Below are 57,401 nucleotides of genomic sequence, written 5' to 3'. Positions count from 1 at the left end.
ACTCTAACCCGCTACGACTCCGAGTAAATCGCATTTGCTCAAATCCTTTTCTAATCACGCAGTAGTTGCCATTCTTAAGCTTCTCTCCCTCTTGCCTTATGGGCTTCTGGTGTTGATTGGCTATGGCTTGGGCTATATTGCTGCACGCATTCCGGGAGATCGAAATCGGGTAGTAAAAACAAATCTGCGCTTGTGTTTTCCTGAATTAAATGCAACTGAAATTGATCTTCTGAGCAAGCAACACTGGCGATTACTTGGTCGTAGCTTGGTTGAAAAAAGCATTATTTGGCTAGGAAGCAAGAAGCAGCTAAGTAATATGATTGAGGTTAAATCTGCCGTAGAGCTCGAGAATAAAAAGCCTCGAATTTTGGTCAATATGCATTTCACCGGAATAGAAGGTAGCATTATTTTGAGTGCTTTAGCAAAGCAAAACCACTGGCCGCGGACTTCTGGATTTTTTCAGAGAATGAAAAGTCCATTTTTTAATCAAAAAATTATTGAATGGCGAAATCGCTTTGGCGGCAACTCAATTGACCGCCAAGGGAACTCGAAAGAAATCATTCGGGAGATTCGTAATGGTGATTTCATCATCATTGCCCCAGATATCGATCTCGGTACAAAAGATTCTGAATTTGTTCCTTTTTTTGGAATTGAGACCAACACCATTACAGCCGTATCAAGACTGGCAAAAATTACTGGCGCTGATGTTTGCTTAATGACTACCACCTTGAAAGCTGATGAGTCTGGCTATGTTTGCCAAATCAGCGAGCCTTTAGAAAATTTTCCAGGATCAGATCCAAAGGCAGATACCGCTCGCCTGAACCAATGTTTTGAAAAAGAAATTCGTCTTCGTCCTGCCGAATACTACTGGGTCCATAAGCGCTTTAAAAATCCGCCTAGTAATAAAGACAACCCCTACAACCCATCTATCTGAAGGCCTTTTGACCTATCATTAAGGGATGACTGAACGCATTGGGCTATTTGCCGATCTTCATAGCAACCTAGAGGCTTACGTGGCCTGCATGGCCAGAGCTCAAGAGCTTGGCGTAACACGCATGGTTTTTTTAGGGGATATCGTTGGTTATAACGCAGACCCGACAGCGGTCATTGAGCGCATTGCAGATTTAGTCAATGCAAAAAAGGCAATTGCCATCTTAGGCAATCATGATGAGGCGGTTTTCAAAGATCGCCGTAACCAAATGAATGCCAGTGCCAATGCGGCAATTGAGTGGACCAAGACTCAGCTTAAAGAAAGTCATATTGAATTTCTAAAAAATTTACCCCTGATAGTCAACGAGGAAAATATATGTTTTGTGCATGCATCTGCACACAACCCTGCTGACTGGAATTACATTACCGACAGCATGAGTGCGTGGCGTTGCGTGCAAAATTCCGGAAAGAGTTATACCTTTGTAGGCCATGCACATGAGCAAGCGCTTTTTTATCAAAGCGCTGTTGGTAAACTCATTCGATTTGCACCACATCCTGGTGATGAAATTCCTGTTCTACAACATCGCCAGTGGGTTGGGATTGTTGGGTCTCTAGGCCAACCAAGAGATGGAAACCCAGAAGCGTGCTTTGCAGTTTTTGAGCCTGGGTCTGAGACGCTGACTTTTCACCGAGAACCGTATGATCATTTTTCTGCTGCAGATAAAGTTAGGCGCGCAGGCTTGCCAGATGATTTAGCCAATCGCTTAATTACCGGCAAATAATCGATGTCTATCAATACTGAAATTGAGGCAGTAGATGATATTTTCCAAGAGGGCAAAGTAGTTGATGGCTTTGTGCTGGGAAAAGAAGTTCATAGAGGCGGCATGGCTACTCTTTTTACCGCTACTAAGGAGGGCATTGATGTTCCCATCCTCCTGAAGATTCCACGAGTTGGGAGAGACCAGCCCGTTGAGAGCTTAATTGGCTTTGAAACTGAGCTCACGATTCTTCGCTCTCTCAAGAGCCCCCATGTTCCCAAGTTCTTGGGGGCTGGCAATATGGCAACCCGCCCATATATTGCAATGGAAAGAATTGAGGGTCGCCCGCTAGAAGACTATATCAAGGAAGATAAGGTTTTTACCGTTGATGAAGTAGTAAAGATTGGGGCGGATCTTGCGCAAGCAGTTCAATCTTTGCACTCACAAGATGCAATTCATCTTGACATCAAGCCAGAAAATATTCTGATTGACGACAAAGGCAAATTAACGCTTATCGATTTTGGTCTGTCTCATCATGCGCGTTACCCCGATTTACTTGCCGAAGAAATGCGTAAGGGCGTAGGCTCTGCACCTTATATTTCACCGGAGCAAGTAACCGGCATTCGTTCTGATGCGCGCAGCGATATTTACTCCATCGGCGTCATCATGTACGAACTCTTAACTGGGGAATTACCATTTGGTAACCCACAAAGCCTGAGTGGCTTGAGAAGACGCATGTGGGCAAAGCCATTCCCACCGCGGGCAATCCGCCGAGAAATTCCTCGCTGGCTACAAGAGGTAATCCTAAGATGTCTAGAGCCACGAGCTGCAGATCGATATCAAAGTGCCGCACGCTTGCGTCAAGTATTGCGGGATCCTGAAGGCGTCACACTCACCGAAAGGGCCGATCGAGTTGAGCCACTCAGTTTTTGGCAGAACCTTAAAGGCATGTTTAAGGCTGCAGGCTACGAGCCCTCGCCAAGTCCGCGGCCGAGCATGGGCAATTATGATGCGCCATTAATGATTGCTGCGATTGATACAAGACAATCAGATGAAGATTTACGAGAGCGCATGCAACTCACTGCCAAAAACTTATTACTCGCTTATCCTGAGGGTCGTTTAGTTTGCTTAAGCACAATTAGCAGCACTCCCACTTTTGAGGGCAATCAAGAAAATGAAACCGCAAGCGGCATTGTGCGTGGTCACTTAGTCCAATTAATGGAATGGGCAAAGCCCTTGAAGCTTCCTCCAGAGCGAATCTCTTATCACGTCCTTGAAGCAATGGATCCCGCATCACGGATTGTCGAGTTTGCAAAAGATAATGATGCCTCTCTCATCTTGATTGGAGCATCACACAAATCCCCCAACATAGTAACGCCCTGGAGAACCTCCATGACAAAGATTGTTGAGGAAGCTCCATGCAGCGTACATATTGTTAGAACTTAATTTAGTGCATCTTATCTTGCTTCTGATCTAGAAATACTTCGGGCTCTTGAGCCTCCATCCAGTTATCTTTATTGAGCACCGAAGATAATTGTTTTTCATCTAACTCGCCAGTCCACTTTGCAACAACAATCGTGGCGACGCCATTACCAACCAAATTCGTCAAGGCGCGCGCTTCAGACATAAAGCGATCAATGCCCAAAATAATTGCCAATCCGGCAACGGGCACATGACCAACTGCAGAAAGAGTTGCGGCTAATACAATAAACCCGCTACCCGTTATGCCTGCTGCGCCTTTTGAAGTAAGCAAGAGAACCAGCAATAGTGTTATTTGCTGGGTAATTGTCATCGGGGTATCAGTTGCCTGAGCAATAAAGACTGCGGCCATCGTTAGATAAATAGATGTCCCATCTAAATTAAATGAGTAGCCCGTTGGAATTACTAAACCCACACAACTTTTCTTAGCGCCTAATAGTTCCATCTTTTCCATCATCCGCGGCAAAACAGATTCTGATGATGAAGTACCCAAAACAATTAGAAGCTCTTCTTTAATGTAGCGCACAAATTTAAAGATACTGAAGCCATTTAGACGAGCCACAATTCCCAGCACAATAAAAACAAAAAGTAAGCAAGTGATATAAAAAGCTCCCATCAATTTCCCTAAGGAGAAAAGTGAGCCAACCCCATACTTGCCAATAGTGAAAGCCATTGCACCAAAAGCCCCAATTGGAGCAAATTTCATGATGATGCCAATGATGTCGAATAAAACGTGTGAGAATTTTTCGATCAAATCAAAGACCATAGTTCCGCGGCCACCAAAACGATGCAGCGCAAATCCAAACAAAATTGCAATGAACAACACTTGCAAAATTTCACCTTTTGCAAATGCATCTATTGCTGTAGTTGGAATAATGTTCAGCAAAAATTCGGTAGTGCTAGCCATCTTTCCAGGACCAGTGTAAGCATCAATACCTTTGGTATCTAAGCTTGCTGGATCAATATTCATGCCAACACCTGGCTGAAGCACATTGACCACAATGAGGCCAACAATTAAAGCAATGGTGCTCATAATCTCAAAGTACAGCAGAGCGATACCACCAGTTTTGCCAACTTTCTTCATGTCTTCCATGCCAGCAATGCCAACTACAACCGTACAAAAAATAATGGGTGCAATTAACATCTTGATACCTTTAATAAAGGCATCGCCAAAGGGTTTCATTTCTACGCCAATGGACGGGTAAAAGTTGCCAAGCAAAACCCCAATTAAGACGGCCATAAGTACTTGAAAGTAAAGAATTTTATAAATTGGCGGCTTTTTTAAGCTAGCAGTCATGTTGTTTTCTCTTATTTAATATTCGTGACTCATCCAGTTTAGCCAATCTGCGATATTGCCCCACACCACTCAAGCCCATCCCTTAACGGATAATGCAGGCATGGAAGAAAAAGTACGCGTTTCGAAACTGTTATCTGAATTAGGGCTATGCTCGCGTCGCGAAGCAGACTCTTATATTGAGCAAGGTCTTGTATCGGTTGACGGCGAAGTAGTGAACGAACTTGGCGTACGTGCTTATCGACATCAAAAAATTGAATTGCAGTCTGGTGCTAAGGCCCAACAAGCGTCTCGTATTACCGTCATTCTGAATAAGCCCGTTGGATACATCTCTCACTATGACGATGAGCAAGAGTATCAACCGGCAGCTTCTTTAATTACGCCTGAGAACTATTTTAGTAGCCCGCTTGATAAAGGCCGCAACCCCCGCTTTAATACCAAAGGCTTAGCGCCGGCCGGAAGGCTTGATATTGACTCTACTGGATTATTGGTGCTGACCCAAGATGGTCGTATTGCCAAGTTATTAATTGGTGAAAACAGTCCAATTGAAAAAGAGTATTTAGTTCGCGTTGAGGGAGCTCTTTCTTTTGAAGATTTGGATCGCCTAAAACATGGCCTCTCTTTGGATGGCGTTGCCCTCAAGCCAGCACAAGTCAGTTGGCAAAATGAAGATCAATTACGCTTTGTTTTGCGCGAGGGCCGCAAGCGCCAAATCCGCAGAATGTGTGAAATGGTTGGACTCAAGGTCATTGGCCTCAAGCGCGTCAGAATGGGTCGGATTTCTCTTGGCCCACTGCCACCAGGTCAATGGCGATTTGTCAGGCCTGAAGAGCAATTCTAGTCAGGCGCGCCCGCTTATAATTGCATCCAAACTAGATTAATAAGCGCAGAATTAACATCGAAACCACCACCCCCAGTACTCCAGCCGCAGAAGTATTACGACGTCGCAGCTTTGCCATCATTTCTCATCCAGATGCTGGCAAGACTACGCTGACCGAAAAGCTATTGCTTTACGCCGGAGCTATTCAAATTGCTGGCAGCGTTAAGGCCCGTAAAGCCAGTCGACATGCAACCTCCGACTGGATGGAGATCGAGAAACAACGCGGTATTTCCGTAGCTAGCTCAGTGATGCAAATGGAGTATCGCGACTGCATCATTAATCTATTAGATACACCTGGTCACCAAGATTTTTCTGAAGATACTTACCGCGTTTTAACCGCGGTGGATTCTGCCCTGATGGTGATTGATGCGGCTAACGGCGTAGAATCTCAAACCTTACGCCTACTTGAAGTCTGTCGTGCCCGCAATACGCCAATTGTCACCTTCATTAATAAGATGGATCGCGAAGTTAAGCCGCCCATGGAGTTAATGGACGAGATTGAAACTGCTTTAGGTATTGAAGTGGTTCCCTTTACTTGGCCGGTTGGTATGGGCAAATCTTTTGCGGGCGTGATTGATATCGCCAATATGCGCATGCGCATGTTTAAAGCAGGGGAAGATCGTGTTACCGAAGACTCACATGCTGTAGTTGATGTAAATGATCCTGCACTTAAAGCGCGCCTTGGAACCGATTTAGAAAATGCACTGGCAGAAGTAGCACTCATCAAGGAGGCAATGCCGGCTTTTGATCAAGAGGCCTTCTTGGCGGGTCGTCAGTCCCCGGTATTTTTTGGCTCAGCAATTAATAATTTCGGTGTCCGCGAAATCTTAAACACCTTAGTTGAATTAGCACCATCTCCAGGATCACGTAAAGCACTACAACGTGAAGTAAGCCCTGCTGAAAATAAATTCTCCGCCGTAGTGTTTAAGATTCAAGCCAATATGGATCCTGCTCACCGAGATCGTGTTGCATTCTTACGGATCTGTTCTGGGCACTTTCAACGCGGCATGAAATTAAAGATCTGTCGCAACAACAAAGAAGTGCGCACCAATAATGCCCTTTCCTTTCTTTCGCAAAGACGCGATATTTTGGATGAGGCATATCCTGGCGATATTATTGGTCTACCAAATCATGGCTTATTACGCCTAGGTGATACGCTTACCGAAGGTGAGCAATTGCAGTTTACAGGCCTGCCATTTTTTGCTCCTGAAATTTTTCGCATGGTTGAATCTGCCGACCCCTTGCGCTCTAAGCAATTAAGAACCGGTCTCATGCAACTCGGCGAAGAGGGCGCTATTCAAGTCTTCCGTCCCATGACGGGTGGCACGATGCTCTTAGGCGCCTTTGGTCAACTGCAATTTGAGGTTGTGAGTCATCGCTTACAAACGGAATATGGAGCTGAAGTGCGCCTACTACCTGCCCGCTATAACCTGGCACGTTGGGTCAGCTCAGATGATTCTGTTGCCTTGAAAAAATTTACTCAAGAGAATATTCATCGCATGGCAGAAGATGTTGTGGGCGCATCGGTATTTCTTGCTTCACATAAGTCAGAGCTTGATGTTGCACAACAGCGTTGGGAATCTATTCAATTCCATGCCCTGAGAGAGCATGCGGGTCTCATTTATCAATCTGATTTAGCGGGCTGATTATTTACTTTTAACCTGGGGCGCTTTACAGTCAAACACTGCAATGAGTTGAGTGTCACTATTTCTAAAAGCAGCAGTTTTTCCGTATTGCGCACAGTAGTTGCTGGCTTTTTGAGTGAGTTGCTCAATGGACTCACCGCTACTATTTAAAAAAGTAACCTGATTTGAATCAGATGCGTCTGTGTAGACCGCTGCGCAAGCACTCAAAAGAGTGAAACAAAATAGTCCGGAAATATAACTCTTCATGCAAAGCATTCCTCATTGTTGGCTTGCTAGATGACCACTCAAAGATCCCAAAAGGCATATAACTAAAGCAAAGAAGGTATCTAGAAGATAAATTGTCCCTTAATCATAGCGCCTGAACTTTTAAACTGTTATTCTGAACTGTGATCACTATTGTGCGCCCTAGATAGGGGGATCTCTTGAGCATCCCTCTCGAATTCATCATTTCATAAATCTAGGAAAACTCATGGCTGTAGGCCAAAATCAAAGAAACAGAAAAAATGACCCCATGCTCACTAAAACAGGCAAGCCACGTCTTGGGCCTTTAAATGCTACTCAGCTCAATAAATTACTGGAGGCCAGCAATAAGCCAAAAGAGAAAAGTAAAATTTTGCGAGCGCTTAGCAAGCACACTGTTGCTGCTGCATAAATACCAAGCCCCGTTATAACGGGGCTTTTTTAATGAAGTGGCGCAAAGTATTTATACCCTCTTCACTAACATTTTCTTTCCTAAGATAACGGTAGTGATGACTAAGAAAGCAAACACTAAATTCATTATTGTGAGCGAATCTCCAAGTAAAATACTAGCTGCAATAAGGGTGCAAAAAGGTTGTGTAAGCTGAACTTGGCTAACACGTGCAATACCGCCAATAGCAAGTCCTTCATACCAAAAGAAGAATCCAATATACATCGAGAACAAACTTAGATAAATGAAGCTAGTCCAGGCTATCGGACTCGCATTGAAGTATTGCGAATCAAATGTGACATAACCCACCACCAAATTGATGGGCAGCGAAATCACGAGTGCCCAAGAAATTACAGACCGTGGATTCATTTTGCGAGAAAGCTCGCCGCCCTCTACATAACCCATGCAAGCACAAATACCGCCGAGAACTAATAAGACATCTACATAAGTAAAACTTCCAGAGCTTTTTAATAAGGCATATATCACTACTAATGCTGCGCCCAATAAAGAAACTAACCAAAAGCCCGCGGATGGCCGCTCTTTAAAGCGAATCACACCAATGACGGTTGAAGCTAAGGGCATCATTCCCAAAATGACTGCACCATGAGATGAAGATCCTTCGGTCATGGCAACAGTAGTAAAAATTGGAAAACCAAAGATGACTCCCAAAGCAATCACTACGAATTTAGTGAAATCTGCCCTGGAGGGCATGGGTTCTTTTTTATATATCAGGTAAGCCAAGGCAACCAACGCTGCGAGGGTGGCCCTGCCGAATGCAATGAAGTATGGATCAAAGCTCAAAACTGCAATCTTGGTCACTGGCAAAGTCAAACTAAAAATCAAAATGCCAATAAAACCGATGAGCATTCCTTTGGTTTCTTTATTCACTGTCACCCTTTGCGTGTATCAGTCCATTGTATTGAGGAATCTGTAGGCTGACTTAAAGCCTATGAAATCATTAGCCCTTATGATTGCTAAATGACTACGACTCGATTTTGCTTAGTGCGCCACGGAGAAACTGATTGGAATGCCGAGCGCCGCCTACAGGGCCATACTGATATTCCTTTAAATGCCTGTGGCTTAGCTCAAGCAGCCCAGATGGCCAGGGCGCTTAAAGCTAGTCATTTTGAGTTTGATGTTCTCTACACCAGCGACTTACAAAGAGCGAAACAAACTGCAAAAGCGATTGAGAGCCTCTATACAGTTTCTGCCATTACCCACAGCGCACTGCGAGAGCGTCATCTTGGCACCCTCCAGGGGCTCACTATTAGCGAAGCGCCGGATTCAGAGCCAGAGCTCTGGCAAGCGCATATCAACAGAGATATTCACGAAGAGTTGCGTGGTGGCGAAAGCATCCTGCAATTTGCAAACCGTATTAAAGCTGCACTTGAAGAAATCCAAGAAAAGCATACTGGCAAAACAATCTTATTGGTCAGCCATGGCGGAGCTCTGGATATGATGTATCGAATGGCGAGCAATCAAGCATTAGATGCCGAGAAAGCGGTCACCGTTCCAAATGCATCACTCAATTGGATTCGCTGGAATGGATCTAACTGGAAAGTGGAGAGCTGGGCAGACACCAGCCATCTTGATGGTTTGGCATTAGACAACTTAGATCTATAGCCACATCCATACCAAGGCAGTTAGTAAATAAGCCACCAAAAGGTAGCTTATTTACAATAGATCACTTCGCTGCTTGTAATTTATTTTGATCTGATGCGCAAAAGTCAACAATCACATCTGCAAAATTTAAATAACGAGAATTGCTCTTTCTAAATTGATCAATTTCTGCAGCAAGTGGTGAAGCTACGCTTTTAAAACCAGCATCTTCATACCCAGGGTGATACGGTGCCTCTTCAACAAATTTGTTTGTCATACATTAACCTTATTCAGTAAGCGCTCAAGGCAATAACGCCATTAAGCAATATAGAAATAGATCTGCATCTGCAGACCATGAGTAAATTTGCTACTGAATTATTTGCAAAGGTTTTGCATAAAGTCTCTCCCAAAACGGTCCCCCAGCAACATAGCGATGCCATGCAGATGGATGCCGCTCCCCCTGTCCCTGATACCTGAGAGATTCACACTAAGCCTAGCTTAGTGCTTGCTCCTTCGGTGCACCATAAATGGTGGCTCTCCAGACGGCTATTTAGGATAAGCAGTACCTTCCTGTGGGATACCTGAGCGTTCATGGGAGTTTGCGCCTTCGGTGGAGGGTTGCCCCTCACTCTCCTGCTTATAGAAATTATATCCTGATGCCCTGAATTCAGAACTAGTGATTTATACCAATGTCTCTACAAAGACATGGCTAGAATAGAGAGCCCTGAAATAAGCATCACGAGCTCCATCAGCAATAAAAACTTCTTTTCAGGCAAGGCCAAAACAATTCTTTTAGAAAAAATTGAGCCGACCAATACGCAACTACCAATCAAGAGGCCCTGAATAATGGCTGTCGTATTTAAGAACCCAAGCTGGTGAAAAGTAATACCCTTGGTAAATAGAATGGATAGAGTACTCGCGGCCTCGGTGCCTAAATAGGCCCCTTTGCTTAAGCCAAACGCCAAGAAGAACGGCGTATTAATCGCACCAGTTGTTGCCACTATGCCAGTGAGGTAACCAATGACAGCGCCTACCAAACTCATTTGCCACAGCTTGAGATAAAAATTCTGCTTGCGCATCCACCTACGAATTGGGATGAGCAAAATGAGGAAAAGGCCAAGAGTAATCTCAACAAGTCGATCATTTAGCGTCACTAAGGTATTGACGCCTAATATCACCGCAGGTATTGCAGTAACGCTATAGACAAAACACACTTTCCAATTAATAACGCTCCACCAAAGAAAAATGCGGGAGAGGTTTGCGAGCGTAGCAACGAGTGCAATGACTGGAATTGCTTGAATCGGCCCATAAAAATACACCAGAGCAGGCATTAAGATGATCGTGGTGCCAAACCCAATTACCCCACCCAAAACTCCGGCACCCAAACCTAAAGTCCCTAGGACAAGGGCCTGAAGGAGTGGGTCTTGAAACATCAAGAAATTAGCTCGCTAATCTCAATCAAATTTTGATCAGGGTCACGAACATACACAGAGTTTATTTTTGCAGTTGCTCCAGTGCGAACGATAGGTCCCTCGATAATCGGCCAAGCTTCTTTTTCTAAGTGCGCAATGACTTCTGCAAGAGGCCTATCGGCAATAAAGCAAAGATCTAGAGCTCCTGGAGTTGGAATATTGGCCTTGGGCTCAAACTCTCTCCCCTTGATGTGCAAATTAATCTTTTGATTTCCAAACTTAAAAGCTTTGCGCTCTACTGGCGGAGATCCGCCAATGAATGACTCTAACTGCATACCCAATACGCGCGTATAAAAATCAATACACTCAATCTCTTTTGCCGTAGTCAATACAAGATGGTCTAAATGATCAATCATCGTATTGCCTTTAATTTTGTGGGCAGGCATTTGCCATAGTTTTACCGGCAATACGATCTTTTACCCAGGGTAGATATAAAGGTCCAGCGGTTCCAGGTGTAGAAAAGTGGGTTTGCTCTCCTGGTAATTGAACTCTGCCAATGTTGCCGCCCAACTTACACATTTGTTTTTGATATAGCTCGCCCATCACGGGAGGCACAACCGTATCTTTCGTGCCCCAATAAATGATCACGGGGGCCACAGGTTTGACTGGGTTAACGCTTCCCTTTAAAAATGCTTGCGCCCATGCCAAAGTATTTTGTGCCTTTGGTTTTAAAAGGTTTTTGTATCCAGTCCCATAGGCATAGTTCAAAGTATCGGCCGATGCATGCAGGCATTTATTAGAGTAAATTTTATCGATTACTTTTGCGCCGTCGTCTGTTAACAAATCGGTTAACTTGAGATTGGGGAACGCGGCCTGAGTACCCCATAGGGTCATTGAAAAATGCGCAAAGTTAAATACATTGTCAGAAAAACTAGCGCTTAACTCGCTGATCATTTTTTCTGATATTGCTTGATCCAGCTTGGCTCCAGGCATTGTTACTGCAACATCATAGGGAGCAAGGGCTACAAAACCTACTGGCTGAATATCATCAAACGCAGTGCCTTTTTTAGAAATGTAATCTGGCATGCTAGCAGCAGCAATCGTAGTGCCGCCACCTTGTGACCAACCATAAATGATTGCCTTTTTGCCAGCGCCAGTTTCTTGCATTGAACCAACTGCTCTAATGGAGTCAATCGTATCCTTGGCTTGCGTAATGGCTACTGCGTACTGATGCTTGCCGCCACCGCCCAGACCCTGATAGTCAGTGCCAACCACTACATAGCCCTCTTTAATAAAAGCCTCTAGGTTTGGAAGTCCGTAGTCTGACCACGAGTTTCCATCTAATAAAAAGTATTGATTTAAAGAAACTGCGGGATTGGTCAGCTGAGATGGGCCACAGCTTTGCGCAGTTCCTGTGGTTCCATGTGCCCACGCCATCACGGGCCTACCTTCAGCAGGAGCCTTACCTACTGGAGCCACTACTAAGGCAGTAGAAATAGTTTTTCTATCACCGACGTCTGATGAAATATAAGCAATACGCCATGCCTGTGCACCAGGCACTGCGGTTGATATTTGTTCTTTTTGAATTACCTGCCCTAACTTACCATCTGGGCTCATTTTGCTCACAGCTTGATAGAAGGGAGGGATTGATGGTTCAGCGTAGACAATACCAAAGCTTGAGCCAAGAAAAATAGACAGAACAGCAGCTTTGCATAAAACTTGTTTCATTTCAGGCTCCCCCATTTGTAGATAAAGCTATTCTAGTGGGTCTTTAAATACTCCAACACCCAAGCTGCATCGCTATCGCTCGGAAAAATGGGATAGTGCACAGCCTCAATTGCGCCGTTATTGGCGATCAAAGTAACGCGTTTTAACAAAGTCATGCCAGCGCTCATAAAAGTTGGCATCTTGAGCGCCTTCTGAAACTGATAGTGAACATCACTGACAACTGGAAACGGCAAATGTAGTCTATCGGCCATCTCTTTTTGATACTCAGTAGTTTGAACACTTAAACCTATCACCCGCGCACCAAGTGATTGAAGTTCTTGATAGTGGTCCCGGTATGCACAGCTTTGGGGTGTACAGCCCCGAGCACCAGGAATCTGGTCCCAGCCCTCAGGCAAAGCTACATTAGGCTGCCCCGTCATTGGATAGCAATAAATGATGAGCTTTTGCTTAATACTACCAAGATCAATCATCTGACCATTGGTGGCCTGCAATGTGACATTGGGAAGCTTCATGCCCCTAAGATGATCAGCTGCTCCATCATCTTGGGGAATGGGAAGGTCAGCGGGGAGCTCATTAATATTTGTCATAACTCATTTTATTGAATTACTACTTCTAAAACCTTAGTCAAAGAACTGCCTTCGTAGTTTGGTTTTTCACCAATCTCCTCGAAAGGATGGCCAAGACGATTCACCCAAAATACATCAAAACCATACCACTTGGCTGCCAGAGCATCCCATGCGTTACTAGATACAAACAAAACTTCAGCTTTCTGAACGGGGAATACTTTTAACAAAAGCTCGTAGGCCTGGGGGGCGGTTTTAAATAAACGCACATCTTCAACTGTGACGACTTTATCTAGGTAAGGCTTTAAGCCATTGCTCTCCACTACGATAGTCAGCATTTCTCTACTTCCATTGGACAAAATCGCTGTCGAAATACCTTTTTCTTGAATTGTTTTGACAACCCTTAGGCTATCTTCAAAACTAGTGAGCTTGGCATATTGATCCATCAATCTCTGTTCGTTTTCCGGGGTGAGGCTGAGGTTCATCCGCTTACCAACATAGCGCAATGAGCGAATAGTTAACTCCCAAAATGGCAGGTAATATTTACTGCCATTGGGGTTGGGATCGCTCAAAGTAACTAGGCGGGCATAGTCGATTTGTCGATCGCGCCACATCACAGAGAACTCTTGACCACGCCCTGGAAAAAGCTCTTCTGCCAACAGCCCCATAGAGTAGACATCAAACAATGTGCCGTAGGCATCAAAGGCAATAAGCTTATACATACCGTTTTCGCTGTGTAATTTAAATTTCTATTGTCGTTTCAGATGAATCACCCCAACCACATGGGGCAGGGATTCAAGCTCCGCCACTAGACCCTAGGGCTTGGATAAAGTGTATGAGAAATATATTCTCCGTTTTTATTCACCTTCACCAATACCATGTCGCCCACTCCAACCACTTTACCAGTGTAGGCCTGAATATTGACATGATGCGTTACTAAAATGAGCGGCACCTTCGATTGCTTAGCCAATTCATTTTTAATAAACACTTCCAATGCCTTGGTTTGACTCTTTTCCAAACTCATATCATCAAAAAATGATCCGAGTGATGGTGCAATTTTGACTGGGCCTTTATTAAGAAGACTCGCCGTATCTAAACATCTGCACCAAGGACTACTAAATACTTCTGCCCTCACAATGCCCTGGTTGCTTAGCCACACTCCAATTGCTCTGGCTTGCTTTCTTCCATAGTCGCCTAAATTACGCTGAGTCGAGCACTGATTAATGACATAACCTGCTGGGTCTCCAAAACCAGGGGCGTCTGCGTGCCTCATCAGCAAGACATGCTGACCATCCTGTAAATCATTTGCCAAAGAAGCTGCTGCTTGCTCAACAACACAAACACAACTGAGCAGAAAAATAAGGGGGGCGATTATTCGCTGAATGAGTTTCATAATTTGAAGATATTGCAGGCCATAAAGATCATCCTAATCGACAATCCATATTCCTGCTGAACCAAAAGGAAAAAACCACCCGAAGGTGGTTTGAATCATTCTTGTTGGCTGGGCAGACTCAACCAGAGTCCAAAAAACTCTTTTTTATTTATTGGACTTAATGGCAAAAGATAACCAACCAAGAAAAATGCTGATTAACAGCGATACTATTAACTTTGGAGTATTTGAAAGCGTCTCGCCTGTTGGCAAGATTAAGTTAAGCACAATCGTAATGCTGATGACCATCCCAAAAAAACCGGCATATTTTGAGACTGCATCTTTTATATCGTGAGTTGTAGGTAAAAACATGTCGTCCATCCTTTCAGTAATAAGGCTTGAGAGATCACAACAGACTAGACATTACATCTGAGCCTAAAAACGGTCAATAGTCCTCCTGAAATTGGCCCAATAAGTGGATTATTTCGCCTATTGCTGCCCAGGGCGTAATAGGCTGGATTCTAAGATTTCTAGTCCTTTGGCGCGTATTGCATCTCACCATTGCCAAAGGACCAGTTTTCTTTATTCACCTCAACTAAATTGATCACAATGTCCTGAGGTCTAACTTTGAGCTTTTCAACCATACCTTCACATATGGCTTTGTAGAACTTTTTTTTCATCTCTGTGGTCCTACCTTCATTTAAAGTCACCTGGATAAAAATGATGTCTTCAGAATACTCAATACCTAGATAACTCTTAGGCATAACCAGCTCCTGGCTTTCGTGCTTAGTAATAACTTGAAACTTATCATCTATAGGTACATTAATGTGCCCCGTCATCACCTCATAAACAATCTCACCCACTTGCTGGGCAAAACCCTCTGGATGTTTTTTACTTAAATCAATTCGTACGAACGGCATAAGACTCCCTTTATTTTTCTAGCTCATTAATTGATATAGCGACCAACCTAAATTCAGCACAACCAAGGCGATCAGTGTGTAGAAGGTGAACTTCATTCCTATTACGCGCTTGCTGAAATGTGGAGGAGGCTCATTGATACCGACAGCATGAATCAAGCGTCCAATAATAAGCGTGATGCCAGGAATGAGGACCAACCACCAAGGGGTGCCGTTTAATTCCAAGCAAGCAATCAAAATCATTCCTAAAGGAACATACTCGACAAAGTTTCCTTGGGCACGAATTGCCCTCTCAAGATCATCATGACCACCGCTTCCCAGCCCAACTTGATTCTTTCTTCTCAGACCTATGACGGCAAAAGAGAGCTTGATGAAGATCATGGTCAGCAGAGAGGCAATAATTGCGGTCACTATTAGCATTTGAAGTTCCAAGAAGAATTCCTAGATATTAATCAGAAAACGAAAAAACCACCCGAAGGTGGCTTTAATCTTTCGCATTTGCCCAAGGCTGAATCAACCAGCTACGGGGAGACTCAATCCCAAATGACACTACATCTTGATAATCTGCCACGCACCTTCTGAGCGGCCATCGCCAATCTTATCCCCTGGTTTTGTGTCTTTGACATAAAAATACAAAGGCATACCCTTGAAAGCTAACTGTTTTTTGCCATCGTCGCGAGTAATGATTGAATAACCACTAGAGACGGCAGGACTCCCATCAACCAATAGTGGCGGCCAATTCGTTGCGCACATCCCATTACAAACCGACTTACCTGAGCCAGCCACATCTTTGCTGTAGGTATATAAGGTCATATTGTTATTGCCGGCCAATACGCCATCATTAGCCTTTGTAAATGGTGCTAATGCCACTCCAGTCATTGATGCACAAGCGGCCAAAGCAACTGTAGCAGCTAATCCTATTAATACATTTTTAATGCGATTCATATTTGTCTCCTCTTGATGTAATGCCTACTTTAAACCTAATTTAGGTCTTCTGTTTTACAGGATCCTGCCGATGCAAGGGTATCTAACTTTACTTTCTAGACTTATATTTTTGGATGGCCTCTTTTAAATCTGAGTATTCCTCGCAGCCAAAAGTACAGGCCTTATCCAGTCGCGCCAATAATGCCTCAGCACCTGGCAAGTCATTATTGATTAACTTAAGTTTTCCATAGTACTCAAGAGCTCCTCGATGCTCTGGATCTATTTTCAAGGCGGCTTGATAGTACTTTTCTGCCCCCACTAAATCAGGCGGCTGTTTTTTTCGAAGACTATAACCAAGCAAATTATTCCAATCGGCCGAGCTCACTTCATTAGCAGCTTGTAATTGCTGTATTGCTTGATCATATTTTTCTGCTTTAATGCTTGCCCTTGCCTGGGTTAACCAAGTGGGGTCTTGTTTAGCAGGAGTAGTGTCAGCGGCGTGAGATATTCCAAGCATTGAGAGAGACATCAAAATTACTGAGAGAATTTTTTTCATTGGAGAGCTTTTAGTGAAGAATCTCTTTTATATACTGATTATTCAATTCTCGCTTGGCTGGGTGCTGAATGAAAAACTGCTGAAAGGTAATTCTGGTTCTTCTTGCTGATCCTGGGGCGAATCAACCGGGGCCTAGGATGCCGAGGTTTAAATACGGCTATAGAATAAGCTCGGATAAAGGCCAATCAAGCTTATTGACAAAAGTAAGGGCTTACATGCAAGATATTCACACCATCATCGATGCCCTGCATCTTGATCCACATCCAGAAGGCGGCTTTTATAGAGAGATGTATCGCTCAGAAATAGCGGTGAAAGATTTAAAGGGTTCCGCTAATAAAATTGCCTACACGAGTATTTACTATCTACTATCAGGAAAAGATTTTTCGGCTTGGCATCGAATTAAATCGGATGAAACTTGGTACTTCCACCTTGGCTGTGATGTACTCATTTATTTTTTTGATGAAAATAAATCTCTAAAGACTATACAAGTCGGGGTGACATCAAAAAATTTACAGGCTACTATTCCAGCCCATACCTGGTTTGCAGCAAGGCCACTAAAAGAGAATGCTTTCTGCCTTGTGAGCTGTGCAGTAGCGCCCGGCTTTGAGTTTGATGATTTTGAAATTGCCAAGCGTGAATATTTATTAAAAGAATTTGGCACTTCGGCACAGAGTATTCAAATGATTGAAGTGCTTACTCGAACATAACCTCAGTTGAACAAAAAACCACCCGAAGGTGGTTTTGGTTCTTCATGGTAGCCCGGGGCCGAATCGAGCCACCGAAACAAGAATTTTCAACCCGCTCAGCAAGACCGATTTCGCTTTTCAATCTTTAGCTCTCCCACCGTGCGAAAACCTTATTCACAAACTCAACATGCCCTTTGTATTGAGTTGATTTGGACAGAGTATTTAACCCACGCAAGGAGTACGGTAGTTAATGCGCGGTCATGAGGGTTGACTAGGCAAGGATACAACATCCCTATAGTGCTCGCTACCGTTATATGAAGTGTCCTTTGAAAGGACGTTTCAGACAACATCGCCCGCTTAAAGTTAAGTGGCAATAATAAATTGTGGCGTTTAAAATGGGCAATGAGTAATTTTCTTGAACTCAACGATATAACTCTTTTAACAGTTACATCCGTTGACACTGAATCTGCTGCTAATGCATTACTTATCTCGAGTGAATCTTGTAAATTTAGCTCGATTAAGATGCTATCGCCTACTAGACCGATAGGCTTGCATAAGGCCATTGAGCATATATCAATTCCGCCAATCGATTTTGTTGGTTATAGCAAATTTATGATTGAAGATCTCCATCAATTTGTCGACACAAAATTCTGCCTATGTATTCAATCGGATGGCTTTGTAATCAATCCAGGGCTATGGACAAATGAGTTTCTAAAATACGATTATTTGGGCGCTCCTTGGCCGAATGCCGTCAACGTTAATAATAGTCCTATTGATAAATTTTATTTCGATAAAAACAAGGTTGGTAACGGTGGATTTTCACTGCGAAGTAAGAAACTTCTTGAAGTATGTTCGCGAATTAAGTTTGATGAATTAGATTTTCCAATTAAATCGGAAGATATGATTATTTGTCACTTCTTGTACGAAGAAATGCTAACGGCAGGGATTAAATTTGCACCACTTAATTTGGCAAGCAAGTTTTCAATTGAATCATTAATCGAGAATCAAAATAACAGTCTGGTATCAAGTTTCGGATTCCATGGAAAACATTGGCTCTCAGATGACTATCTTCAAAAACTTGCCGCTCAGTCCAATTACCCAAAGGAATTTTCGAGTTTACTTAGAAAGCGTCTCTCAACAAAACCATTAAATAAGTTAGGTCGCGTAGGAAGACTAGAGCCATGTCCCTGTGGAAGCGCCAAAAGATTTAAAGACTGTCATGGAAAATTAATTTAATGGGCGCATCCTTCTAAGGCCTCGTAACAAGCGTGGGCCAAGTCATCGGGAGCTGATGCCAATTAAAGGAAAAAACCACCCGAAGGTGGTTTTGGTGTTTCTTGGTGGCCCGGGGCGGAATCGACCAGGGCCGAGGATGTCTTATCCACCTAGTGTTTCTTGGGCACCACATTAATGATGCCCTTCATACCAGCCTCATAGTGACCCGGCTCAAAGCATGCCATGGCATATTGCCCGGGTTCTTTAAAAGTCCAAACTAATTCTGCTTGTTGTCCTGGTTTTGCTGAGATTTCATTCGTATGATGATGTCCTTTAGATCCAGGGCTTGCCATCTCTTTAGCATGAGCAATGATGTCCTTTTCACTGCCAATTACCAACTCATGATCCACTTTGCCCTTGTTAACCAAAATGATACGAATAGGTTCGCCCGCTTGTGCCTCCCATTTCGCTGGAATAAAACGCATGGCGTCATCAACTTCTATTCGAAGCTCCCTCATGGATGGCGCAAGTACTTGCGTTGGTATTCCATGATCATGACTATGGCCATCACCGCCGTGTTCATTAAAGTAGGTGAGGGCATATAAAGATGCGGCAATAACCAGGGCTAGACTAATGACGCCATAAATGAGAACAGACCTCATTTTTACTTTGCCCTTGCCTTCCATTAAATACATGGCCAATAAAGACATAGCAAAGCCAACTGGAACTACCCATGAACTTCTAGCAGGAGAATCGGGGAAGTGCTGAAGTCCGCCAGTGAAGAAACCTAAGCCAATTGAAGCAACAATTCCAATTGCTAATACATCAGTCCAACTATGGTCTTTATCGGGATTAGAAATCTTTTCTAGTGTGCCGCCAACCAGATAAATGGCAATTCCAAAAGCGGCCGTCCAGAAGGAGCGTTCGCCACTGAAAAATCCGTGAGTAATGGCGCCAGCAGTAAAGCTAATACCCGTATATTTACATAGAGAGGAGATATGACTAAGTGGGAAGTTCATCTTTTCATCTTAAGTCATTTAATGAAAATTATCTTAACCACATTACCCAATGGGGCTTAAAGGGCAAGGCTATCGCAATCGACGAAATCTTGTTGTCCAGCGCCAATCGAAAAAAACCACCCGAAGGTGGTTTTGGTGTTTCTTGGTGGCCCGGGGCAGAATCGAACCAGGGCTGAAGATGCCTGACTCTAGCCTTCCTTGCTGATTTTATTGATTCACTCTTGAAACTGTAATGGCCCTCTTGTCTATTACTAATAGCTCCTCGCTAGGACAAATAAGAACATTTCGATAGCGGGTTGGAATGTATTCATAGGCCCCGCCACTCGACACCTTCCACCTTGTTCCGTCATAAAGGGTGAATGTATCCATTGGATTGGCATAGAAAGTGGGCGGCTCTTTTATGGATGACTTGTAGCAAGTAACCGCATTCGCTGTTGACTCACGAGCAATCCCTTGAGGGGCTTGGGAAAAGACAGGGTTAACTACAACTGCCGCAATAAAAGTCGCAAATAATCCTTTGAGCCCTTGAGGAGTCGTGAATTTAATGGGGTGCTTGGTTTGCCAAAAAAGCATTTGAGAATGCTATCGGCTTACTTAGCAATACTCTAGAACTATCGATAATTAAATTTACAAGAATTATTTTGAATTTTTATAAATCTTAGAACGACGGGAACGGTAGCTATAAACCTAGAGATTAAGCGCCTTAGTTAAACATTCAGATAGTAGCTGATAATGCTTTTCGGCTTTATTGGTTACGCGAACTGATTTTCTACGCCCATCACTTTTATCATCCATAAGCTGTATATAGCCCTTGCCGACCAAATTCTTTAGGCGTCCATGAAGCGTTGCTTGAGATCCAAATTGCTCTAAAAGAATCACATCTCCGACCAAGAGTTTTTCCCCATTCACCGAGGCAAGGTAAATATGATTGAGAAGTTGTTGTTCAATAGCATCCAATTTCTTGCTTGGACTAATGCGATCCAAAGAATCCAAGGCATTCAAAAATCGGGCGTAAGCCGAAGGTTTAATAGCTTTCATCTGGACAATTCTACCCCCTCCCGCAGGGTAAACACCAGTATGCTAGGCATTATTAAAATCCATAATTATTCAATGCCGTATTTAAAGGCTTCGGGCCAATTTCTCTTTGAAATCATTATTAGTGCCGCCCTGTATATGGCGTTCTTTTACTTCAATCAAGCTATCACGGCACCACTGGAACAAGCCAAGGGAGTTAATTGGATTTTTTTGCCTGCCGGAATTCGTATATTCATTACGCTAATCTTGGACTACTCGGGCGCTATTGGTTTAGTCATTGCCTCTTTATTCATTAATTACATTGGCTTTTTTAAAGCAGATTTAATCTCTACTATAGGAATAGCAGTTATCTGCGGATTAGCTCCACTCCTAGGCAGACATTTTGTAATTCATAACTTAAAAGTTCGGGCTGACTTAAGTAATATTTCAATGAAGCAACTACTCATAATCATCATTGCTTATTCATTGCTCAGCTCAGGGTTACATCAACTTTGGTTTGTGGCTAGAGATTTAGACTCCGGAAGCTGGAATCATTTTATTGCCATGTTCTGTGGAGACGTTGCGGGATCAATACTATTTGTAGCTGTTATCAAGTATGGAATAGATCTTGTTAAGGGTAGATTGGGTAGAGATAACTTGATCGAGTAATGTCGTTTAAAACGACATCGACCAACACAGGGATGAATAATTGATGCGTCCTTTTAAAGGACATTTCGTAAACCAGATATCCCAGTCTAGAACCAGAGTGGCTGAATCCTGATTGACGGATTAAATCTATGGGATTTGACTAAACGCTCTAGGTACAATGTCTAAGCACCATTAAGCACTTCTAATAAAAATAGCCCAACAAGTGGGCTATTGAGATTCTTGGTGGCCCGGGGCGGAATCGAACCACCGACACAAGGATTTTCAATCCTCTGCTCTACCGACTGAGCTACCAGGCCAAGACTTGAAATTATAAATGAAACTGGTTTATGGCATTGAAAAGTGGGCTTTACAGTGCCAAGCTGACTCAATTGACTTATAAACCCCCAACTCGATAGTCATTTTTAACGGCCTCTAACGAATATTTTTCAAGCTATCCAAAGAAATCTGAATAGCCAATTGCTCCGCTTGCTTAGCGATAGTGCTAGCTGCAATCACATCACCTAAGCTCCCCATGGTTCCAGGCCCAATCATCCATAAACTGTTCCACCGCTTAGATGACAAAGTAAGAACTCTAAAATTTTCATCCACAGCAATAGACTGCCCCAGTGGATCTCGTATGGCTAATTGGTCTTCAACGAGCCTATTGAGCAAGGGATCAGATGCAGTGCCAGTGCAATTGATCACTCTATTACCCTCAATTTCAATGCCATTTCCTAGCAGTAGCTTTACTTTAGATTCAGTGTATTTTATTTCTTTAGCACGCCCCAATACAAATTGAATCTGATTTTTAGATTTTAGTTTTTCATATGCAGCGATTGTTTGTGGGGATGCTCGAAAGCGATATAGGTTCCAAAGCCAACCCAACCTTTTATATAAAGATCGCTTTTGACTCGAAGAAAATTGCTGCCAGATGGTATTTATATTTGGCCTTAACTCTTCCCATGCGCTCTGCCACTCTGGGCTTGCTGTCGAGGCAGAAGGCAGATAATTTCGCATAAAACGAATCAATTTGGCCGGGCTTAAATTCTGAGGCCATTGAGGCTGAGCCTTTCTTTGCCAATTTGCCTGAGCCGGGGGCAATACCGCTCGTGGGCTAACCACATAAATCATTCCAAGATGTTTGCGCTCTGCCAAGGCACCAATCGCATCAAGAGCCGTTAATCCTCCGCCAAGCAAAATGATGCTCTCTTGAGTCTGGATACCACCTAAGCTATCCCCCGTCCATGGGTTCTCAATTAGAGATACTGTTGATATGGCCGGGTTGGAGTTTATGAGTGAGCATGGCCAGACAGGAGGCGGGTTACCGGTAGCAATAATCACTCGCCTTGCACTAATTGGATCGTGACCATCAAACTCAAGATTCCAAGAATTATCGGAACCAATCAAGCCAAGCACTCTTGCCTTGATTTGCTCTATTTGACCTAATTTAAATTCGCAAGCGACGAGCTCAGAAACGTAGCGCCCGAAATCCTGACGCCGATAAAAATATCCAGCCTTAGTCCTGGCTTCAGGATCATTTATATGCTTTTTGGCCCACCTTGAAAAATGCAAAGGATCATCTGCAAAAATGATTGGTAAATCCTCGCGCACATTGAGCCGAAAGAACGGGTTATTGCAACCATAAGCATTTCCTTTACCCAGAACTCCAGAACCAACCACCGTTATAGCTGAGGATGAAATGCCCCTGCGCAAGAGATGAGTTACTAGCACTGCAGCCGCAAAGCCATCTCCAATAATCACTACTTCTTTCATATTCGCCATTGTTAATCCGGACGGGGTCGGTCAATACAAACGAGATCGAGCAGCATGTAACTTTCTATAGCTATCGATCATACGGTGGTGTCTATCAAGGCCCTCCAGATTTATGCCGGTTGGAGTAAGACCATAGAAGCGCACACTACCATCAACCGAGCCCATTACTGCATCCATTCTGCTTTCACCAAACATACGGCGGAAGTTCGCTATGTAGTCATCGATCACCAAGTCGTCATCTAGACAAATCTCCAACGTTGCACTTAGGGCTTGATAAAACAATTTGCGCTCAGCCGTGTTGTCGTTGTATTGAAGGAATGCGCCAACTAACTCGTTGGCCTCATCAAACTGCTCTAGTGCCAAATGAATAAGAAGCTTCAACTCCAATACTGTTAGCTGGCCCCAAGTTGTATTTTCATCAAACTCGACGCCAATTAATGTAGCAATATCGCCATACTCATCGAGCTCATTATTTTCAAGCCGCTCAAGGAGAGATTGCAGACTTTCATCATCGAGTGAATGAAGGTTCAAAATATCTTCGCGGAACAACAGTGCCTTATTAGTGTTATCCCAAACCAAATCTTCTATTGGATAAACTTCCGAATAAGCAGGAACAATAATTCGACAGGCGGTTGCTCCGAGCTCATCATATACCGCCACATACGATTCTTTACCCATGTCCTTGAGAATGCTAAACAAAGTGTTTACTTCTTCGGCGTTAGAGTTTTCACCTTGACCTGAAAAATCCCACTCGACAAAATCATAAGCTGATTTTGCACTGAAGAAGCGCCATGACACGATGCCGCTTGAGTCGATAAAGTGTTCAACAAAGTTATTTGGCTCGGTGACCGCTTCGCTTGCAAAAGTAGGAGGGGGAAGATCGTTCAGACCCTCTAAGCTGCGACCTTGCAGTAATTCCGTTAGGCTCCGCTCCAGCGCGACCTCCAGGCTTGGGTGTGCGCCAAACGATGCAAATACTCCGCCAGTCCTTGGGTTCATCAAAGTAACGCACATCACGGGATATATTCCGCCCAGCGATGCGTCCTTTACTAAAACAGGAAAGCCTTGCTCTTCAAGGCCCCGAATGCCCGCAAGAATGCCAGGATATTTTGCGAGCACTTCCTGCGGCACATCAGGCAGAGCAATCTCACCTTCCAATATTTCACGCTTGACTGCGCGCTCAAAAATCTCAGACAAGCATTGCACTTGCGCCTCAGCAAGCGTATTGCCTGCACTCATGCCATTACTAACGTAAAGATTTTCAATTAAGTTAGAGGGGAAATAAATAGTCTGGCCATCTGACTGGCGCACGTACGGCAAGGAACAAATTCCGCGCTGGGCATTGCCAGAGTTTGTATCAATCAGATGTGAGCTACGCAACTCACCGTCTGGATTAAAAATTTTCAAGCAATACTCATCCAAAATTTCTATTGGGAGAGCATCATTTTTACCCGGCTTAAACCAACGCTCATTTGGGTAATGTACGAATGCTCTATTGGCAATATCTTCACCCCAGTACGTGCCAGCATAAAAATGATTGTTACTCAATCGCTCGATGTACTCCCCCAAAGCGGAAGCCAGGGCGCTTTCTTTTGTAGACCCTTTTCCATTGGTAAAGCACATTGGGGAGTGCGCATCACGAATATGCAAGGACCACACATTTGGAATGATGTTGCGCCACGAGGCAATCTCAATCTTGATTCCCAAATTGGCCAATACGCCCGACATATTGGCAATCGTTTGCTCTAGAGGTAAATCTTTGCCTGCAATATAAGTACTAGCATCAGCACTTGACTTCAAGGTCAATAAAGTCTGCGCATCCTCATCTAAATTCTTCACCTCTTCAATCACAAACTCTGGTCCAGCTTGGACTGCTTTTTTAACCGTACATCGATCAATAGAGCGCAAGATACCTTGACGATCATTAGCAGAAATGTCCTCGGGCAATTCAACCTGAATCTTAAAAACTTGCCGGTAACGATTTTCTGGATCAACAATATTGTTTTGCGAAAGTCGAATATTTTCAGTAGAAATATTGCGAGTGTCGCAGTACAACTTCACAAAGTAGGCTGCGCATAAAGCCGATGAAGCTAAAAAATAATCAAAGGGGCCTGGCGCCGAGCCATCGCCCTTATAGCGTATAGGCTGGTCAGCAATTACAGTGAAGTCATCAAACTTAGCTTCAAGACGTAGCTTGTCGAGAAAATTAACCTTAATTTCCATGAAAATAATTCCGAGTATGGTGGGCAAATGATTTAGGCGACGTCGCCAGCAATAAAACTGACGTGCCCCGTGAACACCAATTTACAAAATAATTTATTGCTCGCCCTTGTTGCGAGATGTATCAATACCTAGTGCCTTAAGCTTGCGATACAAGTGTGTTCTCTCTAGGCCAGTGTACTCAGAAATCTTGGTCATGCTGCCGCCCATGATTTGCATCTGATGCTCAAAGTAGGCCTTTTCAAAAAGATCCCTTGCCTCTCTTAATGGCAAATCAAAATAGGTTTTTGCAATGCCACTGATGAACTCGCCCTCCAGCGGGGCTGGTGCTGGCTCACTCACAGCAGGCTTTGGTGCCACAGCCTGATTGGTGCTCGGATGAACCGCACGCTCTACTTCGGGCTCAACATATTTTGGGGAACTCTCAAGCGCCTTACTTACGGTCTTTAAAAGCTTTTGAAGTGCAATCGGCTTTTCTAGGAAATTTAATGCGCCAATACGCGTAGCCTCAACTGCGGTGTCGATGGTAGCGTGACCTGACATCATCACTACAGGCATAGTAAGTTGACCTGTTTTAGACCACTCTTTGAGTAGCGTGATGCCATCAGTATCTGGCATCCAAATATCTAGTAACACAAGATCCGGACGCATTTGTTCGCGAATAGTGCGAGCCTGAATAGCGCTCTCTGCTGCATACACGGTATGGCCTTCATCCGTCAGAATCTCATTGAGAAGCTCACGAATTCCCATCTCGTCATCTACAACCAAAATACTAGCCATTCTTAGGCCGCCTCTTTTGCTAGATTCATAAACAATATTGATACCTGTGCACCAACGACTTCTGCCCCTTGCATACGATTTCGTATTTCAATCTTGGCAGAGTGATCATCAATAATTTTTTTAACAACTGCCAAGCCCAATCCCGTACCTTTACTCTTCGTGGTGACATAAGGCTCAAATGCCCTTGCCAATATCTTAGCTGGAAATCCCACTCCAGAGTCACTTATCGTTAAACGCACTGCTTTTTGCTCCGTACCATTTTGCTCTCCATAGGGCACTAACTCGGTTTTTACTTCAACCGCCTCTCCAGGATGAGGCCCCTCCAGCGTGGCATCTTGAGCGTTTTGTAATAGATTATGAATAACCTGTCTGAGCTGGGTTGGGTCGCCCATAATTTCTGGGCAGCGTGGATCAAGCTGAGTACGCAAAGGGCTGCCTTCATATAGCTCTAAAATTTCTGATGTGAGTGTATTGATAGAAACCGCCTTTAGCTGAGGTGTCGGTGTTTTAGCAAAATCTCTAAAGTCATTGACCATTTCTTTCATGGCCTGCACTTGGCTAATAATGGTTTCAGTACTGCGATTCATCATTTCTTCTTGCTCGGGGCTTAGCTTGCCAGAAAGCTTATGCTGCAAACGCTCTGCAGACAACTGAATTGGGGTAAGTGGGTTCTTGATTTCATGAGCTAGGCGTCTTGCAACTTCGCTCCAAGCAATTGACCTTTGTGCGCTCACCACATCGGTAATGTCATCAAATACCACCATACGTAAATCTTCTGTTAGCTCTGTGCCGCGCACAAATAAAGTGATGCCTAATTCATTTTCAAACTCATTGGTTGTGTGAAGCTGGACTTGCTTTTGCCAAACTGGAGTCTTTTGATGACTAATTTGAACTGCGGGGTTATCTTGCGCACCCGTAACCGCAAGCTTCATTGTGGAGAAGCCTTCTTTAATGGCCTCCTCAAACTCCATTAAAGCTGGGCTGGTGCTTAAAGGCTTTCCGTCAAGATAAGTAAGATCTTGACCAAAAATACGATCGGCACCAGCGTTACTTGAGACTACGTTATAGCGCTGATCAAAAATACAAACGCCAGCAGTCAAGCTTCCCAGAACTCGCTCTAAAAAGGCCTTGGATTCTTGCAGGGAAGTACGTGTATCAGCAAGCTGCCGAGTCATGACATTAAATTGGCGGGTAAGCATACCAAGTTCGTCACCCGTGTCTAACTCGGGCTTTGGCGATAAATCACCCTGCGCAACTGCTTGGGTACCTTTGAGCAACATTAATAATGGGCGCGCTAATTGGCGCCCCAATAACAAGGCCAATGTAATAGCCACAAACAAGGCAAAAAACAGGGTTAGCGTTAGCGTCCCAACGAACATTTTGCGTAGGCCGGCGCGCCCCAGAGACTTCTCTTGATATTCGCTATAAGCAGATTCAACGGCAAAAATATTTTTCGCTACTGGACTAGGAAGGATGCGGACTAATTGCAAAAAATATTTATCTTCTGCATCTTTATTAGAGTCGAGTTTGCCTAAAATCGGCTTCTTACGAACAATAGGAACAATTGCTCTAACTTGATAGCCGCGCTGCCCATCTTGCATTTCGATCTGATCTAAAAAGGTAATGCCCTTCTTGCTAAAAGCTTCAGCTACTACCTCGGCACTAGGCGCAGGTAAGTATTTTTTGGGCCTTAACTCACTCGTTAGGATCAAATTGCGCTGGATATTAAACAGACTTACCTCTTGTATGCCAAATTGATTGCGGATCTTCATAATCATGGTGCCAACCTGGTCGGAGGTCGAGCCAGCAGGGACTTGTACAACTTGATCAGCAATAAAATTGCCTTCGGCCAAAATTTCTTCTTGCGCAATCCGTAAAGTAACGCGCCCCAACTCCAAGCCAGAGTTCAGCGCGGATTCAATCTTCACATCAAACCACGTTTCAATACTACGAGATACGAACTGTAGCGAAACACCATACAAAATTAAGCCTGGAACAATTCCCACCAGCGCAAAAATCATCGCCAACTTAGCAATTAAGCGAGTGCCGAAGTGACCGCGATACCAACGCACACCAATCACAATGACCAAAGTCAAAATTACCAGTGTTAAGCAAACCCCAATAACAACATTGGCTGCATAAAGCCAAATAAAGTAGTTATCAAAAAACTCTGTATTAGATGAGGCAATCGATAGCAAGATCAGAAGCAATAAAGCAAATACCCCGATTACGCTGATAGCGATGGGGATTGCCTTTTTTCTCCAGGCCTTTGATGTAAAAAAGGCGCTCTTGAGTGGGATTGAAGATACGCTCATCGCTTAATTAGGCTTGCTCCAGCCGGGGGAAAGGGAACACGCAGCCAATCACTAGAAACATTCCAGTCCCGATTATTCAGGGCGTTCACCTGGAATGGCTTAGGAAGCTTGCTTAAATCTAAGGTCATCCGCAAAGAGGCTGTATAGGATTTACCAGCATCTAACTGATTGCCATCAATCACTCGCCAGCCACCGATACTGCCCACCGCTTGCAGCGCCTCTGCAATTGTCCTTGCTGAAAATGTAAATCCCTCAGAAGCAATCCGGTACTGCTGAGTCAGGGGCTGGTAAGACAGCCGGGTTTGTCTTTGGGCAATGGCCGGCTTCTCATCAAACCAATACCAACGCGAACGCGTTAAATCAAACTCTGTTTGAAAATACAACACCACGCCTTTTTGAACTGCATCCTCAAGACCGTTAGAGAGCTCAATCTGAAAAGTGGCATTTAAAAGCCAGTCGTTATCAGCCTTTTCTAATTCAAAGGTTTTGATCTTGATTCCTTCTGCACTTGCGCTTGTTGAAAATAAACTCAACGCCATCAAGCATAAGAAGATGAATTGTTTAATTCTTTGGCTCATGGCCCATTTTTCTTAAACAAGGCATAGTAAAAACCGTCACTTACATCGGTCGGTAAAATCTGTCCTGGAGCGCCTAATCGTACCGCATTGCTATGCTCTCCAGCAAACCAGCTCGCTTGCTCCTCCCCCTCTTCAGGAAATACTGAGCAGGTAACGTAGAGCATGAGGCCATCTGGCTTGAGCATTTTCCAGGCCTGCTCCAAGATACCGCGCTGCTTTTGCTGCAGGGACTTGATATCAGCCTCTCGTCTTAAAAAGGGAATGTCTGGGTGTCTAGCCACAATACCTGAAGCTGAGCATGGGGCATCAAGCAAGATTTTGTCGAACAGGCGACCATCCCACCAAGAAGCTTTTGAAGCGTCACCCCGAATTACTCGCACCCGATCGGAATGTAAGCGTAATCGATCTAAGTTGCCACCAATCTTGCCAAGACGCTCGCCATCGAGCTCTAAAGCCACCATCTCACAATCTGCTAACTCCAGGATATGGGCTGTCTTGCCTCCGGGCGCAGCACAGGCATCCAAAACTCTATTCCCCTCACCGGGGTTCAAGAGCGTTGCGGCCAACTGTGCTCCCGCATCTTGAACCGATACCGCGCCACTATAAAAACCTGGCAACTCTGAAACTGGAACGGGATTAGACAACAGCAAAGCAGATCCTAATTTCACTCCAGCAACTTCTTCAATGGGTGAAGAAGCGATTCCAACTTCATTTAATAGGGCTTGATATTGCTCTCGTGAATATTGTTTTTGATTAACGCGCAAAATTAATGGTGCACGTTTTGCTTGAGAAAACAAAATAGACTGCCAAGCCTTGGAGTAATTACGTTTTAAGTTGGCGCGCCACCAAGGCGGGACAAACATCGGAATGGGGTCTGGAGGAAACCGGGCTTCACCCTCCGGCGGCTGCACAATTAGGCCTACCTTACGCAATACTGCGTTGACCAAACCCTTGGCATACATTGTTTTATCGTAGTTAGCACAAGCGCTGACAGCCTGATCAACTATTGTGTGTGCCGCATAACCTTTGCCATCCGCATTTTCATTTAAGAACAATGCAATAGCGACGCTTAATAAATGATCTACCTCGGGTGGTGGACTCTTTGGAACAAATTGCTTGATTAGCTCGTGCGATCGAACCCATTTACGTAAAGCATCAAAACTTAAGCTCTGTACTATTGGACGCTCATGAGGCTCTAACTGATCAAGCACCTCTGTCAGAGACCTGCCACTCATTACCTCGCCAATCGCTTGCGCAGCAATGCTGATTGCTTCAGAAAGTGGAAGGCTATGTGGCGTTTTTTTATCAGTCAAATTAATTTACTCTGGGGTATGCCCCATTTTTTGCCATCTCCATGAGGCGCGCTACCCGCTCTTCAGTTGGCGGGTGGGTTGAAAACAGTTGTGCAAGGCCGCTGGCACTTAAGGGGTTCAGAATCATCATCTGTGCAGTTTCTGGGTGTTGTTCTACGGCCTGAAATGGAATGCCTTGCGCATGGTTATGAATTTTCTCTAGCGCATGGGCAAGAGCCTCTGGATCAGAACTAATTTCTGCTCCACCACGATCTGCTTCATATTCTCTTGCACGTGAAATACTCATTTGAATCAAGCTGGCGGCAATAGGTGCCAAGATAGCCACCAATAAACTGGCGATTGGATTATTGGGTCTGCCCTCAGAATCGCGTCCACCAAAAAACATTGCAAAGTTAGCCAACGCAGAGATTGCGCCGGCCATCGTTGCCGCAACTGTAGAAATCAAAATATCACGATGCCGAACGTGTGCCAACTCATGAGCCATAACGCCGCGGAGTTCGCGATTAGACAAAATTTTCAGAATGCCAGTAGTGGCCGCTACAGAAGCATTCTCAGGATTGCGTCCGGTTGCAAATGCGTTGGGTGCATCTTCATCAATTAAAAATACCTTGGGCATTGGCAAGCCGGCCTTATCTGAAAGTTCTTTTACCAATGCGTAAAACTGAGGTGCAGATCGTTCGTCAACCTGCTGCGCATTTGTCATCTTCAACACCATCGTGTCAGAAAACCAATAACTGAAAAAGTTCATGCCGATAGCTACCAGTAATGCCATCAGCATCCCTTGCTCGCCCCCCAACATGCCGCCAACCACAATAAACAATGCAGTAATTGCCGCCATCAAAACAGCAGTTTTTGCGAAATTAAACATTCCTACTCCTTTGCATGAAAACGTAATGCTTGTTTATGGGAATCAAAAGACTGCAAACAAAGGCTGGCTGACATTTTTTTGCCGCCTGGTTTTTGCATTTCTAAAACCTCGATTACGCCATTGCCACACTGAATATAAGCGCCATTTTCACTAAAACCTAATAATTCGCCGGGTAAACCAGTTTTGCTGCAGGCACCCGCTTTCGGAATGCGAGAACTCCAAAATTTCATCACTTGCTCTTGCGTAGAACTAGTTGCGCCAGGAAAGGGGTTAAAAGCCCGAATCCGGCGATCAATTTCTGGGGCGCTCAAACCCCAATCAATTTCTGCTTCGCTCTTGAGTATTTTTTCCGCGTAAGTAATACCCTTAGCTTCTTGTGGAGTTCGAATTAAACCCTTACCCGCTTGCAAATGGTTTAGCACGTTCACAATCGACTGGGCTCCCAGTGTTGCTAATCGATTATGTAAAGTGTCGCTTGTTTCCTCGGAAGTAATTTCAAGCTCACTAATGAGAACGGTATCGCCCGTATCTAACCCAGCATCCATTTGCATAATGCAAGCGCCTGTTTTTGAATCGCCTGCCTCAATTGCGCGCTGTATTGGAGCTGCGCCCCGCCAGCGTGGCAACAAAGATGCATGAATATTAAAACTGCCGTGTCTTCCTGGCTGCTGCGAAATATCCAATACCTCTTGTGGCAGGATGAGCCCGTAGGCAACTACCACCATGGCATCAAAATCGATTTTGGACAACTGCTGATATGCCTCTTGAGCCTGAGCTTGTTTTGTAGGATCGGCACTATTGCGCCTGAGTGTCTCTGGCTGAAGTACGGGAATATTTTTTTCTAATGCAAACTCTTTAACCGGGCTAGCTTGCAGATGCATGCCTCTCCCAGCCCTGCGATCGGGCTGGGTAAGCGCTAGGACAATTTCATGGCCTGCGTCATCAATTGCGCGCATTGCTTGCGCAGCAAACTCCGGAGTTCCAGCAAATACAATTTTCATCAGCGGCGCTTAGCGCTCACCCGCTAACTCTTTGGCGCGCTTTTTAAGTTTTTGTGAAACACGGGTGCGCTTAAGTATCGAGAGATACTCAACAAACACCTTGCCTTGCAAGTGATCAAGCTCATGCTGCAAACAAACCGCCAATAAACCATCCGCATCAAGCTCGAACTCTTTGCCATCAACATCTAAAGCCTTCACCCGAACTTGTGCAGGCCTTTCAACCTCATCATAAAAATCGGGAACCGAAAGACAGCCTTCACGCCAAGATTTTTTCTCAGGACTTGACCAAATAATTTCTGGGTTTATAAAAACCATTAACTGGTTTTGCTCTTCAGATACGTCGATGACAACAATTCGTTCATGAATGTCTACTTGCGTTGCAGCCAAACCAACACCTGGGGCTTCATACATAGTGTCAGCCATATCGGCAACAATTTTTTTAATGCGCGCATCCACCTGCTCAACCGGTTTAGCAACCTTATGCAAGCGCGGATCTGGATAGCAAAGGACGTTTAACAAAGCCATATAGGAATTATCCAACAGAGCAATCGGTCTGTCCTGATTGCTGTAATCACCCCAAAGATCAAAATCTTTTAATGCCTATATTCCCAAAATCAAATCTCCCTACTTGTATTGCTAGGGGCGATAAAAAATACCCAAACCGCCTAAAGGATTTATATGATCCGCCCAGCAATCTCTATATAGATGGGGAACTCAGCATGCTAAATAAGCCCATGATCGCCATCGTAGGATCACGCATGGCCAGCCCTGAGGGCCTTAAAAACGCAGCAGCTTTTGCTCAAGAGCTCTCCCGCGCAGGGCTACTGATCGTCTCTGGGCTTGCAAGAGGCATTGATGGGGCCGCCCATCAAGCAACCCTTAACCTAGGACCCAAGCACTTCACTATGGCGGTCTGTGGGGCCGGCGTGGACGTGATTTACCCCAAAGAACATCTGGATTTGGCCAGAAATATCCGGAAACAAGGGCTTTTAGTCTCCGAGTACCCCTCAGGCACACCACCAAAATCGGGTCATTTCCCCAGGCGCAATCGAATCATTGCTGCGTTTTCGATTGGTGTTCTGGTCATTGAGGCGGCTGAAAAGTCTGGCTCGCTTATTACTGCCAGACTTGCTTTGGATCTGGGAAGAGAGGTTTTTGCAATCCCCGGCTCGATTCGAAAACCCCTTTCCAGGGGCTGCAACCTTCTGATTCAGCAAGGCGCAAAGCTAGTACAAAACCCCGAAGACGTTCTAGAAGACTTGATTTTTGAGAAAAACCCCGTTTAAAGTGGTTTAAATGGGGGTTTTTATCCATTAATCGCTCAATAAGCCACGACATCATGCTTGCAAAAGTGCGCTTTTTGGACTTTTCTTAATTTATCGGTTAATAATAAAAAAGGGGTAAGCAATTGACCAAACCCTGATTTGGTTTAAATTGATCATCCTTTTTCCTATAAAAAACATCATTTCAGGCTCAAATTTAGGCAAACGCGTGGCTAAAGCATCTACCAAAAGCAGCTCCAAGACCCCTTCCGTGGATCACCCCAAGGCTCTCATCATTGCTGAGAAGCCATCGGTTGCCAATGACATTGCCAAAGCCCTGGGCGGCTTTACTAAATATGAGGACTATTTTGAAAGCGACGACTTTGTCATCTCGTCTGCAGTTGGCCACCTCCTAGAGATAGCTGCCCCAGAGGAATATGACGTTAAGCGTGGCAAATGGTCTTTTGCCAACCTACCTGTAGTACCCCCCTATTTTGATTTGCGGCCAATCGCTAAAACTGAATCGCGCCTCAAGGTTTTGCAAAAACTGATTAAGCGCAAAGATGTCACCTCTCTTATTAATGCATGTGACGCGGGGCGCGAAGGCGAGCTGATTTTTCGCTTAATTGCGCAGCATGCAAAAGCATCACAGGGCATTAAGCGTTTATGGCTTCAGTCCATGACTCCAGCAGCAATTCGGGATGGCTTTGCGAGCTTGCGTACCGACGAAGATATGCGGCCGCTCGCCGATGCAGCGCGTTGCCGCTCGGAAGCAGACTGGTTGGTTGGTATTAATGGCACTCGTGCCATGACCGCATTTAATAGCAAGAGTGGTGGCTTCTTTTTAACCACCGTTGGTCGCGTTCAAACGCCCACACTGTCAATTGTGGTCGAGCGCGAAGAATTAATCCGCAAGTTTGTTTCCAAAGATTATTGGGAAGTAAAGGCCGAATTTATTGCTGCTGCTGGTGTCTATGAGGGGCGCTGGTTTGATCCAAAATTTAAGAAAGATGTTGCCGAGCCCGACGCACGCGAGAACCGCCTGTGGAGTGAGGCTGCAGCACAAAGTATTGTTGCCGCTTGTCGTGGCAAAAAAGCAAGCGTTACTGAAGAGGCTAAGCCAGCAACACAACTAGCACCACAACTGTTTGACTTAACCAGTTTGCAACGCGAAGCGAATGCGCGTTTTGGTTTTTCTGCAAAAAATACTTTGGGTCTTGCTCAAGCGTTGTATGAGCGACACAAAGTTTTAACCTATCCACGTACTGACGCTAAAGCACTTCCAGAAGACTACCTAGACACCGTTAAACAAACCATGGAAATCCTTGCCGAGAACTCACAAGACTATCGTGCGTTTGCAAAGCAAATTCTGAAAGGTGATCCAAAGGATCCGAAAGCAAAAGCTGGTTATGGTTGGATTAAGCCCAACAAACGCATCTTTGATAACTCCAAAATTTCTGATCACTTTGCGATTATTCCGACTCTCGAAACCCCTAAGAATTTAAGTGAGCCTGAGGCTAAGCTATATGACTTAGTTGTTCGCCGTTTCCTAGCGGTCTTTTATCCCGCCGCTGAATTCAAGGTCACCACCAGAATTACCGAGGTTTCGGGGCACCATTTCAAAACCGAGGGTCGTGTACTAGTCAATCCTGGCTTCCTTACCGTCTATGGCAAGTCGAATCAAGCAGATGATGAGCTTGTCGCCGTTCAAGAGGGTGAAGCTGTTCAAAGCGAATCCATTGCTGCAGTGCCATTGAAAACTAAGCCGCCAGCCCGCTACTCAGAAGCTACATTGCTCTCAGCAATGGAAAGCGCCGGCAAGTGGGTTGATGATGATGACATGCGCGAAGCAATGGCGGAAAAGGGTTTAGGAACCCCCGCAACTCGCGCAGCAATCATCGAAGGATTGCTCGCTGAAAAATACATCGTACGTGAAGCGCGCGAACTCATTCCTACAGCAAAAGCGTTTCAATTGATGACTTTATTGCGCGGGCTAGATGTTGAAGAACTCACACGCCCCGATTTAACTGGTAACTGGGAAAACAAGCTGTCGCTGATTGAGCAGGGCAAGATGAATCGCGATACTTTCATGCAAGAAATTGCGCAAATGACTCAGCGCATCGTCAAGCGCGCCAAGGAATATGACAGCGATACGATTCCAGGTGACTACGCAACAATGGCCACGCCATGCCCGCACTGTAAGGGTCCGGTAAAGGAAAACTACCGTCGCTTTGCCTGTGAAAAATGCGGCTTTACGATCAGCAAAACTCCAGGTGGTCGTGCGTTTGAATATCCTGAGGTTGAAGAGCTACTGCGTGAAAAAACTATCGGGCCACTTCAGGGATTTCGCAGCAAAATGGGTCGTCCATTTGCCGCCATCATTAAGTTAAGCGAAATTCCAGAGGATGATGCCGACTATCCAAACGCAGGCTTCAAACTCGAATTTGACTTTGGCAATACTCAGGACGAAGAAACTGAAGCGGTAGATTTCACCGGTCGCCAGGCTCTAGGCGTTTGTCCAAAATGTTCTGGCGCAGTTTATGAAGATGGCATGCGTTATGTTTGTGAACACAACACCGGGCCAAGCAAAACTTGTGATTTCAAAACCGGCAAAGTTGTTTTGCAACAAGAAATTTCGGCTGAGCAAGTGCAAAAACTACTCAAAGAAGGCAAGACCGATCTCTTAACAAACTTCAAGTCAAACCGTACTGGGCGTGGCTTTAAAGCCTATTTAGCTTTAGGGGCTGACGGCAAAATTGGTTTTGAATTTGAGGCTAAAGCCGCTGGCGCAGCCAAAGCTCCAGCAAAAAAACGGGCAGGCGCTAGTGCTGCAAGTAAGTCTGTTGCAAAGCCCAAGCGCGCAAGTAAAGCAAAGTCATCCTCTAGCACCTGAGCTGTGATGAGCTTGGCTGCTAAGGCCGACCACAAAATACCTCGCGAACCTAAGGCGGTGGCCAAAAAGATTCCAGGCCTTTGATTCAACGTGCCAATGATTGGTAAACGATCGCCTGCAACACAGCGCACGCCAACAAAATCTCCAGCCTTGATTAGCGCCCCCAGATCTCCCTCGGGATAAGCAAGCAAACCTTGCGCTTGTTCTCGATTGAATGCATCGCTGCTGTCTCTTGAGCCAAGGTCATCCTCGCCCTCATCAAAGCTAGAACCCACCATCCAACGATAGCTGCCGTCTTCAAGCGGCTCGGCGGGAAGACAGTAGCCATCACCAGACATGCCCACTCTGGGTAATTTTTTTATCCAAACCTCATCTTGAATTGAAAAGATGCTGAGTTGACCGCGCACCGGCTTAAGAGGAAGCCGAATTCCAATGCTACTCATGAGCGCTTTGGTATCCATTGCAGTCGCAACGATCACCTTATCCGCAGAAAGAATGGCTTCATTGTTCTGATTGAATAAAAGCCAATGATCATCAGCCCTCTCCAGTCTTGCAACGCGCGCATTCCATAAGCAAGTTAGGCGGCCTTGGTCTTGCAGTAATGCATTACTTATCTCAAATAGATTGAGAGATGCGCCGCGCGGTAGCCATACTCCGCTCTGTTTGATGCCGCAAATTTTTTCTGCGTCTTGAGCATCTAAAGCTACTGCAATACTCTGATCAAGATCTAAAGACTGCAAATAATTGTTTACTTCCGCTCGATCGAAATGCTTATCTTTTTTAGTGGGCTGAAAAATACCATGCTGGTTCCAAGCCTTGCCCCACCTAGCCTCAGCCAGCAAAAAAGCAATGCGCGTTAAACGCAATAAACGCGGTGACCCCTTACCGATATGCGGATGAGCAATAGCATAGGCATGACTCGAACAAGCAGTAGCGGGTGAAGATGCAGCATCAACCATACAGACAGATTTGCCGCGCTGGAGCAACTCATTTGCGATGGTTGCACCACAAATGCCTGCCCCAATCACCACTATTTCATGGTGTTGGGGTTTGGTCATTTAACTAGTGAGAATAAAACGTTTGGTATTGCTAATGCTTAAGCGTTAAAGCGTTGCTCAATCTTGGCGCGAGTCTCTTGCAACTCTTTTGGCAAGCGTTCGCCAAGGTGATCAAACAGTTCAGTATGAAGTTTTAACTCGTTCTTCCAGTCATCCACCGCAACATGAATAGCTTTAGCAAATTTCTCTGCAGAATAGTCAAGACCATTCCAGTGCATGTCGCCGTGCTCTGGGCAAATACCAAAGGGCGTTTCTTTGCCTTTTGCCTTACCTTCGGCACGCCCCAAAATCCAAGACAGCACGCGCATGTTTTCGCCAAAGCCTGGCCAAACAAATTTGCCATTCTCGTCCTTGCGGAACCAGTTCACACAATAAATTTTTGGCAATACAGCGCCTTCGGCCTCTAGCTTCTTGCCGATATTGAGCCAATGCTGGAAGTAGTCACTCATGTTGTAACCAGCGAATGCAATCATCGCAAACGGATCGCGGCGTACAACGCCAATTTGACCGGTGATCGCAGCAGTGGTCTCTGAACCAAGTGTTGCAGCCATATAAACACCCTCAACCCAATCACGAGCCTCACTAACCAATGGCACAGTGTTTGAGCGACGGCCGCCAAACAAGAATGCATCAATTGGAACCCCCTCTGGATCATCCCACTTAGGATCAACTGCTGGATTATTGGTTGCAGCAACTGTAAAGCGTGAATTTGGATGCGCAGCTTTGCGACCTGCGGCCCCATCTGCTGGAGTCCAGTCTTTGCCTTGCCAATCAATCAAATGGGCTGGTGGTGTTTCTGTCAAACCTTCCCACCAAACATCACCATCATCAGTCAAGCCAACGTTTGTGAAAATCACATCTTGATTTAAAGAATCAATACAGTTCTGATTGGTTTGGCGATTGGTGCCTGGCGCCACACCAAAGTAACCAGACTCTGGATTAATCGCAAATAAGCGGGTCTTGCCAGTAACGGGGTCTTTGCGCGGCTTGATCCATGCAATGTCGTCACCAATAGTGGTTACCTTCCAGCCATCAAATCCTTTTGGAGGAATCATCATGGAGAAGTTAGTTTTGCCACAAGCGGATGGGAATGCAGCGGCGATATGGTATTTCTTACCCTCAGGCGAAGTGACGCCTAAGATCAGCATGTGTTCTGCCAACCAACCCTGGTCGCGACCCATGTTAGATGCAATGCGCAGTGCAAAGCATTTCTTGCCTAACAATGCATTGCCGCCGTAGCCAGATCCAAATGACCAAATCTCGCGGGTTTCTGGGTAATGAACAATGTATTTATTCTTGTTGTTTGGCCATGCAACATCTTTTTCGCCAGCAGCCAAAGGTTTACCAACGGTGTGAATACAAGGAACAAACTCGCCGTCAGCACCCAATTGATCAATGACGGCCTTGCCCATACGGGTCATGAGGCGCATATTGATTGCAACATATGGGCTGTCCGATAGTTCTACACCAATGTGGGCTATAGGGGAGCCAATGGGGCCCATGGAGAACGGCACCACATACATTGTTCTGCCGCGCATACAACCATCAAACAATGGGTTTAATGTTGCGCGCATTTCGCTTGGCTCTACCCAGTTATTGGTAGGACCGGCATCTTCTTTTTTAGCTGAGCAAATAAAGGTGCGGTCTTCAACGCGTGCCACATCCTCAGGGTCTGAGAGTGCTAAAAATGAATTTTTTCGTTTGGCTGGGTTGAGGCGCTTGAAAACCCCGGCAGTAACTAGGAGCTCGCAGAGCTCGTCATATTCGGCCTGAGAGCCATCACACCAACGAATTGTGTCTGGCTTTGTCAGGGCGGCGACTTCTCCAACCCATTCAATCAAGCGCTTATTTTTTACGTAAGCTGGCGCATTTACATTAATTTGGTCCGCAGTTTCTGTAGTCATGTGTTTTCCTAGAAAGATTTAATTTTTAATCCAATGATTTTAACATTTTGGCCATATTTAAAGCCCTAAACCGAGACAGAAGAAACCCTTTACTTGCCAATACAGAATTGACTAAAGATTTTTCCCAAAAGGTCATCCGGAAGCAGCTTTCCGGTAATTTGCCCAAGGTGGTTTTGAGCTAAAAATAGCTCTTCTGCGAACAATTCAAGCGAATTGTTGCCATTTGCAGCGAATTGCTCTGATCTTGCAATGTGCTCAGATGCCCTCTCCAGGCAGTCCAAATGGCGTCTTCTAGCCACAATTGCGCCCTCTTGGGGACCATTCCAACCCACCATTTCCAGGATTTTTTGCTTTAGGGCTTCAACTCCATCACCATTTTTGGCTGAGATCAAAATGGCCTGTTTTGGGGCAGTAAGAGACCCCAAAGATATCAAGTCTGACTTGTTAACAACCTCTAAAACTGGGCATTTTGGGGGCAGCTCTCTCAGAATTTGTTCTTTTAGCCCGTCCTCTGTCGAATTTGGGTCGGTTAAAAAAATCACCAAGTCTGCCAAACGGATGGCGTCCCAAGACCTTTCAATACCTTTTGCCTCAACAAGATCATCGGTTTCGCGCAGTCCGGCCGTATCAATGATATGCATTGGCACACCTTCAATGGTGATGCTTTCCTTCACGCGATCGCGAGTAGTGCCGGCAATAGCGGTAACAATGGCAACCTCTTCACCAGCCAATCTATTAAGTAATGAGCTCTTGCCAACGTTTGGCGCGCCAGCAAGAACAAGCTGTATGCCATCACGCAAAATCTTTCCCTGCTTGGCGCCGACTCGTAACGATTCTAATTTTTCTTTGACTGCAGCCAGACGAGTGCGAGCTTGTGCATTCTCTAAAAACTCAATTTCTTCTTCGGGGAAGTCTAAGGTTGACTCCACCAAAATGCGCAGCTGTGTAATTTCTTCAATCAGATCATTGATGCTCTCTGAAAAAGCACCCTGTAAAGATCTAGCCGCGCCACGAACTGCAGCCGCACTTTGAGCATCAATTAAATCCGCAATTGCTTCAGCTTGAGCCAGGTCTATTTTGTTATTGAGATAAGCGCGCAATGTAAATTCGCCTGGCTCTGCAATTACCAACCCATCCTTCATGCCTAACTCTAAGCAGCGCTTCATAACCAACTCCAGAAGCTGTGGCCCACCATGACACTGAAGCTCTAAAACGTCTTCACCAGTAAATGATGCTGGGGCAACAAAATAAATCGCGACAAGTTGGTCAATGGTTTGCCCGTCGGCATCGCGCAAGGTAAGTAAGCTTGCTTGGCGGGGTGAGAGCTCTTTCTGAAAAAGTGCTTTTGTAATGCCCTTGAGGTTTTGGCCGCTAATGCGTACAACCCCAACACCCGCCTTGCCTGGAGCAGTTGCTATAGCAATGATGGGCAACTTTCTGGTCATCATTGCTATATGTTTTCCATTAAAGACTAAGCCATTAAAAAATTACTTGGCTTATTTCTTTGCAAACATTTGATTGATTTGCCACTGTTGCGCGATCGACAATAAGTTATTCACCACCCAGTACAAGACCAAGCCAGATGGGAAGAAAAAGAACATTACCGAGAACACGATTGGCATATACAGCATCACCTTTGCCTGGATGGGGTCTGGTGGGGTAGGGTTCAATTTAGTTTGAACAAACATTGAAACAGCCATGATGATTGGCAAGATTCCAATTGGGAATAATTGTGTCATGCCCAATACATCACTAATTGAAGTATCGGGGAGCGATAAATCATGCACCCACAAAATCCACGGGGCGCCGCGCAACTCGACGGACGACAACAATACCCAATACAAAGCAATAAACACAGGGATCTGAATTACTACTGGCAAACAACCGCCCAATGGATTAATTTTTTCTTTGCGATACATCTCCATCATTGCTTGATTTAATTTTTGTGGCTCACCCTTGTATTGCTCTCTCATGGCCATCAAGCGTGGCTGCACTTCCTTCATGCGCGCCATCGATTTATAGCTTGCAGCAGAAAGCGGAAAGAATGCCAACTTAATCAAAACGGTGAGCAGAACAATAGACCAACCCCAATTGCCAACATACCCATGGATTTTTTCCAAGAGCCAGAAAATGGGTTTTGCCAAAATGGTTAAGTAGCCATAGTCTTTTAACAACTCAAAGCCCGGGGCTATGGTTTCTAAAACGCTTTCTTCTTGTGGGCCAACAAAGAGACGGGATTTTTCAACAATCGTTGATCCTTGAGCAACCACACCTAGTGGTGTTTGCATACCAATACGATAGAGGCCGTTATCAATTCTTCCAGCATAGATATCGCGCGCAAATTTATCGCCCGGAATCCATGCGCTAGCAAAATAGTGCTGAACCATTGCAATCCACGCTGGATCCCCAGCGGGGACCTGGGTTGGAATGGTGATTTTGTTTTTATCAATTGCCGTGAATTCCAGCTTATTGAATTTTTCTTTGTCGGTGTATGTTGCAGGGCCAGTAAAGGTGCTTGCTGAAAACGCGCCATCAAAAGGACCAATTTTTTGCTCCTGGCTACCGTCGCGCACCAGTTCGGTGTAGAGAACCAATGGCGTAGCATTTGCACTTGACTGAGTCACGCGATGGCCAACATCCACCACATAGCTTCCAGGATTCAGAATGAACGTTTTTTCTAGCTTAACGCCATTGCGCTCGCTGCCCAGGGTGAGGAAAGGTCGACCAGAACCGTCTTTACCAGACTGAATAAGTTTGAAGGCGCTAGTGTGATTTGGTAAATCATTGTTGTTTAAAGAAATGAGGCCAGAGCGCGCAAAATATTTATGGTTTGCTGTGTATTGAAAAAGCTCTACTGGCTTGTTTTCTGCGGTCAGTGACTTAAGTAACTTTGCATCAATTACGTTAGCGCCATTAGCGCTAATTTCCAAGACCAATACATCGTTTTTCAACGTAAATTTTTCCGCACTGTCCATTAATCCCAAATTAACAGTGGGCGCTGCCGCAACAACCGGCTGGCCAGATATTTGAGCGGGTACGTCTAACTTATTGCTAGCGGCAGATTTGTCAGTAGCTACTGGGGCGCTTACGGGCGCGCCTCCAAATAAAGATGGCTTACCCTCATGGACCTGCCAATTGTTGTAGAGCATGAGACCCGACATCGAGAACACTGCCCAAAGAATTGTTTTTTTAAAGTCCATTTGCATTCTCTTAAGTTAATGAGATGTTTGTTTTACCGCAGGATCATAACCGCCTCGTGACCATGGATTGCAGCGCAAAATTCGCCAAACAACCAAGCCGAAGCTTTTAATAAACCCGTAATGATTAAAGCAATCGCAGGCATATTGTGAGCAACTTGGCGCGTACTTGCAGTGCATCCCTACATAAGGACTCAGAAACAACTGATAAGCCCTAAGCAGTTTAATTGCGGCCTTATTTAAAACGCGCACCTTAAATTAATTCCGACATCTGAGAGCGTAGAAGTTCTTTTTCTTTTTTTCTGAGCCTGCCACGGGTATTGCGACCAATCGGTTTCTTGAGCTTAACCACCACATCTTTGTTGAGGGTGTTGGCTTGAGCCGCCCAAACCAATTCGCGAATCATCCTCTTAAGACGGTTGCGGTCGACAGCTCTTTTAGCTAATTTCTTAGCTACCGCAACCCCTAAGTCTGGCTTACTGCCCGCCTGAATGGGCGCAGCATAAAAACCCCAATACAAACTCGTCTTGGGGTTTATTTTTAATAATTCAGAAATCCTGGCGCTGTTCAATGGTTAAATTAAACAGCCAGACGCTTGCGGCCTTTAGCGCGACGTGCATTTAACACTGCGCGCCCACTTTTGGTTTTCATGCGAATGCGAAAACCGTGTGTGCGTTTACGACGTGTTACTGATGGTTGGTATGTTCTTTTCATGATAGATCCCTGCAAAACCAAGTATTTTCCTTGTTGCAGAGCAAAAGGTCAATCAATCTCGATGAATATATAGGTGTTTTTCTCTATTTTTGTGTGCTTTTTCACTAAGCCATTAATTTATATCTCTTTTTTGCTTTTATACACAAGTTATCCACAGCTTTTCCACGTTTTTGTAGCTTGTGGATAACTTTGCAGGATGGCTACAATGGATCCTCCAAAAATATGAGCAACCTACAAAATCCCCCCGCCTTGAATTCAATCAACCCCCTGGGTTTTTGGGATGGTGCGCTTAGCACCCTTTCCCGCGAGCTATCGCCCCAACAGTTTAAAACATGGATTCAGCCATTGACCCTCGTGTCTTTTGAAGAGAGTGATCACTCACTAACTATTGGAGCCCCAAATCGATTTAAGCTTGATTGGATTAAAAAAACGTTTGCTGATCGCTTCCAAGAGTTGGCCTCTCAGTACTTTGGCTCCTCAATTAATGTTAATTTTGTCCTCGATGTTGAACTTGGTGCGCCACCTGTTGCGGCACCAGCAATTTTGGAAAATGTGTTGCCAGACCCCCAAACAAGCAATGCAGTGGAATCTGCGGCATCCCTAGAGGAGGGTGCGTTTGAGATTGAGGACCACTCAAAACTCAACCCCAACCTTACCTTTGAAACTTTTGTTACTGGTAAGGCAAATCAACTTGCTAGGGCGGCTTCTATTCAGGTTGCGCACAACCCAGGCAGCTCATACAACCCCATGTTTTTATACGGCGGGGTTGGTCTAGGTAAAACGCACCTAATTCATGCGATTGGCAACCATCTTTTAAAAGAAAAGCCTAACGCCCGCATACGCTATATACACGCAGAGCAATATGTTTCGGATGTTGTGCGAGCCTACCAACAAAAGGCTTTTGATCGCTTTAAGCGCTACTACCACTCGCTGGACTTATTGTTAATTGACGATATTCAATTTTTTAGTGGCAAATCTAGGACGCAAGAAGAGTTTTTCTATGCCTTCGAGGCGCTTTTAAGCAACAAAGCCCAGGTCATCATCACTAGCGACACGTACCCAAAAGAAATGGCTGGTATTGATGATCGATTAATTTCACGCTTCGATTCTGGCTTAACGGTGGCCATTGAGCCGCCGGAGCTAGAGATGCGAGTCGCTATTTTGATGAAAAAGGCGATTAGCGAAGGAATTCCAATGAGTGAAGATGTGGCATTCTTTGTGGCAAAACATCTCCGCTCTAATGTACGAGAGCTTGAGGGGGCGCTAAGAAAAATATTGGCCTTTGTGCGCTTTCATGGGCGAGAGGTCACTATTGAGGTTGCAAGAACCGCACTCAAAGACCTTCTTTCAATACAAAATCGTCAAATATCTGTTGAAAATATTCAAAAGGCTGTGGCTGATTTTTATAGTATTAAGGTGGCTGACATGTATTCAAAAAAGCGGCCCGCTAACATTGCCCGGCCACGACAGATTGCTATGTTTATGGCCAAGGAATTAACCCAAAAAAGCCTGCCTGAGATTGGTGAGCTCTTTGGGGGTAGGGACCATACAACCGTTTTACATGCAGTTCGTAAGATCGCGGATGAGCGCGCTCACGACGGACAGTTAAACCACGAAATCCACGTCATTGAACAAACTCTAAAGGCTTGATTTTTGGCTGTGGATAAAGTTGTGGACAACCCTAGGGATAAGTTTGGGGATTGTGTGTGGATAAATTGTGGAAAGATTCAGCTTCATGCAAAAATAGGGTATTGAAAAAAGGTTGTCCACTTTTTATGCAGCGCTTATACAAAGGTTTTCCACAGGTTTTTTGTCTTCTAATATTTTGATTTATATAGGTTTTTTGAGTTATCCACGGAAATCAGAAGCCTTATTACTATTACTACTAAGATATATACAAGGATTTAAAAGCAATGCAACTCGTTAACACTTCTCGCGATAGCTTACTAAAACCACTTCAGGTTGTTAGTGGAATTGTTGAACGTAGACACACACTACCAATTCTGGCAAATCTTTTATTTAAAAAGAGTGGCGAAAAAGTTTCTTTTATTTCCACTGATATTGAAATCCAAATCACTACAAATGCAAATTTTGGTGTTGGTACAGAGGATGTGACCACAACAGTTGCCGCAAGAAAGTTATTAGATATTTTGCGTGCACTTCCAGAGGGCCCGGTTTCCTTAAACTTAAAAGACAACCGTATGGTTGTACAAAGTGGAAAAAGCCGTTTCTCATTGCAAACTTTATCGGCGGCAGAATTTCCTGTGATGCAAAGTGTTGGTGAAGTAACGGCTGCGTGGAAGATGTCTCAAAAAAGTTTTCGTCAATTGATTAGTCAAGTTCACTTCTCAATGGCCCAACAAGACATTCGTTATTATTTGAATGGAATGTTATTGGTTGTTGAGGGTAAAGAGGTTGTAGCAGTAGCAACCGATGGCCATCGCTTGGCTTATTCTCAGGTTGAGTTAACTGAAGCTCCATCTGGCTCTGGCCAAAGACAGGAAATTATTATTCCTCGCAAAACAATTTTAGAGTGCCAGCACCTTTTGGATGACTCTGACGAGTTGTTAGAGATTAGCCTTACTGCTAATCAAGTGAAATTTGCTTTTGGTGATATTGAATTAATTTCTAAATTGGTGGAAGGTAAGTTTCCAGACTTCCAGCGAGTGATTCCAAAAGGACATAAAAATACCTTAGTTGTTGGTCGCGATGTTTTGCAATCAGCGCTACAGCGTGCCGCAATTTTGACTACGGACAAATTCAAAGGCGTTCGCTTCTCTTTATCTCCTAATCGAATCACCGTTCAATCTACCAATGCTGAGCAAGAAGAGGCGCAAGAAGAGATTGAAACTGAATATAGTGGCGATACTGTTGAGATCGGCTTTAACGTAAGCTACCTTTTAGATGTTTTATCTAACCTAAAGAATGAAAAGATTCAAATTAGTTTGGGTGATGCAAACAGTAGCGCTGTAATTACTCTGCCTGGCTCAGAGAGCTTCAAGTATGTTGTGATGCCAATGCGTATTTAACTTAGAAAAAAATGACTGAAGAAAAAAAAGTAGTAGAGCAGTACGGCGCCGCATCGATTCAAATCCTAGAAGGTCTCGAAGCTGTTCGTAAACGTCCTGGAATGTACATTGGAGACACCTCTGATGGAACGGGCCTACATCACCTAGTTTTTGAAGTTCTAGATAACTCTATTGACGAGGCTTTAGCCGGCTATTGTTCTGAAATAACAGTTGTTATACAAACCGACAACTCAATTTCAATTGTTGACAATGGGCGCGGTGTTCCAACAGGTATTAAGTACGACGACAAGCACGAGCCAAAACGCAGTGCTGCAGAAATCGTAATGACGGAGTTACATGCTGGCGGTAAATTTGACCAAAACAGCTATAAAGTTTCTGGTGGTCTACACGGTGTGGGTGTAAGCTGTGTGAATGCTTTATCAAAATGGTTGAAGCTCACCATTCGTCGTGATGGTAAAACCCATTACATGGAGTTTGAGCGCGGCGTTATTAAGAATCGCAATATTCAAGATGAGAATGGTGTTGCTGTTTCCCCGATTACCGTTACTGGTGATACAGAATTATCAGGAACAGAGGTTCACTTCCTTGCAGACGAAACCATTTTTGGAAACGTAGAGTTTCATTATGAAATTCTTGTGAAACGCATTCGCGAACTTTCCTTCTTAAATAATGGCGTTCACATCAAATTAATTGATCAACGCACAGGCCAAGAAGAAGACTTTGCTTTCTCTGGCGGCGTAAAGGGTTTTGTTGAATACATCAATCAAACTAAAAATGTTTTACACCCAAATATTTTTTATGCTGAGGGTGTTCGCCCCTCTGATTTAGGTGGCCAAATTACCGCTGAAGTTTCCATGCAGTGGAACGATAGTTTTAGTGAACAAGTGCTTTGTTTTACCAACAACATCCCCCAGCGTGACGGTGGTACACACTTGACCGGCCTGCGCGCAGCTATGACGCGTGTCATTAATAAATATATTGATGAAAATGAGGTTGCAAAAAGGGCCAAAGTCGAAATCTCTGGCGACGATATGCGCGAAGGCTTGGCATGCGTTTTGTCAGTAAAGGTTCCAGAGCCAAAATTTTCTAGTCAAACCAAAGATAAGTTGGTGTCTAGCGAGGTGCGTGGCCCAGTAGAAGAGATTGTTGCAGAGGCGCTGAGCGCTTATCTGCAAGAGCGCCCAGCAGATGCAAAAATTCTTTGCGGAAAAATTGTTGATGCTGCGCGTGCGCGTGAGGCAGCACGCAAAGCCCGTGACATGACAAGACGCAAGGGCGCATTAGATGGCCTTGGTCTTCCTGGAAAGCTGGCAGACTGCCAAGAAAAAGATCCCGCAAAATCTGAGCTCTTTATTGTTGAGGGCGACTCAGCTGGGGGTTCTGCCAAACAGGGCCGCGACCGCCGTTTTCAGGCAATTCTTCCTTTAAAAGGAAAAATTCTGAACGTAGAAAAGGCGCGCTTTGACAAAATGCTTGCCAGCCAAGAGGTGGTTACTTTAATTACCGTTCTTGGTACCGGGATTGGTATTGAAGAATACAAGGCCGACAAACTCCGCTACCACCGCATCATCATCATGACCGATGCGGACGTCGACGGCAGCCACATCCGCACTCTTTTACTAACTTTTTTCTATAGACAGATGCCGGAGCTGATCGAGCGCGGCCACATCTATATTGCACAACCACCGTTGTACAAGGTGAAGTTTGGTAAGAGTGAGCAATACATTAAGGATGATGCGGAGCTCAACCAGCTGTTGTTAAAGATTGCGCTTGAAACCGCCTCTTTGCAAACCCCAACTGGCGAGATTATTGAGGGCGCCGCTTTAAATGAGTTGGCCAAACACTACCAAGTAATTCAGTCCATTGTTGACCGTTTGTCACGCACAATCGACGAAGATGCTTTGAGGGCAATAGCCTCTGGCACCCAGTTGAATTTAGATACCGAACAATCTGCCAATGACTCTGCTGATCGTCTAAGAAAGGCTTTGGCCTATTCGTTGAACCCTTTGGCATTGCCACCAGAAATTATTGTGCAAAAGGAAGATCGCACCGAGCGCTTTAGATTGTTGCTGTCACGCCGCATCCATGGCAACCTAAAACTATCTTCAATTAACTCCGATTTTGTTCATGGAGATGATTATCAAAGCCTTGCTAATGCGGCATCCGTTTTGTCTGGCAAGGTTTTGCCGGGCTCAAAAGTGCGCCGTGGCGATCCGGACAAAAATCAAAAAGAGCAAACTATTGCTGACTTTAGAGCAGCCTTCTCTTGGTTGCTGTCTGAGGCTGAGCGTGTTTTGAGTCGCCAGCGTTACAAAGGTTTGGGTGAGATGAATCCATCGCAACTATGGGAAACCACCATGGATGCTAGTTCACGCACCCTGTTGCAAGTAAGGATTGAGGATGCTATTGCTGCGGACCAAGTGTTTACAACATTGATGGGTGATGAGGTTGAACCGCGCCGCGCGTTTATTGAGAAGAACGCCCTTGTTGCTCGCAACCTAGACGTCTAAATATGAAATCAAAAAAATTATCACCTCCCAAGGTGGATCGGTCCTCTATCGTTGTTAAATCCTCGCCAATTCATGGCAAGGGGGTTTTTGTAGCAAAGCCAATTAAAAAAGGCCAGGCAATCATAGAGTACAAGGGCGAGCGCATTAGTTGGAAGCTAGCCATTAAGCGCCATCCCCATGACAAGAAAGACCCTAACCATACGTTTTACTTTTCTTTAGATGATGGTCGGGTTATTGATGCAAAGTATGGTGGCAATGCTGCCCGCTGGATTAACCACTCTTGTAAGCCAATTTGCGAAACAAAAGAGGGTATTTATGATGGCGAACCACGAGTTTTCATTTATGCCAAGCGCGCACTAAAAGTTGGAGAAGAGTTGTTCTATGACTACTCTCTTGATGTTGATGGCCGCGTCACCAAGCAAATGAAAAAAGATTATGAGTGTCGCTGCGGTGCCAAAAAATGTCGCGGCACAATGCTTGCCGTTAAAGAAAAGTAAACCTTAACACCCCATGTTGTATGTAAGCATTCAAGAGCTTGAGGCCGCAATTAATTATTGGCGCGGCCAATCTCCAGCGGAGGGTGAAGAGTTGCGCTTGTGCCCCGAGGCATCTGCTCTAGCAAAGCCTTATGCGCTAATGATTGTTCAGGGCGCACAAAGGGTTCCGGTAGATGTTTTAGATGAGCTTGCACGCACCGCAATTCAAAAGTTTATAAAAATCAGTCAAAACCTCTAAGGCCCAACTATTAATGGCTTTAGGGTTATTGCTATATAAAGCATTGCTATCTTGGGTTATCCTCAAACTCTTGCCTCAAAAGAGGGGTGGGGGGCATGAGATTGCAAGAAACAATACTAAAAACAATTGGGCTTGGTAAATCCTTCAAAGGATTCTCCGCAGTTAGTGATGTGAACCTGGATGTAAGCAGGGGAACGATTCACGCCCTAATTGGCCCAAACGGTGCTGGGAAAACCACCTGCTTTAATTTGCTCACAAAGTTTTTAGAGCCTAGTAGTGGGCAAATTTTATTTAATGGCCTTGATATTACAAATGAGGCTCCTTCACAGATAGCGAGGCGCGGCATTATTCGCTCCTTTCAGATCTCTGCCGTTTTTCCTCATTTGACCGTACTTGAAAATGTTCGTGTTGCACTGCAGCGAGGATTGGGTACAGAGTTTCATTTTTGGAAATCGGGCGACTCTTTGCGTGTGCTAAATGATCGGGCCCTTGAGCTCTTGCACGAGGTTGGCTTAGAAGGTTTTGCTAATGAAGAAACGCTAAATTTAGCTTATGGGCGCAAAAGGGCGCTTGAAATTGCGACAACCTTGGCTATGGAGCCAGAGTTAATGTTGCTTGATGAACCCACGCAGGGAATGGGCCATGAAGATGTGGAGCGCGTAACAGAGTTGATTGATCGTGTTGCAAAGGGCCGTACGATATTGATGGTTGAGCACAACATGAAGGTGGTTTCTTCTATTGCGGACCGAATTACTGTATTACAGCGAGGCGCGGTTTTGGCTGAGGGCTCCTATCACGAGGTTTCCAATAACCCGTTGGTGGTAGAGGCTTACATGGGGAGTCATGAGGGCGCCAAGCTATGAGCACCATGGCTTTAGAGGTTAAAAACTTAGAGTCTTGGTATGGCGAATCCCACATTCTGCATGGTGTGAACTTCGCTGTGCGCGATGGTGAGGTTGTCACTTTGCTTGGTAGAAATGGCGCGGGCCGAAGCACCATTTTCAAAACCATTTTGGGCCTCACCAGCAAAAGGACGGGCTCTGTAGAGGTTTATGGCGCCGAGACGATCTTGATGCCAACATACAAAATTGCACGCCTGGGTGTTGGCTACTGCCCCGAAGAAAGAGGTATTTTTGGGAGCTTAAGCGCTGAAGAAAATCTTATGCTGCTACCAGAAATTGCGCCAGGCGGAATGGGTTTGGATGAGATTTATGAAATGTTTCCAAATTTATACGAAAGACGGAATAGTCCAGGTACGAGACTGTCTGGCGGCGAGCAGCAAATGTTAGCAATGGCGCGCATTTTAAGAACGGGCGCCAAGTTGTTGTTGCTCGACGAAATTACAGAGGGTCTGGCCCCCGTGATTGTGCAAAAACTGGGTGAAGTTGTTACCAGCTTGCGCAACAAGGGGTTCACGATTGTTCTGGTTGAGCAAAATTTCCGCTTTGCTGCACCCTTGGCTGATCGCCATTATGTGGTTGAGCATGGAAATGTGGTTGAAGTGGTGCAACAAAGTGAGCTTGCTGCAAAAGCATCCTTATTAAACGAGTATCTTGGTGTTTAGTTCTTATCTATAGGAGATAGAAATGAAGTTAAAGCAAATAACCGCGTGTTTGGTTGCGGCAACCATGTTTGGTGGCAATCCAGCTTTCGCACAAAGCGGCGCAAAAGTCAGCGGGGATGTAGTAAAGATCGGCGTATTAACCGATCTTTCATCAACCTATTCTGACTTGGCTGGACCCGGCGCAGTTATCGCAGCAAAAATGGCAATTGCCGATTTTTCTAAAGATGGCACGGTTATCGGCAAAAAGATTGAGCTTTTAAGCGCAGATCATCAAAACAAGGCTGATATTGCTGCAAACAAAGCTCGTGAGTGGTATGACAAAGACGGTGTTGATGTGATTGTTGAGCTGGTTTCAACCAACGTTGCTCTTGCTGTAATGGAAGTCGCAGAGCAAAAGAACAAAATTACATTGGTTTCTGGCGCAGCTTCTTTGCCGATCACTAATGAAAAATGTACCGCTAACAACGTGCACTGGACCTATGACACTTATGCGCTTTCAAACGGCACAGCCAAGGCAGTTGTAAAGCAGGGCAAAAAGAACTGGTATTTCTTGACTGCTGATTACGCATTCGGCGCCGCCTTAGAAAGAGATTCAACCAACGTTCTTACTGCCAATGGCGGCAAGGTATTGGGAACCAGCAAGCACCCGTTTCCTAATAGCGACTTCTCTTCATACCTCTTAAAGGCTCAGGCTAGTGGCGCAGATGTTGTTGCTCTTGCAAACGCCGGCCAAGATACGATTAATAGCGTAAAGCAGGCCTCCGAGTTTGGCATCAACAAAAAACAAACCGTTGTTCCTTTGTTGATGTTTATTACAGATGTTCACTCTTTAGGCTTAAATGCTGCTCAAGGTATGTACCTCACCGAGGGCTTCTATTGGGATAAGGATGACAAGACTCGCGCCTTTGCAAAACGTTTCATCTTGCAACATAAGCGCATGCCATCGAGCGTTCAGGCAGGCGTTTACTCTTCTGTTCTTGCCTATTTAAATGCAGTACAAAAGGCCGGCACGGATGACACTCAGGCCGTAATGAAGGCTTTGAAGTCCACCAATATCGATGACGGCCTTTTCAAAGGCAAGATTCGTGCTGATGGTAAGTTTGAGCATGATATGTATCTGCTTGAAGTGAAGAAGCCTTCTGAGTCAACAAGCCCATGGGACTATTACAACGTTCGCGCAGTGATTCCTGCTGCTGAAGCGACACAACCACTTTCATTGTCACGATGCAAGCTGGTTACTAATAAGTAATTCTTCCTTTAAGTATGTTTGAACTTCTCGGAATTACCCCTCAAGGGCTGGTAGCCCAGCTCTTGGTGGGGCTTATCAATGGCTCGTTTTATGCCATATTGAGTTTGGGATTGGCCATCATTTTTGGCCTTCTCAACATTATTAATTTTGCGCATGGTGCCCAGTACACCATGGGTGCTTTTGTTGCCTGGATTGGTTTAACTCAAATTAGCCAATGGCTAGGCTTCCCCGATCTATCAATTAACTATTGGTTTGCACTCATTATTGTTCCGCTTGTGTTGGCGGGATTTGGTTTGATTCTTGAGCGCACGATGTTGCGCCGCCTGTATCACCTCGACCATTTATATGGCCTATTGCTGACCTTTGGTCTGGCTTTGATTATTGAGGGCATGTTCCGTCATTGGTATGGAATTTCTGGTGAGAGCTATCCAGCCCCGGAGTTGTTACAAGGCGCGATTCCACTGGAATCCATTGGCATTATTTTACCGAAATATCGTATGTGGGTTGTTGTTATTTCTTTAGTGGTTTGCTTCTCTACTTGGTATGTAATCGAGAGAACAAAATTAGGCGCCTATTTACGCGCTGGAACCGAAAACCCAAAACTACTCCAAGCTTTTGGTATTAATGTTCCTCTCATGATTTCTCTGGCTTACGCTTATGGCGTTGGCCTTGCTGGCTTTGCTGGTGTTTTGGCTGCGCCAATCTTTCAAGTAAACCCATTGATGGGTTCGAACCTGATCATTGTGGTTTTTGCTGTGGTGGTGATTGGTGGCATGGGCTCGATCATGGGCGCCATTTTGACGGGCTTGGGCTTGGGCCTGATTGAGGGGTTGACAAAAGTGTTTTACCCAGAGGCTTCGGGCGTAGTGATCTTTGTGATCATGGCAATTGTTTTGTTGATTCGTCCTGCTGGACTGTTTGGGCGGGAAAAATAATCATGAATCAAAAAACAAAATTGCTCTACAGCATTCTGCTTTTAATTGCCTTGTTAATGCCATTCCAAGATTTCATCTATTTAGTTTTTGCAATGAAGGTTTTATGTTTCGCACTCTTTGCTTGTGCCTTCAATTTATTACTTGGCTTCACCGGACTTTTGTCTTTCGGTCACGCAGCTTTTTTTGGAACTGCCGCCTACATTACTGCCTACCTTTGTAAAGAGGCGGGCTTTTCTCCAGAGCTTGGAATTATCTTGGGCGTGCTCGGCTCGGGCGTGCTCGGATTCATCATTGGCTCTTTAGCGATTCGTCGGCAAGGTATTTACTTTGCCATGGTTACCTTGGCCCTCTCCCAAATGATCTATTTTTTGGCAGTTCAGATGCCATTTACGGGCGGCGAAGACGGTATTCAGGGTGTGCCACGCGGAACATTGTTTGGGCTCGTTGATCTAAAAAATGATGTGGCCATGTATTACTTTGTTCTAGCGGTGTTCTTATTTGGTTTTGCGCTGATCATGCGTGCCGTGAACTCTCCATTTGGCCAAGTCTTAAAAGCAATTCGTGAGAATGAGCCCCGTGCAATTTCTTTGGGGTACGACGTTGATCGTTTCAAGTTGATGTCTTTCGTGATTTCAGCCGCCCTCTCTGGTTTGGCTGGGTCGATGAAGTCTTTGGTATTCCAATTAGCAACGTTGACCGATGTTCACTGGCATATGTCTGGCGAGGTGGTGTTGATGACTCTGCTTGGTGGTATGGGAACAATTCTTGGCCCAGTAGTTGGTGCTGGCATCGTAGTTGGATTGCAAAACTACTTAGCAAACATTGGATCCTGGAGCACGATTGCAACAGGCTTTATTTTTGTGATTTGTGTTCTGGCATTCCGTCGCGGTGTAGTTGGCGAAATTGTTGCCTATTACAAAAACAAGAACTGAGTTTTTGCTTTTCCTTTTATTATTTGGTTTTAGTGCGGCGCTATCGCCGCACTCATTTAAATAAAAGAGATCCTCATCGAATTTTCAATTTACATTTGGCCGCTGCTTTTGGCTATGGCTTTTTTTGCCGGCTTGGTTGATGCCGTGGCTGGCGGCGGTGGTTTGATTCAGGTCCCGGCCTTGTTTGCGGCTTACCCAGATGCTCCGCCCGCAACCCTTCTTTCTACCAATAAAGTTTCTGCTATTGGCGGCACACTAAATGCTGCGCGTAGATATTTGCGCCACGTTTCATTGCCATGGGCAATTGTTCTGCCGGCGATCGTGGCAGGTTTTGTCGGCTCTCTTTTGGGCGCAAACGCCGTGAGCAATTTTCCGGCAGAGCCATTGCGTAAGGCCTTGCCGTTTTTGCTGCTCTTTCTTTTGCTCTATACCTGGTTTCAGCCTTCGCTGGGAGAGCAGCATGCACCAAAGGAAAAGAGTCGCTTTCAGCAACTCAAAGCAGCCTTACTTGGATTAACGATTGGTTTTTATGATGGCTTTTTCGGCCCCGGCACTGGTAGCTTTTTGTTGTTCGGCTTTGTAAGATTTTTTGCTTTTGATTTTTTGCATGCCTCTGCCGCAACCAAGCTGGTGAACGTTGCAACAAACTTGGCGGCAATCCTGATGTTGGCTAGTTTGGGCCAAATTAATTGGCCGCTTGGTTTTGCGATGATGGTTGCCAATATTGCTGGTAGCCAATTCGGTAGTCGACTTGCAATTCAGCATGGAAGCGGCTTTGTTAGAAAGGCTTTTCTGGTAATTGTGAGCGTACTCATTCTGAAGTCTGCGTGGAATGCCTATTTCCTGAATTAAATCAGTGACTTAGAAAAATCCATTTATTTTCCTTCATTATTTCACTGCTTTTGTTTCACGTGAAACAAACAAAATGCTATGATCATCGCCCTATCCGAGGCAAATCATGCGTTATTCCAAAAGTTTCGATGTCATCGTAGTTGGCGGCGGTCACGCCGGGACTGAGGCTGCCCTCGCATCGGCGCGCATGGGTTGCGACACCTTATTAATTACCCATAGCATTGAGAGTTTGGGGGCAATGAGTTGCAACCCTTCTATTGGCGGGATTGGAAAAGGCCACCTCGTTAAAGAGATTGATGCGATGGGCGGTGCCATGGCTGCAGCAACTGATGAGGCTGGCATCCAATTCCGTATTCTGAATTCCAGCAAGGGCCCAGCTGTACGCGCGACCCGCGCTCAAGGTGATCGCGTCTTATATAAAGCAGCAATCCGCCGCCGTTTAGAAAATCAGCCGAATTTAACCTTATTTCAGGCTGCAGTTGATGATTTATTAGTAAAGGGCGATGAGGTTCAGGGTGTTGTAACCCAAATGGGCTTAGAGTTTATGGCTAAGAAGGTGGTTTTGACGGCCGGCACCTTTTTGGATGGAAAAATTCATGTTGGCTTAAATAATTATGCTGGCGGCCGCGCTGGTGATCCAGCTGCAGTTTCATTGTCTGCCCGTTTAAAAGAGCTAAAGCTTCCTCAAGGAAGGCTAAAGACTGGCACCCCACCCCGTATTGATGGCCGAACGATCGATTTTTCATTCATGCTTGAGCAGCCTGGAGATCTTGATCCAGTCCCAGTGTTCTCCTACTTGGGGCGTCCAGAACAGCATCCACAGCAAGTTCCTTGCTGGATTTCTCATACAAATGAAAAGACCCATGACATTATTCGGGGCGGCCTAGACCGCTCCCCAATGTATACCGGGGTAATAGAGGGGGTTGGCCCACGCTACTGCCCCTCTATTGAGGACAAAATTCATCGCTTTGCCTCTAGAAACAGCCACCAGATCTTTTTAGAGCCAGAGGGCTTAACTACCAACGAGTTTTACCCTAATGGCATTTCCACGAGTTTGCCTTTTGACATCCAATGGGATTTGGTTCGCAGTATTCGAGGTCTAGAGTCGGCGGTAATTGTTCGCCCGGGCTACGCCATTGAATATGACTTCTTTGATCCGCGCCAGTTGCGCCATAGCCTAGAAACCAGGGCCATTGGCGGGCTTTACTTTGCCGGGCAGATTAACGGTACTACGGGCTACGAAGAGGCTGCGGCCCAAGGCATGCTTGCTGGAATTAATGCTGGCCTAGCCTCTAAGGGCAAAGAACCTTGGTTGCCAAAGCGAAGTGAGTCTTATATTGGCGTTTTGGTGGATGATTTGATTACCCGCGGCGTTCAAGAGCCCTATCGGATGTTTACTAGTCGAGCGGAATATCGCCTTAGCTTGCGCGAAGATAACGCCGATATGCGTTTAACAGCCATTGGGCGTGACCTTGGTTTGGTTGATGACTATCGCTGGGAAGTGTTTTGTAGAAAGCAAGAGGCTGTTTCACGTGAAACATCTCGTCTTCAGGATATCTGGGTTGGACCAAAGCATGAGGCAGCACCCCTAGTCGCCAATCTTTTGGGCCAAGATTTGTCCCATGAGTGCAACTTAACAGAGCTTTTACGTCGTCCTGGCGTTACTTATGAGGCAATCACAAGCTTGGGTGATGGATTATGGGCGCCTGAGGTTTTAGACGACGATATTGGGCTTGCGGCTCAAATTAGTGATCAAGTGGAAATTTCGGTCAAATACCAGGGCTATATTGATCGTCAGGCGCTTGAAATTGCCCGTCAAGAGCACAACGAAACCTTCCCCCTGCCTGAATCCTTGGATTATTCAAACGTATTGGGCCTATCTAAGGAGGTTCAGCAAAAGCTGAATCTTCATAAACCTGAAACATTGGGGCAGGCAGGCAGGATATCCGGGGTAACTCCAGCCGCACTCTCTTTACTTTTAGTCCACCTCAAAAAGGGTTTGGGCCGCGCCCAAGAAACTACATGAGCGAGAGCTTGCTTGCTCTGGGAATTACCGAGCTCGGTTTAAATTTAAACGACGCAAACATTGTCAATTTAGAGCTTTTTTTGCAAGAAATGGGGCGTTGGAATCAGGTTCATAACCTAACTGCAATCGAGGGAGCAAAGGATTCAGTTAGTCTCCATCTTATTGATTCAATTGCAGTTTTACCTATTTTGAGACAATTTTTGAATGACCAAAATCCCAAAATTGCGGATTTAGGTTCTGGCGGCGGCCTTCCCGCCATCCCGATTGCCATTGTCGAGCCTGAGTGGCGCTTGACCCTCATCGAGGCAGTTAGAAAAAAGACTGCTTTCTTGCAGCATGTGCGCGGAAAGTTGAAGTTAAAAAATATC

At 45.0% G+C, this 57,401-nt stretch carries 59 protein-coding genes, 1 tRNA gene, 1 pseudogene and 2 riboswitches (2 of these 63 running past the window's edge); of the genes and pseudogenes, 26 read left to right on the top strand and 35 right to left on the bottom strand.

Translation table 11 applies throughout. The features are described 5' to 3' along the window. The 4 genes in view from can to ICN17_RS03290 are tightly spaced (at most 25 nt apart) and all read left to right on the top strand, a layout consistent with a single transcriptional unit that may run on beyond the window. A protein-coding gene (gene can / locus ICN17_RS03305) for a carbonate dehydratase (RefSeq protein WP_216236122.1) crosses the window boundary here: on the top strand, positions 1-27 show its 3' end. 639 nt of this gene lie to the left of the window's left edge; 27 of the gene's 666 nt are visible here — the last part of the coding sequence; its start codon lies off the left edge, out of view; its stop codon occupies positions 25-27. Between the two features lie 7 nt (positions 28-34). Then, positions 35-934, top strand: coding sequence for a lipid A biosynthesis acyltransferase (locus ICN17_RS03300; RefSeq protein WP_216236121.1), 900 nt, complete (start codon positions 35-37; stop codon positions 932-934). A gap of 25 nt (positions 935-959) precedes the next feature. Further along, positions 960-1,712, top strand: coding sequence for a metallophosphoesterase (locus ICN17_RS03295; RefSeq protein ID WP_216236120.1), 753 nt, complete (start codon positions 960-962; stop codon positions 1,710-1,712). Between the two features lie 3 nt (positions 1,713-1,715). After that, positions 1,716-3,134, top strand: coding sequence for a protein kinase (locus tag ICN17_RS03290; RefSeq protein WP_216236119.1), 1,419 nt, complete (start codon positions 1,716-1,718; stop codon positions 3,132-3,134). A 1-nt stretch (position 3,135) separates the two neighbouring features. On the opposite strand, the gene ICN17_RS03285 is transcribed toward ICN17_RS03290, so the two are convergent. Beyond that, positions 3,136-4,464, bottom strand: coding sequence for a dicarboxylate/amino acid:cation symporter (locus ICN17_RS03285; RefSeq protein ID WP_216236118.1), 1,329 nt, complete (start codon positions 4,462-4,464; stop codon positions 3,136-3,138). 100 nt (positions 4,465-4,564) lie between these two features. Here ICN17_RS03285 and ICN17_RS03280 point away from each other — a divergent pair, with 100 nt between their 5' ends. Continuing rightward, positions 4,565-5,302: a pseudouridine synthase gene (locus ICN17_RS03280; RefSeq protein WP_216236649.1), complete on the top strand. Its 738-nt coding sequence runs from the start codon at positions 4,565-4,567 to the stop codon at positions 5,300-5,302. Between the two features lie 116 nt (positions 5,303-5,418). Then, positions 5,419-6,987 carry a peptide chain release factor 3 gene (locus ICN17_RS03275; protein WP_370625958.1) on the top strand — a complete coding sequence of 523 codons (1,569 nt, stop codon included), beginning with the start codon at positions 5,419-5,421 and terminating at the stop codon, positions 6,985-6,987. On the opposite strand, the gene ICN17_RS03270 is transcribed toward ICN17_RS03275, so the two are convergent. Beyond that, positions 6,988-7,233 carry a hypothetical protein gene (locus ICN17_RS03270; RefSeq protein ID WP_216236117.1) on the bottom strand — a complete coding sequence of 82 codons (246 nt, stop codon included), beginning with the start codon at positions 7,231-7,233 and terminating at the stop codon, positions 6,988-6,990. A gap of 223 nt (positions 7,234-7,456) precedes the next feature. Between ICN17_RS03270 and ICN17_RS03265 the strand changes: the two genes are divergently transcribed. Next, entirely contained in the window at positions 7,457-7,639 is a 183-nt protein-coding gene (locus tag ICN17_RS03265) for a hypothetical protein (RefSeq protein WP_087908731.1), read from the top strand. A 51-nt stretch (positions 7,640-7,690) separates the two neighbouring features. Here the strand turns inward: ICN17_RS03265 and ICN17_RS03260 are convergent, their stop codons facing one another. Continuing rightward, on the bottom strand, positions 7,691-8,563 hold the full coding sequence (locus ICN17_RS03260) for a DMT family transporter (protein ID WP_216236116.1): 873 nt from the start codon (positions 8,561-8,563) through the stop codon (positions 7,691-7,693). 90 nt (positions 8,564-8,653) lie between these two features. Here ICN17_RS03260 and ICN17_RS03255 point away from each other — a divergent pair, with 90 nt between their 5' ends. Next, positions 8,654-9,298 carry a histidine phosphatase family protein gene (locus tag ICN17_RS03255; RefSeq protein ID WP_216236115.1) on the top strand — a complete coding sequence of 215 codons (645 nt, stop codon included), beginning with the start codon at positions 8,654-8,656 and terminating at the stop codon, positions 9,296-9,298. Between the two features lie 61 nt (positions 9,299-9,359). Here the strand turns inward: ICN17_RS03255 and ICN17_RS03250 are convergent, their stop codons facing one another. From ICN17_RS03250 to ICN17_RS03195, 12 genes are all read right to left on the bottom strand, one after another. Beyond that, positions 9,360-9,551, bottom strand: coding sequence for a hypothetical protein (locus tag ICN17_RS03250; protein ID WP_216236114.1), 192 nt, complete (start codon positions 9,549-9,551; stop codon positions 9,360-9,362). Positions 9,552-9,724: 173 nt separating this feature from the next. After that, positions 9,725-9,826, bottom strand: a riboswitch (glycine riboswitch). A 3-nt stretch (positions 9,827-9,829) separates the two neighbouring features. Beyond that, a riboswitch (glycine riboswitch) is annotated at positions 9,830-9,920 on the bottom strand. A gap of 49 nt (positions 9,921-9,969) precedes the next feature. Further along, the gene (locus ICN17_RS03245) at positions 9,970-10,707 is read right to left on the bottom strand and encodes a sulfite exporter TauE/SafE family protein (protein ID WP_216236113.1); all 738 of its coding nucleotides are present in this window, start codon (positions 10,705-10,707) and stop codon (positions 9,970-9,972) included. Beyond that, the gene (locus ICN17_RS03240; protein WP_216236647.1) at positions 10,707-11,102 is read right to left on the bottom strand and encodes a VOC family protein; all 396 of its coding nucleotides are present in this window, start codon (positions 11,100-11,102) and stop codon (positions 10,707-10,709) included. The genes ICN17_RS03245 and ICN17_RS03240 overlap by 1 nt, the downstream gene beginning before the upstream one ends. A 10-nt stretch (positions 11,103-11,112) precedes the next feature. Beyond that, a complete protein-coding gene (locus ICN17_RS03235) occupies positions 11,113-12,414 on the bottom strand; it encodes a lipase family protein (protein ID WP_216236112.1) in 1,302 nt (433 codons plus the stop codon). 32 nt (positions 12,415-12,446) lie between these two features. Next, the gene (locus tag ICN17_RS03230; RefSeq protein WP_216236111.1) at positions 12,447-13,001 is read right to left on the bottom strand and encodes a peroxiredoxin; all 555 of its coding nucleotides are present in this window, start codon (positions 12,999-13,001) and stop codon (positions 12,447-12,449) included. A gap of 8 nt (positions 13,002-13,009) precedes the next feature. Beyond that, positions 13,010-13,699, bottom strand: a complete 690-nt coding sequence (locus ICN17_RS03225; protein WP_216236110.1) for a haloacid dehalogenase type II — start codon at positions 13,697-13,699, stop codon at positions 13,010-13,012. Positions 13,700-13,785: 86 nt separating this feature from the next. Continuing rightward, positions 13,786-14,370 (bottom strand): histidine phosphatase family protein, encoded by a 585-nt coding sequence (locus ICN17_RS03220; protein WP_216236109.1) that lies wholly within the window; start codon positions 14,368-14,370, stop codon positions 13,786-13,788. A 144-nt stretch (positions 14,371-14,514) separates the two neighbouring features. After that, positions 14,515-14,727, bottom strand: coding sequence for a hypothetical protein (locus ICN17_RS03215; RefSeq protein WP_216236108.1), 213 nt, complete (start codon positions 14,725-14,727; stop codon positions 14,515-14,517). Between the two features lie 149 nt (positions 14,728-14,876). Then, positions 14,877-15,266 (bottom strand): tautomerase family protein, encoded by a 390-nt coding sequence (locus ICN17_RS03210; RefSeq protein WP_216236107.1) that lies wholly within the window; start codon positions 15,264-15,266, stop codon positions 14,877-14,879. 18 nt (positions 15,267-15,284) lie between these two features. After that, the gene (locus ICN17_RS03205; RefSeq protein WP_216236106.1) at positions 15,285-15,683 is read right to left on the bottom strand and encodes an MAPEG family protein; all 399 of its coding nucleotides are present in this window, start codon (positions 15,681-15,683) and stop codon (positions 15,285-15,287) included. A gap of 129 nt (positions 15,684-15,812) precedes the next feature. Continuing rightward, complete coding sequence (locus ICN17_RS03200; RefSeq protein WP_216236105.1) at positions 15,813-16,208, bottom strand: hypothetical protein; 396 nt, start codon at positions 16,206-16,208, stop codon at positions 15,813-15,815. An 88-nt stretch (positions 16,209-16,296) separates the two neighbouring features. Next, positions 16,297-16,743 carry a tetratricopeptide repeat protein gene (locus ICN17_RS03195; protein ID WP_255538269.1) on the bottom strand — a complete coding sequence of 149 codons (447 nt, stop codon included), beginning with the start codon at positions 16,741-16,743 and terminating at the stop codon, positions 16,297-16,299. A gap of 215 nt (positions 16,744-16,958) precedes the next feature. On the opposite strand from ICN17_RS03195, the gene ICN17_RS03190 reads away from it, so the two are divergent. Together ICN17_RS03190 and ICN17_RS03185 are read left to right on the top strand one after the other, a co-directional pair. Then, positions 16,959-17,450 carry a cupin domain-containing protein gene (locus ICN17_RS03190; protein WP_216236104.1) on the top strand — a complete coding sequence of 164 codons (492 nt, stop codon included), beginning with the start codon at positions 16,959-16,961 and terminating at the stop codon, positions 17,448-17,450. A gap of 381 nt (positions 17,451-17,831) precedes the next feature. Beyond that, positions 17,832-18,665, top strand: coding sequence for a DUF5672 family protein (locus ICN17_RS03185; RefSeq protein ID WP_216236103.1), 834 nt, complete (start codon positions 17,832-17,834; stop codon positions 18,663-18,665). Between the two features lie 149 nt (positions 18,666-18,814). On the opposite strand, the gene ICN17_RS03180 is transcribed toward ICN17_RS03185, so the two are convergent. The 3 genes from ICN17_RS03180 to ICN17_RS03170 form a co-directional block, all read right to left on the bottom strand. Continuing rightward, positions 18,815-19,663: a plastocyanin/azurin family copper-binding protein gene (locus tag ICN17_RS03180; protein WP_216236102.1), complete on the bottom strand. Its 849-nt coding sequence runs from the start codon at positions 19,661-19,663 to the stop codon at positions 18,815-18,817. Between the two features lie 207 nt (positions 19,664-19,870). Beyond that, positions 19,871-20,236 (bottom strand): hypothetical protein, encoded by a 366-nt coding sequence (locus ICN17_RS03175; protein ID WP_216236101.1) that lies wholly within the window; start codon positions 20,234-20,236, stop codon positions 19,871-19,873. 114 nt (positions 20,237-20,350) lie between these two features. Then, entirely contained in the window at positions 20,351-20,701 is a 351-nt protein-coding gene (locus ICN17_RS03170; protein ID WP_216236100.1) for a helix-turn-helix domain-containing protein, read from the bottom strand. Between the two features lie 72 nt (positions 20,702-20,773). Between ICN17_RS03170 and ICN17_RS03165 the strand changes: the two genes are divergently transcribed. Further along, positions 20,774-21,346, top strand: coding sequence for a hypothetical protein (locus ICN17_RS03165; RefSeq protein ID WP_255538268.1), 573 nt, complete (start codon positions 20,774-20,776; stop codon positions 21,344-21,346). Positions 21,347-21,566: 220 nt separating this feature from the next. On the opposite strand, the gene ICN17_RS03160 is transcribed toward ICN17_RS03165, so the two are convergent. The 10 genes from ICN17_RS03160 to def all read right to left on the bottom strand — a co-directional run bounded on the left by ICN17_RS03160 (position 21,567) and on the right by def (position 32,698). Continuing rightward, positions 21,567-21,642, bottom strand: a tRNA-Phe gene (locus tag ICN17_RS03160). 115 nt (positions 21,643-21,757) lie between these two features. Beyond that, positions 21,758-23,107 (bottom strand): FAD/NAD(P)-binding protein, encoded by a 1,350-nt coding sequence (locus ICN17_RS03155; protein WP_216236099.1) that lies wholly within the window; start codon positions 23,105-23,107, stop codon positions 21,758-21,760. A 21-nt stretch (positions 23,108-23,128) separates the two neighbouring features. Then, positions 23,129-25,321 carry an OsmC domain/YcaO domain-containing protein gene (locus tag ICN17_RS03150; RefSeq protein ID WP_216236098.1) on the bottom strand — a complete coding sequence of 731 codons (2,193 nt, stop codon included), beginning with the start codon at positions 25,319-25,321 and terminating at the stop codon, positions 23,129-23,131. A gap of 93 nt (positions 25,322-25,414) precedes the next feature. Then, complete coding sequence (locus ICN17_RS03145) at positions 25,415-26,098, bottom strand: response regulator (RefSeq protein ID WP_216236097.1); 684 nt, start codon at positions 26,096-26,098, stop codon at positions 25,415-25,417. Positions 26,099-26,100: 2 nt separating this feature from the next. Next, entirely contained in the window at positions 26,101-28,413 is a 2,313-nt protein-coding gene (locus ICN17_RS03140) for an ATP-binding protein (protein WP_216236096.1), read from the bottom strand. Further along, entirely contained in the window at positions 28,410-28,991 is a 582-nt protein-coding gene (locus tag ICN17_RS03135; RefSeq protein ID WP_255538267.1) for a DUF4390 domain-containing protein, read from the bottom strand. Before ICN17_RS03135 ends, ICN17_RS03140 begins: the two co-directional genes overlap by 4 nt. Continuing rightward, positions 28,988-30,304: a 16S rRNA (cytosine(967)-C(5))-methyltransferase RsmB gene (rsmB, locus tag ICN17_RS03130; protein WP_216236095.1), complete on the bottom strand. Its 1,317-nt coding sequence runs from the start codon at positions 30,302-30,304 to the stop codon at positions 28,988-28,990. Before rsmB ends, ICN17_RS03135 begins: the two co-directional genes overlap by 4 nt. A gap of 1 nt (position 30,305) precedes the next feature. Beyond that, positions 30,306-31,172: a zinc metalloprotease HtpX gene (gene htpX / locus ICN17_RS03125; protein WP_216236094.1), complete on the bottom strand. Its 867-nt coding sequence runs from the start codon at positions 31,170-31,172 to the stop codon at positions 30,306-30,308. 2 nt (positions 31,173-31,174) lie between these two features. Then, entirely contained in the window at positions 31,175-32,173 is a 999-nt protein-coding gene (gene fmt / locus ICN17_RS03120; RefSeq protein ID WP_216236093.1) for a methionyl-tRNA formyltransferase, read from the bottom strand. Between the two features lie 9 nt (positions 32,174-32,182). Next, positions 32,183-32,698, bottom strand: a complete 516-nt coding sequence (gene def / locus ICN17_RS03115; RefSeq protein ID WP_216236092.1) for a peptide deformylase — start codon at positions 32,696-32,698, stop codon at positions 32,183-32,185. A gap of 71 nt (positions 32,699-32,769) precedes the next feature. Here def and dprA point away from each other — a divergent pair, with 71 nt between their 5' ends. Both dprA and ICN17_RS03105 read left to right on the top strand, forming a co-directional pair. Next, a complete protein-coding gene (gene dprA / locus ICN17_RS03110) occupies positions 32,770-33,459 on the top strand; it encodes a DNA-processing protein DprA (protein ID WP_216236091.1) in 690 nt (229 codons plus the stop codon). Positions 33,460-33,664: 205 nt separating this feature from the next. Next, the gene (locus ICN17_RS03105; RefSeq protein ID WP_370625939.1) at positions 33,665-36,328 is read left to right on the top strand and encodes a DNA topoisomerase III; all 2,664 of its coding nucleotides are present in this window, start codon (positions 33,665-33,667) and stop codon (positions 36,326-36,328) included. Positions 36,329-36,387: 59 nt separating this feature from the next. Here ICN17_RS03105 and mnmC read toward each other — a convergent pair. The 7 genes and pseudogenes from mnmC to rpmH all read right to left on the bottom strand — a co-directional run. Next, positions 36,388-37,386 (bottom strand): annotated as a pseudogene (gene mnmC, locus ICN17_RS10355) (FAD-dependent 5-carboxymethylaminomethyl-2-thiouridine(34) oxidoreductase MnmC); the annotation flags it as partial. Between the two features lie 38 nt (positions 37,387-37,424). After that, positions 37,425-39,290, bottom strand: a complete 1,866-nt coding sequence (locus ICN17_RS03100; protein ID WP_216236090.1) for a phosphoenolpyruvate carboxykinase (GTP) — start codon at positions 39,288-39,290, stop codon at positions 37,425-37,427. A gap of 89 nt (positions 39,291-39,379) precedes the next feature. Then, complete coding sequence (gene mnmE, locus ICN17_RS03095; protein ID WP_216236642.1) at positions 39,380-40,735, bottom strand: tRNA uridine-5-carboxymethylaminomethyl(34) synthesis GTPase MnmE; 1,356 nt, start codon at positions 40,733-40,735, stop codon at positions 39,380-39,382. Positions 40,736-40,786: 51 nt separating this feature from the next. Further along, complete coding sequence (yidC, locus tag ICN17_RS03090) at positions 40,787-42,490, bottom strand: membrane protein insertase YidC (protein ID WP_216236089.1); 1,704 nt, start codon at positions 42,488-42,490, stop codon at positions 40,787-40,789. Positions 42,491-42,505: 15 nt separating this feature from the next. After that, entirely contained in the window at positions 42,506-42,739 is a 234-nt protein-coding gene (gene yidD, locus ICN17_RS03085; protein WP_216236088.1) for a membrane protein insertion efficiency factor YidD, read from the bottom strand. Position 42,740: 1 nt separating this feature from the next. Then, a complete protein-coding gene (rnpA, locus tag ICN17_RS03080; RefSeq protein WP_255538264.1) occupies positions 42,741-43,058 on the bottom strand; it encodes a ribonuclease P protein component in 318 nt (105 codons plus the stop codon). 8 nt (positions 43,059-43,066) lie between these two features. Beyond that, the gene (rpmH, locus tag ICN17_RS03075; RefSeq protein ID WP_011903922.1) at positions 43,067-43,201 is read right to left on the bottom strand and encodes a 50S ribosomal protein L34; all 135 of its coding nucleotides are present in this window, start codon (positions 43,199-43,201) and stop codon (positions 43,067-43,069) included. A gap of 222 nt (positions 43,202-43,423) precedes the next feature. Between rpmH and dnaA the strand changes: the two genes are divergently transcribed. The 13 genes from dnaA to rsmG all read left to right on the top strand — a co-directional run. Then, positions 43,424-44,851, top strand: a complete 1,428-nt coding sequence (gene dnaA / locus ICN17_RS03070) for a chromosomal replication initiator protein DnaA (protein ID WP_216236087.1) — start codon at positions 43,424-43,426, stop codon at positions 44,849-44,851. 263 nt (positions 44,852-45,114) lie between these two features. Then, positions 45,115-46,230 (top strand): DNA polymerase III subunit beta, encoded by a 1,116-nt coding sequence (gene dnaN / locus ICN17_RS03065; protein ID WP_216236086.1) that lies wholly within the window; start codon positions 45,115-45,117, stop codon positions 46,228-46,230. Between the two features lie 11 nt (positions 46,231-46,241). Then, the gene (gene gyrB, locus ICN17_RS03060) at positions 46,242-48,740 is read left to right on the top strand and encodes a DNA topoisomerase (ATP-hydrolyzing) subunit B (protein WP_216236085.1); all 2,499 of its coding nucleotides are present in this window, start codon (positions 46,242-46,244) and stop codon (positions 48,738-48,740) included. 2 nt (positions 48,741-48,742) lie between these two features. Further along, on the top strand, positions 48,743-49,237 hold the full coding sequence (locus tag ICN17_RS03055) for an SET domain-containing protein (protein ID WP_216236084.1): 495 nt from the start codon (positions 48,743-48,745) through the stop codon (positions 49,235-49,237). A 13-nt stretch (positions 49,238-49,250) separates the two neighbouring features. Continuing rightward, complete coding sequence (locus tag ICN17_RS03050) at positions 49,251-49,475, top strand: DUF3717 domain-containing protein (protein WP_216236083.1); 225 nt, start codon at positions 49,251-49,253, stop codon at positions 49,473-49,475. Between the two features lie 95 nt (positions 49,476-49,570). Further along, the gene (locus ICN17_RS03045) at positions 49,571-50,338 is read left to right on the top strand and encodes an ABC transporter ATP-binding protein (protein WP_216236082.1); all 768 of its coding nucleotides are present in this window, start codon (positions 49,571-49,573) and stop codon (positions 50,336-50,338) included. Further along, positions 50,335-51,039, top strand: coding sequence for an ABC transporter ATP-binding protein (locus ICN17_RS03040; RefSeq protein ID WP_216236081.1), 705 nt, complete (start codon positions 50,335-50,337; stop codon positions 51,037-51,039). The genes ICN17_RS03045 and ICN17_RS03040 overlap by 4 nt, the downstream gene beginning before the upstream one ends. Before the next feature lie 22 nt (positions 51,040-51,061). Further along, the gene (locus ICN17_RS03035) at positions 51,062-52,288 is read left to right on the top strand and encodes an ABC transporter substrate-binding protein (RefSeq protein ID WP_087908770.1); all 1,227 of its coding nucleotides are present in this window, start codon (positions 51,062-51,064) and stop codon (positions 52,286-52,288) included. Positions 52,289-52,302: 14 nt separating this feature from the next. Continuing rightward, the gene (locus ICN17_RS03030; protein WP_087908771.1) at positions 52,303-53,223 is read left to right on the top strand and encodes a branched-chain amino acid ABC transporter permease; all 921 of its coding nucleotides are present in this window, start codon (positions 52,303-52,305) and stop codon (positions 53,221-53,223) included. Between the two features lie 2 nt (positions 53,224-53,225). After that, on the top strand, positions 53,226-54,155 hold the full coding sequence (locus ICN17_RS03025; protein WP_216236080.1) for a branched-chain amino acid ABC transporter permease: 930 nt from the start codon (positions 53,226-53,228) through the stop codon (positions 54,153-54,155). Between the two features lie 114 nt (positions 54,156-54,269). Further along, the gene (locus ICN17_RS03020) at positions 54,270-55,007 is read left to right on the top strand and encodes a TSUP family transporter (RefSeq protein WP_216236079.1); all 738 of its coding nucleotides are present in this window, start codon (positions 54,270-54,272) and stop codon (positions 55,005-55,007) included. 106 nt (positions 55,008-55,113) lie between these two features. Beyond that, on the top strand, positions 55,114-57,033 hold the full coding sequence (mnmG, locus tag ICN17_RS03015) for a tRNA uridine-5-carboxymethylaminomethyl(34) synthesis enzyme MnmG (protein ID WP_216236078.1): 1,920 nt from the start codon (positions 55,114-55,116) through the stop codon (positions 57,031-57,033). Further along, positions 57,030-57,401: the 5' portion of a 16S rRNA (guanine(527)-N(7))-methyltransferase RsmG gene (gene rsmG / locus ICN17_RS03010; RefSeq protein WP_216236077.1), read on the top strand. 297 nt of this gene lie beyond the right edge of the window; 372 of the gene's 669 nt are visible here — the first part of the coding sequence; the start codon lies at positions 57,030-57,032; the stop codon falls past the right edge of the window. Before mnmG ends, rsmG begins: the two co-directional genes overlap by 4 nt.

Source organism: Polynucleobacter sp. 73C-SIWE (assembly GCF_018882465.1).
Classification (GTDB): domain Bacteria; phylum Pseudomonadota; class Gammaproteobacteria; order Burkholderiales; family Burkholderiaceae; genus Polynucleobacter.
Note: the sequence above shows the minus strand (reverse complement) of the source record. Positions and strands in the feature narration are given on the sequence as shown.

Bases quoted from the DNA above. Each gene is read 5' to 3' on its own strand.
- dprA (WP_216236091.1), top strand. From the start codon at position 32,770: ATGCCTATATTCCCAAAATCAAATCTCCCTACTTGTATTGCTAGGGGC.
- ICN17_RS03020 (WP_216236079.1), top strand. From the start codon at position 54,270: ATGGCTTTTTTTGCCGGCTTGGTTGATGCCGTGGCTGGCGGCGGTGGT.
- ICN17_RS03235 (WP_216236112.1), bottom strand. From the start codon at position 12,414: ATGAAACAAGTTTTATGCAAAGCTGCTGTTCTGTCTATTTTTCTTGGC.
- ICN17_RS03205 (WP_216236106.1), bottom strand. From the start codon at position 15,683: ATGCTAATAGTGACCGCAATTATTGCCTCTCTGCTGACCATGATCTTC.
- mnmG (WP_216236078.1), top strand. From the start codon at position 55,114: ATGCGTTATTCCAAAAGTTTCGATGTCATCGTAGTTGGCGGCGGTCAC.
- ICN17_RS03050 (WP_216236083.1), top strand. From the start codon at position 49,251: ATGTTGTATGTAAGCATTCAAGAGCTTGAGGCCGCAATTAATTATTGG.
- ICN17_RS03215 (WP_216236108.1), bottom strand. From the start codon at position 14,727: ATGGACGACATGTTTTTACCTACAACTCACGATATAAAAGATGCAGTC.
- ICN17_RS03280 (WP_216236649.1), top strand. From the start codon at position 4,565: ATGGAAGAAAAAGTACGCGTTTCGAAACTGTTATCTGAATTAGGGCTA.
- dnaN (WP_216236086.1), top strand. From the start codon at position 45,115: ATGCAACTCGTTAACACTTCTCGCGATAGCTTACTAAAACCACTTCAG.
- ICN17_RS03055 (WP_216236084.1), top strand. From the start codon at position 48,743: ATGAAATCAAAAAAATTATCACCTCCCAAGGTGGATCGGTCCTCTATC.
- ICN17_RS03220 (WP_216236109.1), bottom strand. From the start codon at position 14,370: ATGAAACTCATTCAGCGAATAATCGCCCCCCTTATTTTTCTGCTCAGT.
- ICN17_RS03290 (WP_216236119.1), top strand. From the start codon at position 1,716: ATGTCTATCAATACTGAAATTGAGGCAGTAGATGATATTTTCCAAGAG.
- ICN17_RS03270 (WP_216236117.1), bottom strand. From the start codon at position 7,233: ATGAAGAGTTATATTTCCGGACTATTTTGTTTCACTCTTTTGAGTGCT.
- ICN17_RS03195 (WP_255538269.1), bottom strand. From the start codon at position 16,743: ATGAAAAAAATTCTCTCAGTAATTTTGATGTCTCTCTCAATGCTTGGA.
- ICN17_RS03170 (WP_216236100.1), bottom strand. From the start codon at position 20,701: ATGAAAGCTATTAAACCTTCGGCTTACGCCCGATTTTTGAATGCCTTG.
- def (WP_216236092.1), bottom strand. From the start codon at position 32,698: ATGGCTTTGTTAAACGTCCTTTGCTATCCAGATCCGCGCTTGCATAAG.
- ICN17_RS03265 (WP_087908731.1), top strand. From the start codon at position 7,457: ATGGCTGTAGGCCAAAATCAAAGAAACAGAAAAAATGACCCCATGCTC.
- htpX (WP_216236094.1), bottom strand. From the start codon at position 31,172: ATGTTTAATTTCGCAAAAACTGCTGTTTTGATGGCGGCAATTACTGCA.
- ICN17_RS03240 (WP_216236647.1), bottom strand. From the start codon at position 11,102: ATGATTGATCATTTAGACCATCTTGTATTGACTACGGCAAAAGAGATT.
- ICN17_RS03245 (WP_216236113.1), bottom strand. From the start codon at position 10,707: ATGTTTCAAGACCCACTCCTTCAGGCCCTTGTCCTAGGGACTTTAGGT.
- ICN17_RS03155 (WP_216236099.1), bottom strand. From the start codon at position 23,107: ATGGCGAATATGAAAGAAGTAGTGATTATTGGAGATGGCTTTGCGGCT.
- ICN17_RS03140 (WP_216236096.1), bottom strand. From the start codon at position 28,413: ATGAGCGTATCTTCAATCCCACTCAAGAGCGCCTTTTTTACATCAAAG.
- ICN17_RS03230 (WP_216236111.1), bottom strand. From the start codon at position 13,001: ATGACAAATATTAATGAGCTCCCCGCTGACCTTCCCATTCCCCAAGAT.
- ICN17_RS03145 (WP_216236097.1), bottom strand. From the start codon at position 26,098: ATGGCTAGTATTTTGGTTGTAGATGACGAGATGGGAATTCGTGAGCTT.
- gyrB (WP_216236085.1), top strand. From the start codon at position 46,242: ATGACTGAAGAAAAAAAAGTAGTAGAGCAGTACGGCGCCGCATCGATT.
- ICN17_RS03225 (WP_216236110.1), bottom strand. From the start codon at position 13,699: ATGTATAAGCTTATTGCCTTTGATGCCTACGGCACATTGTTTGATGTC.
- ICN17_RS03210 (WP_216236107.1), bottom strand. From the start codon at position 15,266: ATGCCGTTCGTACGAATTGATTTAAGTAAAAAACATCCAGAGGGTTTT.
- mnmE (WP_216236642.1), bottom strand. From the start codon at position 40,735: ATGACCAGAAAGTTGCCCATCATTGCTATAGCAACTGCTCCAGGCAAG.
- ICN17_RS03175 (WP_216236101.1), bottom strand. From the start codon at position 20,236: ATGCTTTTTTGGCAAACCAAGCACCCCATTAAATTCACGACTCCTCAA.
- ICN17_RS03190 (WP_216236104.1), top strand. From the start codon at position 16,959: ATGCAAGATATTCACACCATCATCGATGCCCTGCATCTTGATCCACAT.
- rpmH (WP_011903922.1), bottom strand. From the start codon at position 43,201: ATGAAAAGAACATACCAACCATCAGTAACACGTCGTAAACGCACACAC.
- ICN17_RS03030 (WP_087908771.1), top strand. From the start codon at position 52,303: ATGTTTGAACTTCTCGGAATTACCCCTCAAGGGCTGGTAGCCCAGCTC.
- ICN17_RS03035 (WP_087908770.1), top strand. From the start codon at position 51,062: ATGAAGTTAAAGCAAATAACCGCGTGTTTGGTTGCGGCAACCATGTTT.
- fmt (WP_216236093.1), bottom strand. From the start codon at position 32,173: ATGAAAATTGTATTTGCTGGAACTCCGGAGTTTGCTGCGCAAGCAATG.
- ICN17_RS03255 (WP_216236115.1), top strand. From the start codon at position 8,654: ATGACTACGACTCGATTTTGCTTAGTGCGCCACGGAGAAACTGATTGG.
- ICN17_RS03150 (WP_216236098.1), bottom strand. From the start codon at position 25,321: ATGGAAATTAAGGTTAATTTTCTCGACAAGCTACGTCTTGAAGCTAAG.
- yidC (WP_216236089.1), bottom strand. From the start codon at position 42,490: ATGGACTTTAAAAAAACAATTCTTTGGGCAGTGTTCTCGATGTCGGGT.
- ICN17_RS03025 (WP_216236080.1), top strand. From the start codon at position 53,226: ATGAATCAAAAAACAAAATTGCTCTACAGCATTCTGCTTTTAATTGCC.
- ICN17_RS03180 (WP_216236102.1), bottom strand. From the start codon at position 19,663: ATGAACTTCCCACTTAGTCATATCTCCTCTCTATGTAAATATACGGGT.
- ICN17_RS03285 (WP_216236118.1), bottom strand. From the start codon at position 4,464: ATGACTGCTAGCTTAAAAAAGCCGCCAATTTATAAAATTCTTTACTTT.
- ICN17_RS03045 (WP_216236082.1), top strand. From the start codon at position 49,571: ATGAGATTGCAAGAAACAATACTAAAAACAATTGGGCTTGGTAAATCC.
- ICN17_RS03040 (WP_216236081.1), top strand. From the start codon at position 50,335: ATGAGCACCATGGCTTTAGAGGTTAAAAACTTAGAGTCTTGGTATGGC.
- ICN17_RS03135 (WP_255538267.1), bottom strand. From the start codon at position 28,991: ATGAGCCAAAGAATTAAACAATTCATCTTCTTATGCTTGATGGCGTTG.
- ICN17_RS03165 (WP_255538268.1), top strand. From the start codon at position 20,774: ATGCCGTATTTAAAGGCTTCGGGCCAATTTCTCTTTGAAATCATTATT.
- ICN17_RS03200 (WP_216236105.1), bottom strand. From the start codon at position 16,208: ATGAATCGCATTAAAAATGTATTAATAGGATTAGCTGCTACAGTTGCT.
- ICN17_RS03100 (WP_216236090.1), bottom strand. From the start codon at position 39,290: ATGACTACAGAAACTGCGGACCAAATTAATGTAAATGCGCCAGCTTAC.
- ICN17_RS03250 (WP_216236114.1), bottom strand. From the start codon at position 9,551: ATGACAAACAAATTTGTTGAAGAGGCACCGTATCACCCTGGGTATGAA.
- dnaA (WP_216236087.1), top strand. From the start codon at position 43,424: ATGAGCAACCTACAAAATCCCCCCGCCTTGAATTCAATCAACCCCCTG.
- ICN17_RS03295 (WP_216236120.1), top strand. From the start codon at position 960: ATGACTGAACGCATTGGGCTATTTGCCGATCTTCATAGCAACCTAGAG.
- ICN17_RS03185 (WP_216236103.1), top strand. From the start codon at position 17,832: ATGAGTAATTTTCTTGAACTCAACGATATAACTCTTTTAACAGTTACA.